We start from the raw sequence: 57,671 nt of genomic DNA on the forward strand, positions 1-57,671 counted from the left end.
TTAAAAAAATAAATTTCAATCAAAATCAAATGTCATCCCGAAACCTGCCCTTCAGCAGGTGAGGGACCTTCGTAGTTCTTAGTACAATTTTCCTCTGTTTATAGGAAAAAAAAGACTCTCGCAAAGACGCAAAGACGCTTTGTATAACGGATGAAGAAATTTGGTTAAGTATATACAACAAAGTCCCTTCACTTTGTTCAGGATGACACGTGCAAAGTGATTTAAAAAATCAAATACGAGATAATTAATTTCCCTTATGCTTGGTGGTACCCACCAAGCATGTATCATTTCACTCCGCTCATAGCCGCGGGGGCTTTACCTTTTTCTGTAGCAAAAAAGGACCAAGCCGAGACGGTACGACAAGACCATGTGGGCCTTTAAAAAACAATAAACTACACCGAATAAATGCTACCGCTGCGCCTGCTGCTATGAAAGGTTCTGCGAGGGCTGGGGTTGTAATTGCCGCACCAGTCAATGCGGAAGAGAGGTGAACGGAGGTTCAGTGAATGGACGATTTGTTTGAGATTGATATAAAATTTCCTGTGCTTGAAGTTAGTGACCAACCACACTGACTAATTTCAATCCTGAATAAATATAACCTACTGTATATTTAAAATCTAAAATACTAAATATTGACTTTGGGGTATAACTGTTATTGTAATTTAGTAATCATCAATTCGTAACTCTATGAATTAATAAATTCATAATTTCCTTTTCAACACTCTTTATTTTGTATTTTCAAATATTCTTGAATATCGGTGCTAAGGCATTGATTTTAATCTAAAAATACGTTTATCACTGTAATAGTTACTAATAGAATCATTAAATGAAACGAAGAAACGCACTAAAAGGAATGGCAATGCTTCCATTCGCAGGGACTGTGCTCAGAAATCAATCTGCACAGGCAAATACTCAGAATGCTGGCAATAATGCCATTTTAGAAACATTGAAGCCAGGTTCAGCAGCATCTGCTTTTATGGCTGAAACAAATATCTTTCGGTCTATAGGTGTTGAGCCTGTGATTAATTGCATGGGCACGTTTACAATCATCGGAGGTTCTTTGGAGCGTCCAGCCGTTCGAGTTGCCATGGAAGCGGCCGCCCATAATTTTGTGCAGTATGATGAACTGGCCGATGGAATTGGTCAACGACTAGCTGATCTTACAGGAGCCGAATGGGGTATGGTATCGGCCGGATGTGCCGCCGGGCTTAAGCACATAACTGCCGCCTGCGTTACTGGTGGAAATCCTGAAAAATTGATACGCATTCCTGATCTAACTGGCTTTGATAAAAATGAAGTCATTATACCTGATTTTTCAAGAAATGCATATGATCATTCGATACGAAATATTGGGGTTAAAATTGTAAGTGTAAAAACACCCAAGGAGCTTGAGAAGGCTATTAATGCGCGCACCGCCATGATTTATATCCGATCTACCGATACGGATACGTTTACTGGACAGCCATTGTCGCTTGAAGTAATTTCCCAGATTGCTAAACCACACCAGGTGCCGGTATTGGTTGATGCTGCTGCTGAAAATCTCACACTGCCTCCGGTTCATCTCAAGAGAGGTGCTACAATTGTTGCATATAGTGGAGGAAAAGCAATTTGTGGGCCCCAATGTGCTGGTTTAATGCTGGGCGATAAATCTATTTTAATGTCTGCTTGGCAGGCAAGTTCTCCGCATCATGGACCAGGACGCGACAATAAAGTAGGCAGGGAAGAAATGATTGGGATGATGGCTGCAGTAGAAGATTGGGTAAAGCGAGATCATGATGCCGATTGGAAAAAATGGCTTGGCTGGCTAGATACTATTTCAAAAAGATTAAGTCCGATTTCGGGTATAAAATTAGAAGTTATAGAACGAACCTTATTGGATAACAAAACTCCGGTTTTAAAAGTTAGCTGGAATCCCCAAAAACTCCACATCAATGGATTTGAAGTGGCCGAAGAATTGGGTAGAAATAAGCCCAGAATTGCGGTATGGGCAGAAGATGATAGTGAAGGAGATAGTTTTTTCAACATAACTACCGGACAAATGCAGCCCGGCGAAGAAAAAATAGTTGCAGAAAGAGTTTTTGAAATTTTTTCAAGAAAGCGAAATGCTAAGCCTGAAACGATGGGGGCAGCCAGTGCGAACCTGAATGGTCGTTGGGATCTGAACATACAATTTTTTAGTAGTAACAGCCAGCATTCTTTAACTGTTGTCCAGGATGGCAATTGGTTGAGTGGAATTCATCAAACTGATTTTCAGTCTGGGAATATGACGGGTACAATTGAAGGCAATAGGGTCATTATGCAAAGTGCTATGCGGATTGTGGGCGATGATCTTTCCTATCAGTTTTCAGGGATTATAAATGGAGATATAATGTCAGGCGATATTCACCTTGGAGAGTATCGCACAGCTAAGTTCTCTGCTAAACGAAATGTACAGAAAGCGCCAAGAAGAAAAGTGAATATTCCTGCAGGTCCACCATTAGCAACCTGATCAGGCCATAAAATCAAAAAATTCATTAATAATACAAGGAACTATGAAATCAACTCGAAGATCAGTTATAACCGGCCTTTTTTCAACCATTGCCGGACTAGCAGGATATAGCTTAGTGGCTCAGTCACAGACCCCATTAAAAAATGATGCCCAGTTGTTGAGCACGGGAGCATCCCCTGATGTAACCCTGTATCCAGGATCAATCAGGTATGGAAATATGGTATTTGTATCCGGAACTGGTGCAGATGCGGAATCCGTTTTCGAAATCAAAGCCGATACTGACTTTGTACTCAGAAAGATGGAGAAGCGATTGTTGGCTGCAGGATCCTCTATGGAGAAGGTATTGAAAGTGACTGTTTTTTTAAGTGATATGGCTGATTTTGAAGGGATGAATGAAGTGTATAAAGGTCGTTTCGGAAAAAACCCTCCAGTTAGATCTACAGTTGCAGTTGCAAAAGGAGGGATCCCAGGTAAATCGATCATTGAGATTGAATGTATAGGATATGTGTAATAAATGATTCTTTAATCTATAAGTACTCCTGCTCTGACGTTTAATTATTTTGGTACGGGTATATAAATATGGCCGTAAAAACATAAAAAATATTTTTTAAATTACAGTCACGTTAATTTTTTCTTGAGCAGATTAATAGTCAGTCGTAGTTGTGAAAAAATGATAGCAAGAATTAATTCTTTGCAAATAAAAAGTAAAATTTTTATATTGGATTATAATTTAGATTGTTAAGGATTGAAAACTCAAGTTTTGCACGATGAGTTAGAATTATTAGGCCTCATTTCAAATGGGGATGAAACTGCTTTTCGCAAAATTTTTAACCATTACAGTGACAGATTATTTTCGTATACACTAAGAATTACGGATAATGAAGAGCTGGCTGAAGAGATTGTGATGGATGCCTTTATTAAAATTTGGTGTAATCGAAAGGATCTTTGTTTAGTTCGCCAATTCGACTCCTATTTATATACAATTGTTCGAAATCGTGCATTTAATGCAATAAAGCGAAGATCCCATGAATCTTCGATTATAAACCACTTAAGTCTTATCAAAACAGAGTATGAGTATTCTACCGAAGATACTGTGGTTTATAATGAATATCAGCATATTATAAGTAATGCGGTAAATCAGCTACCTCCCCAACAACGATTAGTTTATAGCCTTAGCCGCGATGAAGGTCTTAAATATAATGAAATAGCTGACCAGTTAAATTTATCAAAAAATACAGTTAAAGCTCATCTTAAAAAAGCTTTAAGTACACTTAGAATTGTGGTTTCCAATTATTTGGTATTGGCTATCGGTTTTTTTTTATTTTGAGTTCATTCTCAATTCTTCATTATTTTTTTTTTCACTAACCCTTTTTTAGTTCTCATTTGTCTTGATTAATAAGGAAGGATAGTATAGAGCTTATCCCAAAAAAATATGTCAATTCATAGGTTTAAATATCTTTTTCAGCAATTTGTAAATAAGACAGGCACATCTGAAGAAATTGCTGAGTTTCTTACTATGATGAAAAGGGATGACTATAACAAAGAAGTTCAAGATCTGCTAGATGAATTCTGGAATGAGCCATCTTCTATTACCCTAATGGGTGAAGAGAATGCAGAAAGGATTTTTAAACAGATCATGGCAAATGCTTCTGTTGAAGAAAAAGTTAAAGAATCACGATTTAATAAAACATGGTATAAAGCTATTGCGGCAATTCTTATTATAGGTTTATCTGTCTTCCTCCATGAAATTAGTAGTCCAGTTCCAGAAATAAGAACAGTAAAAGTAACTAAGACAGAGCCTCAAAAGCCTGAAATACCGGGCCGTCGATTTATTAATTTACCTGATGGAAGTTCAGTAATTCTTAATGAAAATAGTAGAATTGAACTTAGTGAAAATTTTATTTCGAATGGTAAAAGAGAAGTTTATTTATATGGCGAAGCATACTTTGATATCAAACATGATGCAAGCCATCCTTTTATTGTTCATACCGGGAAAATAAAAACTACAGTTTTAGGTACCGCATTTAATATTAAAGCAAATGCTGGAAGTAATCTAATTACAGTAACAGTAACCCGCGGAAAGGTTAAAGTAGGGGATGATGTTAATACCTATAATGTTATCGTTCCTGATGAGCAGGTTGTGTTTGATCAATCTCACAGCAATCATGTAAAGAAGCCTATAAATGCTGAATCTGTTATTGAATGGATCAATGAGGACTTATATTTTGATGATGTAAGTATAAAAGATGTAGCTAATCAATTACAGGAAAGGTTTGATGTTAAACTTGTTTTTTTAAATGAACAGATCAAAACCTGTAAGTTCAGTGCTACTTTTTTAAAGACTCAAAGCTTAGAGCAAATCTTAAATATTATCGGAGAATTTAACCAAATAAAATACCAATTCAAGGGTGCTAGTACTGTGCTGCTTGATGGTGTTGGTTGTCAGTAAAATTAATTAATTGAATAGTTAGAAGAAACATAAATGTATACGACACTACCGCCATAAAATAAAAAGCCTCTGATCTCTTCACGGCAATGAAGATTTCAGAGGGCTTTTGCTATCGGTTTAAACCTATAGCAGTTTTTTAATTAAATGGATCCAGAGAAAGGATATTAATCAAATAAACCATGTAAAAATATGAAATATTTTACAATAAATAATTCTCCAGGCACTTCCCTTGCACTATTTTTCGCAGAGAATTCAAACCGGAAACAACTTATAAAACAAATTATGAGGATCGGCTTTTTATCGTTAGTAATAGTACTAACAACTATGCAGTTATTAGTAGCCCTGCCAGTTAAAAGTCAGAAGATTAGTTCAGTCGAAGTTAGACTGGAACTTCGTAATGAGACACTTTTAACAGCGTTTAAGAAAATTGAACAGCAAACCCCTTTTCGATTTGTATATAGAAAAGGTGAATTGGTGACCTTACCAACAAGAACTTTAAGTTCTTCAACCTATACGGTTGAGCAAGTGCTTAATATGCTTTTAGAAGATACTGATCTTTCTTACAAGCAGGTTGATAACAATGTACTTATTCAAACCAGTACTGTCAGGCCAGAAAGACTTGATAAATCTGAAGAAATTGTAACTACACTTGCAGATATAATAAAAGGTCAGGTTACTGATACCAGGGGTGAAACTCTTCCAGGTGTAAGTATTAAAATAAAAGGCACCACAGTAGGCGCCACTTCAGACCTTGATGGACGTTATACTATTAACGTTCCTAATAAAAACAGTGTACTTGTCTTTACTTACATTGGCTATGTTACTCAGGAGCAAACGGTGAATGATCGTACTACCCTGAATGTAAAAATGGAAGCAGCTAATACTGCTTTAACCGAAGTTGTAGTTACAGCATTTGGACTTTCTAGAGACAAAAAAGCATTAGCTTATTCTGTAACCGAAGTAAAAGGTGAGGAGTTCACAACATCTCGTGAGAATAACATTGCAAATGCGTTTTCAGGCAAAGTAGCTGGGGTTAACGTGACTGGTATGTCATCTGGCCCAGGTGGTTCTAGCCGTGTTATTATTAGGGGAAACGGTTCACTTAGTGGAAACAATCAACCATTGTATGTGGTGAATGGTATGCCAATAAGTAATATTGCTCGTTCTCAGGCACAAGGAGAGGGTGCAACTATATTAGATAGAGGAGATGGTATTTCTTCAATCAATCCGGATGATATTGAATCAATCAGTATTTTAAAGGGTGGACCAGCTGCAGCTCTTTATGGAAGTCAGGCGTCAAACGGTGTCATATTAATCACCACTAAAAAGGGAGCGGTTCAAAAAGGTGTAGGTGTTGAAATTGGAAGTAATTTTACGGTTGGAAGTCCTTCGATGTATCCTGATTTACAATATGAGTATGGACAAGGTTTAGATGGAATCAAACCAATAACTCAAGCACAATCAATCAGTTCTGGTCGATTATCATTTGGTGCCAAAATAGATGATGCAGTAGGTGGCTACGTACAATTTGACGGCAATGCAACTAGACCTTACAGTGCAGTTAATGTGAAACAAAACTGGCAAAATTTTTACAGGCCAAGTACCAATCTTACTAATAACGTGGCATTCTCAGGAGGAAACTCATCTGCACTTGTTTATCGTTTGGGTATATCTGATCTAAGAGCAAATGCTTTAGAGCCTGGGTCAAATTATAAAAGACAGTCGGCTAACTTAGATGTACGTTCTGAACTTGGTAAAAAAATCATCATTGAAACTACATTCCATTATAATTCGGATCAGGGTATTAACAGACCCGGTAATGGCTATGCAGATAATACCACCTCATGGGCTACTAATTTACTAGCCAATACGGTTGATATTAGAAATCTAGCTCCTGGCTATGATGCTAATTTTAATGAGGTACAGTGGCAACAGGTTCCCGAAGCTCAAAATCCATATTTCGTAATCAACCGAATGGGGAATACGGATAAAAAGAATCGTTTCATGGGACAGGCAAGTATTCAGTATAATGTTCTGAAAAACCTGTTTGTGAAATTTAACGGTATGAGAGATATGGATCGTTTTGAATCCATGGATTATATGCCTTGGGGTACTGCTAAAAGACCTAAAGGACTATTCAACTCAGGAACATCGTTCAATACAAAAACCACTGCTCAATTATTGGTTAATTACAATGCCTCATTCCTGAAGAATTTTCAGGTAACCACAATGGCAGGTGCTAACATTGATAGGAATGTGTTTAACTCTACTTATAATGGAGGAACGGAGTTCATTGTTCCTAACTTTATAAGTTATTCAAACTTATCACTTCAAACAGCAAATGTAGGTTTCAATTCATATGGTCAGAACTCTGTTTTTGGATCTGCAGATTTGAGCTATAAAGGCATATTTTACATCAATGCGACTGCAAGACAAGATTGGTTCTCTACACTAAACCCAGGTAAGAATTCAATTTTGTATCCTTCAATTGGAGCTAGTGTAATTCTGTCGGATGCTATTAAATTACCATCCTTGATCAGTTTTGCTAAACTTAGAGCTTCTTATGCTCAGGTGGGTGGTTCTACAGTGAGCCCTTACCAGATTAATCAAGCATACGGTTTTCAACAAGGCGGACATCTTGGCCAGCCGGTTCAAACTACTTCAACGGCATTGTCTAATCCTGACTTAAGACCATTAACATCAACAACCTATGAGGGTGGTGTGGATATGCAATTTCTTCAAAATCGCTTAGGTTTAGATTTTACATACTATAACCGTAAAACAACGGATGATATTTATAGTACAGCTATTGCTTCTTCATCTGGATACACCTCTGCTTTATTAAATGTGGGTGAATTGAGTAATAAAGGAATAGAGGTTTTATTAACCGGACAGCCAATTAAATCTACTAAGTTCAATTGGGATGTAAGTGCTAATTATGCGTATAATAAAAGTACGATTGAAAAACTTTCATCTGGCTTAACTTCAATTGCGGGTGCTCAAATTGGAAGACCGTTCAATACTCTTCGTGGCAGAACTTATTTAGAGAATGCCAGCGGACAACGCGTCTACAATAAACTAAGTGGATATGAGGTTCAGGGTCCGGAAGTTGAATATGGTTCGGGTGTTCCTCCACATACCATGGGATTAACCAATAATTTCAGGTATAAGAATTTTGCATTCAATTTCTTGATCGATGCAAAATTTGGAAATATTGTACAATCTGGGCTTAGCAGGTATCTATATCGTTTTGGTTTATCTAAAAATACACTTCCAGGAAGAGGACCAGCAGGCTTAACTGTTTCAGGTGTTGATCAGGCAGGTTTACCATTTACTAAAACATGGAAAGAAGCTGAAGTTGATACGTATTATAATAACCAGGCCTCTATTAGTCCTTTGACTACATCTGTATTTGATGGCGACTTTATTAAGTTAAGAAGCGTGGTTTTAAGTTATAATCTGCCGGTTAAGAAACTAAAGTTTGTTAATCTTCAATCAGCTAATTTATCATTGGTGTCTCGTAATTTGGCTATTATTCACAAGAAAATTACTGACTTTGACCCAGAATCTGCTTACACCATTGGTAATGATCAAGGTGGATCCTCTAACACAATTCCTAGGACCCGTGATATTGGCTTTAATTTAGTTGTGAAATTTTAATTCTCATTACCTAAAATTTTGAATATGAAACTTAATCGAATTAACAAAATAGTTGCTTTTCTTACAATGGTTATTGTTCTTACAGCTTGCACAGATGAGTTGGCAAAAATGAACAAAAATCCAAATGCGTATGAAGAAGTCAACCCTAAATTTCTGTTTACCAGAGCCCTTTTAACACAGGCCAATCTGAATCCAAATGGAAATCGTTTTAATAATATGCAAATGTTGCAACAAGAAGCTACTTATAGCGAGGTAACAGCACCAGGCGATAAATATTTTGCTGAAGGATATGTAAGAACCAATTGGGGTGCATATGCCGGATGCTTAAAAGATATTAATCTGGTTATTGATGCATCGAGTAAAGATCCTAATAATATCAATCTGAGATCTGTAGCTAGAATATGGCGTGTCTATATTTACCATCAATTAACTGATTTATATGGTGATATTCCATATACTGAAGCTAATAAGGGTATTAGCGGTTCTTACACTCCAAAATATGATATCCAATCTGATATCTATAAAAATATGGTTGTTGAACTGGATGAGTCTGCAAAAGCACTTGATGCATCTAAAACTACTTATGGCAGTTCAGATTTGATCTATAGCGGAAACACAACAAGTTGGAAACAATTTGCCTATTCTTTAATGTTGAGAATAGGAATGCGTTTATCTAAAATTGACATGGCAGAATCTACCCGGATTGTAAAACTTGCCATTGCTGGTGGCCCGATTACAACTGCAGGTGCCTTGGCAAAAATACCGTATGCTGATGGTGCCTTAACCAGAAACCCACTTTCTGATCAAGCACGGATTTTGGATTATGTAGATGGACAAAATCCATTGAATGTTCAGGGATCAAAGATGTCACAAAGATTGATTGACCATTTGAAAGGAAATTCAACTACAACTAAAGATCCTCGACTCAATGTAATGTCAATTCTTTGGGTTAAGCAGGCAGATAAAACCTATAAAGCAGATACCGCTACAGCCTTACAAAAGGGAATGAAAAATGCGCAGTTCAATGGTTACCCTGCTGATTTTGAAAGCTATTCTGAACCTAATGTTGACGTAGTTTATAGCTATTCAGCTCCATTTGTTGTAATGGGTCCGGCAGAAGTTAATTTCTTATTATCTGAAGCAGTAGTGCGTGGAATGCATACCGGAGATGCTGCAGCCTATTACTCTGATGGGGTTAAGGCAGCCATGGCACAATGGGCACTTTTTGGTGCAGGAGGAGTGATTTCATCCGATAAGGTAACTACTTATCTTGCCTATAATCCATTCAAAACCGCCGGAACTGTAAATGATAAAGTAGAACAGATCTCCACACAAAAGTGGGTCTTATTTTACCTCGATCAGATTGAAAATTTTGCAAATTGGAGGCGCACTGAATATCCTGTCTTGATTCCAACAAATTATCCTGGTAATATTACCGGTGGCCGTATTCCAAGAAGATATATTGTTCCAGAATCAGAAGAAACCCTGAATAAGACAAATTTCTTAGCGGCAAAAGCCAGACAAAGTGGAGATAATACCTTGCTAAGTCGGGTTTGGTGGGATAAACCATAAAAATTCATCGGTTAACCTTTATAATTTAATCCAGGTTATTTTTCAAAATACGTTAAAGTATCGAAAAAAATAATCTGGATTTTTTTTTTCAATTTTATTAAGTTTAGGAATAATTAAGCTGTTATGAAACGTAGAAATCTAATAAAATACCTTTCCGTATTGCCACTCACTGGCGCGGTAATTGGTTCCGAATCTTCTTTTAAACCATTAATGGCTGCAGAACCTGAATTCCCTGCTCCACAACTAGGCAATAATCAGCCAAAGCGAATTGCTGCAATATTAACCGAATACCGTCCTGGTTCACATGCAGATGTGATTATAGGTAAATATTTGGAAGGTTTTAATCAGGATCAGATGGCGCCTTACCCGGAGTCTAAAATCGTGTCTATGTTTACGGAACAGGTTCCAGAAAATGATATGAGCAGACCATTAGCCCAAAAATACAATGTTCCAATATTTCGAACAGTTGCAGATGCTTTAACTTTAGGGGGAGATCAGCTTGCTGTTGACGGGGTTATACTTATTGGGGAACATGGGGTATACCCATCAAATGATAAAGAACAGAAACTCTACCCAAGATTTGAAATGTTTCTTAAAATCACTGATGTGTTCCGTCAATATAAGAAATCAGTCCCTGTTTTTAATGATAAACATCTTTCCTGGAGCTGGCGCCAAGCCAAGCGTATGGTTGAGATTTCAAAAGAATTGAAATTTCCAATGCTAGCAGGTTCTACCATTCCGGTTTCCTGGAGAATTCCTGCGATAGATACTCCATATGGCGTTAAGCAAAAATATGCGGTTGGAATTTCATTTAGTGGATTGGATATCTATGGTTTTCACTTACTTGACGGACTACAAGCTGTAGTTGAGAGAAGAAAGGGCGGTGAAACCGGAGTTCGCGCAGTACAGTGTCTTGAAGGACAAGATTGCTGGAACTACATCGAACAGAATGAATGGGTAAAACGACTTTTTGATCAGGCAATTTCACACAGTGAAACACGTGTTGCAGGTGATATGAAAGAGATTGTTAAAAATCCGTCTGTATTTATTATCGATTATAATGACGGACTAAAGGCCGCTGCATTTTTATTAACAGGTCTGCTTCAGGATTTCACCTATGCTATTGATATCGAGGGTGAGCAAAAACCCTTTTCAACACTCATGAAATTACAGGGCGGAAAGCCCCATTATCATTTTGGATGTCTTGTAAAAAATATGGAGATCATGTATAAAACAGGAAAGGCTCCTTATCCGGTTGAGCGGACCATGCTGAGTAGTGGAATCTTGGATTTTGCACTTGAATCCCGTATCTTGGGTCATAAAATAGTAGAAACACCTGATTTGTCAAAGGTTCGGTACTTAAGTTCTCCAGAATCTTATTTTTTTAGCAAAGGATGGGATAAAAATGGAAAACGATTAGACTGAAAATAGTTAACATCAGTTTGTTTTCGTATAATTATTAAATCTATTAACAACTAGAATCAAGAACTAAAATGAGGAAGCTTTGCATTTTCTTTGTAAGTATACTGTTACCAATCGCGTTATTCGCACAAACAAAACCTTACAACATTATTATCAAAGGTGGTCATGTTATTGACCCCAAAAATAACATTAACCGTGTTATGGATGTTGCCATTACTGATGGAAAGATTTCAAAAGTTGCATCAAGTATTGATGCTTCTCAGGCAAGTCATTTAGTGAATGCTTCAGGGATGTACGTGACACCGGGTTTGATTGACATTCACGGACATGTTTTTGCAGGAACTGAACCGAATCATATGTATAGTAATGGATTTAACAGTGTGATGCCCGACGGTTTTTATCAGCGCGTGGGTGTAACTACTGTTGTAGATGCCGGTGGTTCTGGTTGGAGAGATTTTCCGACCTTCAAAAAGAATATTATAGATAATTCTCAGACCCGTGTTCTGGCGTTTTTGAATATTGTAGGTAACGGAATGCGTGGCGGTGTAATAGAGCAGAATACAACTGATATGGATCCTCAAATAGCAGCTAAAGCAGCTATTGCCTATAAGGATTACGTAGTTGGTATAAAAGTGGCTCATTTTACAAGCCCTGATTTTACAAATGTTGACCGTGGCGTTGCTGCAGGTAAATTAGCTAATATTCCGGTGATGGTTGATTTTGGTGGAACAAAACCAAGACTTTCCCTAAAGTCTTTATTCATGGATCATCTTCGTCCTGGTGATATCTTCACGCATACATTTGGCGAATTACTTGATACTAAAGAAGCTATTGTTGATACTGCAAAACAGGAATTAAAGCCTTTCGTTCTGGATGCACAAAAAAGAGGAATTGTCTTCGATGTAGGTTATGGAGGTTCAAGTTTCAGATACTCTCAGGCAATCCCTGCTGCTAAGTCCGGGTTTCATCCCAATACAATAAGTACTGACCTTCATATTAGTAGTATGAAAGGCTCTATGAAAGACATGCTTTTGGTGATGTCAAAATTCTTAAAAATTGGAATGAATCTGCAAGAAGTAATTAATGCAAGTACCTGGGCTCCGGCAAAGGCAATCAATCGTCCGCAGCTTGGTAACCTTTCAGAAGGTGCCATCGCTGATGTTGCAATTCTAGGAATGAGAAAGGGTAATTTCGGTTTCTATGATCTGCAAGGTTATAAAATGGAAAGTAATGAAAAACTAGAATGTGAAATGACCATTTTCGGAGGCAAGATCGTTTATGATCTCAATGGAATAGTAAGTCCGCTTCATAACTGTACTGAATGTAAATAATTTCTGATCTACGTATACTACTCAACTAGTAAATAAATACATGAAGCGCCGAGAAATCCTGAAAACTTTAACCATGTTGCCACTCGCAGGTGCGATGGGTAATTCCGGTTCTATAGTTCAATCAGTGCAGGCTAAACCGCTTTCAAAGCGGGATGTATTTAGTGAGTTTGGTCTGCGTACATTTATAAACGCTTCTGGATATTTCACTTCGTTGAGCGGATCATTGATGCATGAGGAGGCTTTAGAAGCCATTCGCGATGCATCAAAACATTTCTGCAGGCTTGAAGATGTACAAGATAAGGTTGGCGCTAGAATTGCTAGTCTATTGCATGCTGAATCGGCCATGGTCACTGCCGGCGCTTTCTCTGCCTTGATGTTAGGAATGGCTGGTGTTTTAAGCGGTAATGACGCTAAAAAGGCTTCACAAATCCCTTTTCTTGAAGGTACTGGAATGAAGTCGGAAGTGATCCTCCAAAAAGCACATAATGATGGTTATGCTCATGCATTGAAAAACTGTGGCGTAAAACTGATCACGGTAACCACCGTTGAAGAATTGGAAAATGCCATCAATGAAAATACTGCAATGATGTATTTCATAAACTATCAGGCTACTTTGGGTGAAATTCAACATGTCGAGTGGCTAGAAATAGCTAAGAAGCGCAAAATCCCTACTATGATCGATATGGCCGCAGATCTTCCTCCAAAAGAAAACCTGTGGAAATTTCATGATCTGGGTTTTGATTTGGTTTGTGTTTCAGGTGGTAAATTTATGCGTGGACCACAAAGTACAGGAATTCTTAGTGGCAGAAAAGATTTGATCGCCGCCGCCAGACTGAATGCTCCTCCAAGAGGAAATAACATTGGTCGCGGAATGAAGGTGAATAAGGAAGAAATTTTTGGTTTGTATTTTGCATTAGAACGCTTTATTAATACCGATCAGGATCAGGAATGGAAAATGTTGGAAGACAGAATTACTCTAATTGCCAACGCTGCCTCGTCAGTTAAGGGTGTGAAAGCTGAAGTAATACCCTTGCTACTGATCAATCGTATTCCAACTTTAAATATTTCTTGGGATAAATCGCTCTTTAAACTGGATAACCTTGCTAACAATTTAAGAGAAGGTAATCCATCTATTGAAGTAATGGGTGGCCCGGGTGGAAGCATTAATGTAACCACACATATGCTCAAAGCTGATGAAGTTAAAATTGTTGCAAAAAGAATAAAGGATGAGTTATCCAAGGCCTTAATATAAGATCTTAGTCAATAGGATAATTTCTGTTAATGAATAGCTGTAAATAAATTAGTAGATATATAAAGAAATGAAACGTAGAGAAATCCTCAAAAGCCTCACTATTCTGCCTTTGGCAGGTAGTATGACTGCAGCAGCAGCCCCATTAAAGAATGTTTTTTCAGCAGTAGCTCCTGCTGCTAAACGAGATCTGTTTGCTGAGCTTGGTATTCGTACATTTATCAATGCAGCCGGTAATTATACGGTTATGTCGGGCTCCCTAATGCCAACAGATGTAATGGATGCAATCAATACTGCTTCAAAAAAATTCGCCTTGATTGATGATGTACAAGAAAAAGTAGGCGCAAAAATTGCTGAAATATGCCATGCAGAAGCCGCAATGGTTACTGCAGGTTGCTGGTCGGCATTGATGTTAGGCATGGCTGGAGTACTTACCGGTATGGATAATAAAAGGGTAAGTCAGGTACCAAATTTGGCAGGTACCGGTATGAAAACTGAAGTAATTCTTCAAAAAAGTCATTCTGCAGGATATGATCATGCACTTACTCAGGCTGGTGTTAAACTTATAAAAGTTGAAACAAGAGCAGAAGTTGAAGCGGCTATCAATGAAAATACGGCTATGCTGTGGTTCTTGAACAGAGAAGTACATAAAGGCCAGATAAAACATGAAGAATGGCTTGAAATTGGTAAAAAGCATAACCTTCCAACAATGATTGACATTGCTGCCGATGTTCCACCTGTTGAGAATCTTTGGAAATTCAATGATATGGGATTTGATTTGGTTGTAATCTCTGGTGGTAAAGCCATGCGTGGTCCGCAAAGTTCCGGAATTTTGATGGGTAAGAAAAAATATGTTGCCGCAGCTTTATTAAGTAATAATCCAAGAGGTGGTATTGGCCGTGGGCAAAAGGTGAATAAGGAAGAAATTTTAGGAATGTATGCTGCATTGCATCGTTTCGTTAATCTGGATCATCAAAAAGAATGGCAAATGTGGGAGGCTAAGATTGCCCTTATTGCAAATGCTATTACATCTATTGATGGGGTTAAAACAGAAACTTTTATTCCGCCAACTGATAATAACATGCCAACCTTAAAAGTAACATGGGATTCAAGTAAGATAAAGCTCACCAATATAGAAATGGGTGAACGTTTGCGTCAGGGTAATCCTTCTGTTGAAGTTATTTCATGGGAAGCACCAAACACGATTCGTTGCGGAATGCATGTTCTAGAAGCAGGAGAAGAAAAAATTGTTGCTGCCCGTTTAAAAGAAGAGTTATTAAAAGCCTCAGTTAAATCATAAAATCTAAAAATCATAAAATGAAAAATCGTTATTTCTTGGTATTCGCCTTTTTTATTGCCGTTCAGTTTTCAGTGAACGCGCAGACTTATACAACCATCTTAAAAGGTGGGCACTTAATTGATCCTAAAAACAATATTGACCGTGTTATGGATGTTGCTATTCAGGATGGCAAAATTGCGGCTATTGCACAGAATATTGATCCAAAGCTTGGTAAACAAGTTATTGATGTGAGTGGCAAATATGTGACTCCGGGCTTAATAGATATTCATGGTCACGTTTTTGCAGGTACTGACCCTGATGGTCAGCTTGAAAATGGATTTGCCTCGCTTCCTGCAGATGGGTTTACTTTCCGTGTAGGGGTAACTACTATCGTAGATGCTGGCGATTCGGGAGCAGAAACTTTTGAATTGTTTAAGAAAAATGTGATTGATAAAGTACAAACTCGTGTTTTGGCATTTTTGAATATCTCTAAAGGAGGCATGTATGGTAGTGAATTTTCAAATGAGCAGCAAAATAACAGCTTCTTTGATTCTGAGCTTGCTGCGAATGTAGCTAAACATTACAGTGATCACATTGTAGGCATCAAAGTTGCTCATTATCATAAATCTGATTGGGTAGCTGTTGATAGAGCGGTACAAGCTGGTAAACTAGCTGGAAAGCCAATTATGGTAGATTTTGGAGGTACAATTCCACGCTTATCTCTTGAAGAGTTGTTCCTAAAGAAAATGCGTCCTGGTGATATTTTTACGCATACTTACGGAGAAATACCTAAAACCAAAGAAACTATTGTGGATATGGAAACCAAGAAATTGTATCCATTTGTTCTTGAAGCAAGAAAAAGGGGAATTATTTTTGATGTAGGCCATGGAGGTGGAAGTTTTACATTTTCTCAAGCTATACCAGCTACCAAACAAGGATTCTATCCTGAAACCATCAGTACAGATTTACATACCGGAAGTATGAACTCAGCCATGAAAGATCAATTGAACGTAATGTCTAAATTTATGTCGATGGATATGACTTTGGCAAATGTTGTGAAAGCTAGTACTTGGTCTGCAGCAAAAGCTATCCGTCATGAAGAGCTTGGCCATCTTTCTGTTGGCGCGATAGCTGATGTTACGGTACTTAATCTTCGTGAAGGAAAATTTGGTTTTTATGATGTAGCCAGGTATAAGAATGAAGGCAAAAACCTCCTTGAATGTGAAATGACCATTAAAGATGGAAAAGTTGTTTATGATCTCAATGCAAGATCATTTCCAACAGCAAAATAGTCTTAAGCATAAAATTTCTAATTTAATTATAACTACTTATTTTTTACAAGAACATGAAAAGTTCATTTATTTTTTTTCTTTTTTTATTTACGCTAATTGTCATTAAAACAGGTGCTGTTTACGCTCAAAATACACCTGCACCTACAGTAATAACTGCAAAAGATCCTGAAACAAGGATCCGTGAGATGGGACTGAAGCTAAGAACCCCTGGTCCACCATCAGCCAATTTTCTCGGAGCAGTTAGAGTTGGTAATCTGGTATACCTCTCTGGTCAGGGCCCACTGAAAGAAGATGGTAAGTTCATGATCGGTAAGGTAGGTAAGGAATTTACATTTGAAGAAGCTAAATATGCGGCAAGATTAACAGGAATCAGTTTACTGGAATCACTTAAAGCTGAAGTTGGAAACCTCAATAATGTAAAACGGATTGTTAAGGTTTTAGGAATGGTCAATGCTGTTCCTGAATTTGACAATCACTCTCAGGTGATCAATGGATTTTCTGACCTAATGGTTGAAGTATTTGGTGAGAATGGGAAACATGCTCGTTCTGCCATTGGATTAGGCTCTCTTCCACGGAATATTCCGGTAGAGATTGAGATGATCGTTGAAATGAAAGATTAACCTAGAGCATTTAAATTAATAACTCAATGAAACGTAGAGAATTAATCAAAATCTTATCTGCAGCACCGATTGCAGGGGGATTAATAGGAAGTGGTATTCCATTTCAGTCTGCATTTGCAGATGAAGCAGTATTGGCAGCAGCAGGTCGAGATTTGTTTAAAGAACTTGGTCTCAAAACTTTTATTAATGCTTCTTGTGTTTGTACTCGTTTAACAGCTACTTTGATGCCTCCAGAAGTAACACAGGCAATTACTCAAGGAGCAGAAGAATTTGTATTGCTTGACGATGTTCTCGATAAAGTAGGCGAAAAGATAGCCGAACTCTGCCATGCAGAGGCGGCAACTGTAACAGCAGGTTGCTGGTCAGCTTTGGTACAGGGCCTTGCCGGTGTAATGACAGGTATGGATCGTAAAAAGGTAATGCAGCTTCCAAATGTTGAGGGAATGAAGTCGGAGGTGATCCTGCAAAAGTCGCATGCCAATGGTTACCATCAAGCCCTTACTAATACAGGTGCTAAATTGATAATTGTTGAAACTTTGGAAGAAGCCGAAGCAGCTATTAATGAAAAAACTGCTATGCTATGGTTCCTGAACAGGGAGCTTTCAGCAGGTAAACTGAATTATCAGCAATGGCTTTCGCTGGGTAAAAAACATAAAGTTCCTACCATGATCGATATTGCCTCTGATGCTCATCCGGTTGAAAATCTATGGAAATTCAATGACATGGGATTTGATCTGGTAGCTATTTCAGGTGGAAAAGCTATGCGCGGACCTCAGAGTGCCGGAATTTTGATGGGTAAGAAAGACATCATCGCTGCAGCTCGATTGAGTGCACCACCAAACAGTGGAATTTGCCGCGGTCATAAAGTAAATAAGGAGGAGATCCTGGCCATGTATGTTGCCTTAGAAAGACATATTAAAATGGATCATGTCAAAGAGTGGAAGAGCTGGGAAGATGCAATGGCAATTATTGTGAACACCTTAAATACAATTAAAGGAGTTAGTCAAGAGGTTTTTGTTCCTGAAATTGCAAACAATACCCCAACCTTACACCTTTCTTGGGATGCAAATCTAATAAAGCTTAGCGGTAAGCAACTTAGGGATAATCTATGGAATGGTAATCCGGGAATTGAGGTTATGGGTGGTGGAACCATGGGTGCTAAAAGAGATGGAATTGAATTGTCTGTCTGGCAACTGAAACCGGGACAAGAAAAAATTGTTGCCCGAAGATTGAAAGAAGAGTTAATGAAGGCATCTGTTTAATTCTCTTGAACTAATTAATTTATCCGATTTAAATCGATGAGTAAAACTATCTTCTTTAAGGTCTTGGCTGGCATATCTGTACTCAGTTTGTTCATTGCCTTATTTATGGCCTATCATGGCAATATTGCTGCTGCTGGTCCTTTTGTAATTAGTTTTCTTCTTTTACTGGCTATTAGTTTCAGAGGTTTTACCTTGTTAAAAGGTTTGACATTTACAACAACTATATTATCTGTTGTGGCTACAGCACTTTATTATCCACAATATTTCAAAGAATATAATGGGTTCGAATTTGCAGCATTGATCACTCCGCTGATACAGGTAATTATGTTTGGTATGGGCTGCTCCATGGGAGTCAAAGACTTTATTGCGTTGGCTAAATCGCCTAAAGCGGTGATTGTAGGGGTATTCAGTCAGTATACGATCATGCCTTTATTGGGCTTTGCCCTGGCAAGTTTTACTGATTTCCCGCCTGAAATTTCGGCTGGGATCATATTATTGGGTTGTGCACCTACATCAGTTACTGCAAGTGTTATGTGTTATTTGGCTAAAGCAAATGTAGTCTTAGCCATTACAATAACCTCCATAACAACCCTTCTTGCACCCTTCTTAATACCATTTTTAATGAAGCTGCTGGCAGGCGGATTCATAGAAATTAACGTCATTGAAATGATGTGGGGAATTATAAAAATGGTATTTATTCCGATTGGAGCTGGGCTTCTCTTTAATAAATTTTTGAGTGGTAAGGCCAAATGGCTCGATGATTCAATGCCTTTAGTGTCAATGATCGGCGTTGCGTTTATTGTAGCGATCATCATGGCAGCTGGTAGAGATAGTATCTTGAATATCGGTGTAGAATTAATTATAGTGGTGTTATTAATGATCTTATTTGGTTTTTTCTTTGGCTATTGGGCTGCACGTCTTTTCAAATTGTCAGAAAGCGATTGTCGCACAATTTCTATTACAACAGGTACCCAGAATGCAGGTCTTGTTTCTGGGATAGCTAAAGTGATGGGTAAAATTGCCACTGTAGGGCTTGCAACCGCTATTTGCGGGCCAATTATGGGATTTACTTCCTCCATACTTGCTTCTTATTGGAATAGTAACCTTCCGAAAATTGAATCAAATGAAGAATCAGTAGAGAAGAATACCAGCGCAATGAGAGTCTAATTAGTTAAATAATTATATAAGATCATGTCTTTTAGAGTAGCCCTTCTAGGTATATATCACGAATCCAATACATTTGTTACTACACCAACAGTTCTGGATGATTTTAGAAATGGTCAATATCTTAAGGGTGAATCAATTAGAAAAGAATATCAAAATGCTCATAATGAGATAGCCGGAATGCTCGAGGTGTTAGACAAGGAAAGAATAGAAGCCATTCCATTACTTTTTGCATCTGCAACTCCAGGGGGAACAATAACAGCTGAAACATATAGTTTCATTCTGAATGAAATGCTTGAAGAACTCGAAAAAGTATTACCTCTTGATGCCTGTTTAGTGATTCCTCATGGTGCTGGTGTTTCAGAAGAATTTCCAGATATGGACGGGCATTGGTTAAGCAAGGTTAGGGAAATACTTGGAGATAAGATTCCGATTATTGGCACCCTTGATCTCCATGCCAATGTCAGCGAGTTGATGGTTTCGTCAACCAATGCCCTTGTTGCTTATAAACAAAACCCGCATGTTGATATGAGGCAGCGGGGTGTTGAATCGGCAAAGTTACTGGTTAATAGGTTAAACGGTAAAACCAAGCCGGTACAGGCCCTGGTTCAAGTTCCTTTGGCAATTAGTATAGAACAACAGCTTACAGCAAATGAACCTTGCATTAGTTTGTATGCTTATGCTAATGAACTGGCTGCCGAGCCAGGTATTTTAGCGTTGAGTATACAGCATGGCTTTCCATATGCTGATGTTCATGAAATGGGAACATCTATTATTGTGGTAGCAGATGGCGATTATGAAAAGGCGCTATCTGTTGCTAAAAAACTGGAGGCTTACATACTTGGGCATAAAAGTAGTTTTGTAGGTAAGAAAAATGATATCCCATCTGCACTTAATTTAATTAATGATAGTGTTAAACCTGTATTATTGCTTGATATGGGTGATAATGTTGGTGGTGGTGGTCCGGCAAATAACGCTTGTATTTTAGAGGCATTTGAAGATAGTAAAAAGTATAAGTTCTTTGTTTGTATGTATGATCCTCAAGCTGTAAAAGATGCATCTTTACATCAGCAGGGTGAACAGTTTGAATTAACTCTCATAGGCACTGGCAAGAATGGATTAAAAACCTTAAAATTAAATGTCACACTACTGAGAATTACTGATGGTACTTTTCAGGAAAGTAATCCGCGTCATGGCGGGCAGATAAATTTCAGAATGGGTAAAACGGCGGTAGTATCTACTAAAGAAGGGGGTGTAATAATGCTCACATCGCTCAGAGTTATGCCATTTAGTTTGCAGCAGTTGATTTCACAAGGAGTAGTTCCTGCAGAATTCGATGCCATAGTTGCTAAAGGAGTAAATGCACCAATTGCAGCTTATGCCCCTGTTTGCCCAACCATTATTCAAGTAAATACTCCGGGAGTAACTCAGGCTGATATGACTTTGTTTGACTATAAACAAAGACGTAAGCCATTATTTCCTTTTGAAAATGTTTAAGATTTAAAACCGCTACCTGTTTTCAGCTAATATTAATTCAAGGCTAAAAACAGCAATACTAAAAACAGAATTTATGTATAACAAAATCAAAGTTCGGCCCATTCAAATCTTTATTGCATCAGCCGGTGTAGTGTTAATTTTACTACTTCTTAACCTTACTGTTGTTGCTCAGGCTGCAAAGGATAATCTTCGTCCTGCCGCTCTAGGGAAAAATGGAATGATAGCCACAGCTAATCCACTAGCAACCTTAGCCGGACAAAAAATCCTGGTAAAAGGTGGAAATGCAATTGATGCCATTGTAGCTGCTGCAGCCTCTCTAAATGCTGCAGAACCTTATATGTCTGGAACTGGAGGTGTTGGATATATGCTTTTTTATTCAGCCAAAGAAAATAGAGTGAGGTCACTTGTTTTTGGAGGTTGGGTGCCTGAAACGTTCAGAATAACGAAATTTAAGGCAGATGCTAAAGTAGCAGATGGGGCAGGCCATGGTCAAATGGAAAGTATCGGTCCAAGGATAGCCGCTGTACCAGGAAATCTTGCCGGATGGGCAAAGGCACTCAAAGATTACGGAACAATGCCTCTTTCTGAGGTTTTTGAAAGTGCAATCGATTATCTTGAAAATGGGGTTCCAGTAACCGAATTTGATCAGGCCATGTGGGCTGGAACGGTTGCCCGTGTTTCACCTCATGCCGAATCAAGAAAAATATTTTTAAAAAATGATAAAGACCCGTATGTAATTGGAGATTATTTCACAAATAAACCCTTAGCAAAAACGATGAGGCGAATAGCAAGTGAAGGGATTGATGTTTTTTACAAAGGTGAAATTGCAAAGGAAATGGCAGCAGCCTTTGCCCGTGACGGTGGCTTTATTACCGAAAAAGATCTGGCCTCAGTTCAAGATAAAGTGCAATGGGTTGACCCAATCTCAATAAAATACCGTGATTACACTGTTTACAATAATCCGCCTCCCGGAATGGGAATTCAGCAATTACAAACGCTGAAGATCATGGAGGGATTTGATATGAAAAAAATGGGCCATAACAGTGTCGATTATCTAGCTCATTTACTCGAGGCAGTTAATCTGAGTAGGATTGATACCGATAAATACATCGGAGATCCAAAATTTGTTAGTGTACCGGTAGACATGCTTTTATCAGATGCGTATATCGCTAAGCAAAGAGAAAAGGTTATTGCAAAGGTGAAAGAGAGAAATGCTGGTATCAAATCAGAAACTACATTGAATAGTTTTCCTGAAGCTATAGACAATCCAAATTCTGCCAAATATAAATATGCTACAACAAGTCTTTCGGCTGTTGATCAATGGGGAAATGCTGTTGTCATCATTCAAACTCATGGCGGTGGTTTCGGTTCCGGATATGTGGCAGGAAACTCAGGCGTAGTATTTAATAGCGCGCTCGATTGGATGACTCTTGAACCAGGTAAAGCCAATACCGTTGCGCCAGGAAAAGCTGTAGGATGGTGTATTGGTGGAATGATGCAGTTTCATAAAGATGGAAAACCTCAGCTTATTGTGGGTTCGCCCGGAAGTTTTGGAATTCTCCAGTCAGTTCCGCAAGTTGCTTTGAATGCGATTGAATTTGGTATGAATATTCAGGATGCAATCAGTGCACCCCGGTTCAGATGGAAAGATGAATTAGGATTGGTACCCGCAAAAGAAATAATTATGGAAACTCGAGTTCAGCCAGCTGTTATTAAAACCTTAAGAGCTATGGGTTACGTGATTGATACTAGCCTTGGCGATTGGACTATGACAGTTGGTGGAGCACAAGGGATCACCATTGATCATAAAACAGGATGGATGATGGGTGGAGCCGACTTAAGAAGAAATGGGTATGCTGTTGGGTGGTAATCTTATTTTTAATGACAAATTATTTAATTTAAATATACTATTAAAACATTTTCAATGAATCCAAAAAACTATAATCCACGCAGAGATTTTATTAAAAAATCTGTATTTACCGCAGCTGGAATGAGTATTATTCCTGGCTTTGTACTTGGAAAGGACGGAAATATCACTTCCATTACAGAACAGTTAAGCAGAGCTTTGGCGGGTCAGGATGGAATTAAGAAAGTGGCATTCATTACCCATATTTACAGAAATAGTGCCCATGCCGATGTAATTGGTACCAAGCTATTTCTTGGTATTCCTGCTGATGATGGAATGGTGGCACCTCAAGTAAAAATAGTTTCGGTTTTTATCGAACAGGTTGGTGCTAACGATACTGGTATCCAAATCGCGGCCATGAATGATACTCCAGTTTATCCTACAGTTGAGGAGGCTTTAACACTTGGAGGTGATAAATTAGCCGTAGATGCGGTGATTTATGTTGGTGAGCATGGTGAATATCCCTACAATAGGCTGGGTATGAAATTATATCCACGCATGAATTATCTGGAACGTATATTCAGAGTTTTTGACGCATCAAATAGGTCAGTTCCTGTATTTACAGATAAAGCGCTGTCTTATAGTTGGCTGGATAGCAGATGGATTTATGATCGTGCAAAGGAACTCAATGTTCCATTGATGGCTGGATCTTCTTTGCCGTATTGTTGGCGTGATAAGCCTTTGGAACATCCCATTGGAGTAAAGATTAAGGAGGCAGTTGCTATTGGTTACGCATCTCTAGATGCCTATGGTTTCCACGTAACTGAGATTCTGCAGTGTATGGTTGAGCGAAGAGCGGGAGGTGAAACGGGTGTTAAAAGTGTAGAAGGCTTAAAAGGAGATGATGTTTGGAACGCGATTGATTCAGGTAAGATTTCTAAAAAGTTGGTGGATGCAGCATGTGATACGATACAGGATAAGGAAATTGGAAATATGCGTGATATTGTAACAACACCTTATGCAGTAATAGTTAATTATGCAGATGGAACTAAAGGAACAATTATGATGCTGGATAAATATGTTAAGACAGGTTGGGCTTATTCTGCAAACACCTCAAAAGGAATTGTTGCAACAGAATTTGTACTGAGTGGCGGTCCAACTTATGCCCATTTTAGTTATCTGGCTTTGAATATTCAGAAATTTATTGTGAGCGGCCCAACTGCCCCAATTGAAAGAAACTTATTGACCAGTGGAATCATTGATATGGGAATACGTTCGCTTACAGAAGGCAAGGTAAAGGAGACTCCGTTTTTAAACATTAACTATTCTGCAGCAGGTTATGAGCCGATTAGGCCAACGGCACCTCGACCAACGGGCCAAAGCATAGCACCATGGCTCCCTAAAGAGTATGAGTTTATGATACCAGATGCTTTTAAGAAAAAGTAATAATCAGTTCACATTTTTTAATGCAGATACTTTTTTTTAGAATATACCAGAAATAATACGTGTTTAATTTGGAAAATCAGTAAAAAGTCAAGAATATGCATTTAATTTAAATATCATCCAGTTTTAAAGCAAAATTCAATAAAAAATGAAAGTCAATTTTAAAAAATTATACGAGTCTAATCTTCGCACAAAGCTAATTGCTTTTTTAGGTTTGGCATTTCTGGTTACAATCAGTTTTATTAATTCAGGAGGTCCAGGTGGTCTACCTCAAGGTGATCCTACTAATGGTGGCCTAGCACTTCCAGGCGATTTTGAGGCAGTTGTAGTTGCCGATTCTTTAGGCCGTGCAAGACATCTAGCAGTTAACAAGAATGGTGACATTTATGTAAAACTAAGAGTGCCTAATGCTAAAAATCAAGGTAGTGTTGCTTTACGCGATAATAACAATGATGGCAAAGCAGATGTTATTGAGTATTTCGGAAATTATCCAGATACAGGCAATTACGGAACTGCAATGCGTATCCATAATGGTTATCTGTATTTCAGTACCGCTGGCGAGATTCTAAGAACCAAACTTACTCCAGGTAAATTAGTTCCTGAAGGTATAACTGAAACAATTGTGATTGATAATTACAAAAGAGGAAAATCTTCGCATATTGCTAAGCCAATTGCTTTTGACAATAAAGGAAACATGTATGTCCCTTTTGGTTCGCCAAGTGATGTGTGCCAGATTGCCGACAGACAGCCCGGTTCTATGGGTCAAATGCCATGCCCTGAATTAAAAGAACATGCAGGTGTTTGGAAATTCAGCGCTAGTAAGTTAAATCAGAAACAAAGCGATGGTACTATGTATGCAACGGGTATCCGTAGTATTGTTGGAATGTCATGGAATAATTTAGATAATTCGTTGTACGCAATGCAGCATGGACGTGATGATTTTACCAGAACATGGTCAAATCTTTACACGCCATGGCACAGTGCTTTATTGCCTTCTGAAGAATTCCTAAAAGTGCCAGAAGGATCTGATTCTGGCTGGCCATACTACTATTATGACTTTATGCAGGGAAAGAAATTATTGAACCCTGAATATGGTGGTGACGGTAAAAAAGAAGGCGATGCGGCAAAATATAACATGCCGATCATTGGTTTCCCAGGTCACTTTGCACCAAATGATTTACTATTCTATACAGGGAATCAATTTCCTGAACGTTACAAAAATGGTGCATTTGTTGCATTTCATGGTTCAACAATTCGTGCTCCATATCCACAGGGTGGCTATTGTGTAGCCTTTGTTCCTTTTAAAAATGGCAAGTTTTCAAGTGAGTGGGAATTATTTGCTGATGGATTTGGCGGTGTAGATACTATTGTAAATACTTCTGATGCTAAATATCGTCCAATGGGTCTAGCTCAGGGTCCTGATGGGTCTCTTTACATGAACGACAGTGAAAAAGGAAAGATCTGGAGAGTAATGTATAAAGGCAATAAGGCTAATTTCGGTACTAAGCAACTGGCAGGAATGGCCGCTCGTAAATTAACTTCTCCAAACGTAAAGACTCCTGATCTTGAAAAAGATAACCTAATGAAAGGTCAATTAGCAGCGGGTTCTAAATTATATAATACGTATTGCGCGTCTTGCCATCAGCAAAATGGTAAAGGTGACGGAACACGTTTCCCGCCTCTTGCTGAGTCTGAATGGGTGAATGGCGATAAGAAAAGATTGATTCAAGTAATATTGAATGGTCTTTCTGGTCCTGTAACTGTTAAAGGTGTGGGTTACAATGAAGTAATGCCTCCTCATAGTTATCTTAAGGATGCTGAAATTGCTCAGATCTTAACCTATGTTAGATCAAGCTTCGGGAATAATTCCGGATTTGTTAGTCCGAATGAAGTATCTAGATACCGTGCTAAATAATAACATAGTAAACTAAAAAAATGAAATTCATAACATATATCTTATTTATATCTCTGCCTTTCTTATTGAAGGGCGGAGATATTCCATCTTCTGAAAAGAGCATAGTTTCAGTTGCTAAGTCTAAAACTAAACCTGCCAATAATGAATATTTAGTTTCTAAATTAAAGAAACCGATGAAAATTGATGGAAACTGGAATAAAGCACAATGGAAGAAGATTGAAACCATAAAAATTGAAAATTATATGGGTACAGTTTCTCCGTTTAAACCAACGGTTGAAGCCAAAATGATTTACGATGCAGATAATGTTTATGTAATTTTTCGTGTAAAAGATCAATTTGTTAAGAGTATTGTTACAGAATATAATGGCAATGTTTCAGGTGATTCTTGTGTTGAATTCTTTTTTTCGCCTGACTCAGCTGAACCATTAAAGTATTTCAACCTTGAAATAAATGCTGGTGGAACACCGCTTATTTTTTATGTTACAAAAGCATTGACCGAGTTTGTTAAACTTCAGGCTCCTGACATAAAGCAAATTGAAATTGCTCATTCTTTGCCTTCTGTAGTTGATCCTCAGATTGCTGAACCTGTAACCTGGACCATCGAATATAGAATTCCATTGTCAATGTTAAAGAAGTTTTCAAATGTTACAAATCCTGCACCAGGTGTTATCTGGAAAGCAAATTTTTATAAAACAGGTAGCAGAACTTCTAATCCAAATTACATTACCTGGAATTTTGTAGATAATCCAAGACCAAACTTTCATCTTCCTCAGTTCTTTGGAGTTTTAAAGTTTCAATAGTCAGAGCTTTCTAAGATTCTTAAGGTCATGGAGAAGCTGGCAATCATTGGGTCGGGTACTATGGGTCATTCCATTGCTTTGAATGTTGCATGGGCTGGTTTGGATGTAAAGATGTACGGTTTGAGTCAAGCTGATCTTACACAAGGATTAGAGGGAATAAAAAATAAGTTAATTGTATTAAGTCATCATGGTTTGATCTCTTCTCGGGATATTGAAGAGATCCAATCAAGAATTTCTACAAGCCAAACCATTGATGATACAGTTGATGGTGCAAGTTTTGTGATTGAATGTATTCCTGAAGATCTTTCTATGAAACAGCAGCTTTTCAATCATCTTGATAAAATATGTGCTCCCCAGGTAATCATCGCTACAAATACTTCTGGATTAAGCCTGAGTCTTATTGCATCTAGTACTAAAAATCCAGAACGAACTGTTGTAACACATTTTTGGAATCCTGCTCATTTGGTTCCTCTAGTAGAAGTACTCCGAACCGATAAAACAAGTGAGGATACCTTTAATCGTACAATGGCTCTTTTGAAGTTTATGCATAAAAAGCCTATCGAAGTTAAAAAGGAAGTCCCAGGTTTGGTAGGTAACAGGCTTCAGTTTGCACTTTTCAGAGAGGCTCAGTATCTGCTAGAAGAAGGTATTGCTTCAAAAGAAGATATTGATGCAGCGGTTACCTACAGCATTGGAAGACGATTGCCTGTTACCGGGCCATTGCTTTCTGCAGATATGGGAGGTCTGGATGTATTTGCCTCGATCTCTGATTATCTTTTTGAAGACCTTAGCAAATCTGATCGTTCTTTTCCAACTCTTACTAAATTAGTAGAACAAAAAAAAATGGGAACTAAAACAACCCAGGGATACTATAAGTGGGATGAAGATTTTTCGAGCAGGGTAAATCAAGCCAGAGAAAAGGAATTGATTCGATATCTTAAACAAGACAGAGGAATAGAATAGCGCATGCTGATCTTTTAGGATCAGTGAAAAAAACATAGTTAGGATTAATTATTTAGCCCATCTTATAATGAAAAGTTTAGTTTACTCGAAATCAGCAGAATTGCTTGATAGATCAAAGAAAGTACTTGCTGGAGGTGTATCTTCCGAATTCAGGAAATACAATCATCCTCATGCTATATTTTATACGCATGGAAAGGGTAGTCACATTTTTGATGTTGATGGCAATGATTATCTTGATTTTACGCTCAGTCAGGGGCCATTAATTCTTGGTCATTCGCATCCTCATGTGTTAAAATCAGTTGCTGATTATTCTGAAGAAGGACAATTGTTTGCTGGTCAGCATATTAAAGAGATTGAGCTCGCAGAGGCTCTCAATCGTTTGATTCCCTCAGCAGAACTGATGCGTTTTTGTCTGGATGGATCAGAGGCAGTGCAAACAGCTTTCAGAGTGGCAAGAGCAAAAACGGGAAAGCAAAAATTTCTTCGTTTTGAAGGACATTACCATGGTTGGCTTGATAATGTTGCCTGGGGGATATCTACGCCATCGGTTGATGCATTGGGCAGCAGAGAAAACCCAAATGTATTTCCATGGTCTGCAGGCTTACCCGAGCATTCTAAAGATGAGTTTATCATTCTTCCTTGGAATGATCTTGATTTAGTTAAAAAGACTTTGACAGACCATCACCATGAGATCGCAGCTATAATCACGGAGCCTATCATGTGTAATAATGGATGTATTGTACCGCGCGAAGGCTTTTTGCAGGGATTGCGTGAGCTATGTGATCAGTATAGTATCGCATTGATATTTGATGAGGTGATCACAGGCTTCAGAATGAGTATTGGCGGATCGCAACGTTATTTTGGTATTACTCCCGATATGTCAATTTTTGCCAAAGCGATGGGTAGCGGTTACCCGATTAGTGCGATTGTGGGTAAAAGAGAATGGATGAGCTTGATTGAAGAAGCAAAAGTGATTCATGCAGGCACCATGAATTCTAGCAACGCAACAATCGCTGCTGCATTGGCAACAATTGAAGTTTTGGAAAAGGAAAATCCCTACGAGCGAATGTTCAGATTAGGGAATAAATTAATGGATGGTTTGAGAAAGGCTGCTGCTGATAATAACCATAATTTATTAGTTCAGGGTCCGGGCCCGATGTTCAATATCGGATTTACTGATCAAAAATCAGTGAATGATTACCGCGATACGCTTAGCTATGATCGTGCTAAATTGGGGAAATTCATTTCTGCTATGCATGATGAACGAATTAGGATCATTGGTCGTGGTTTGTGGTATATAAGCGCTGCACATACTGAAGCTGATATTGATCATGCTATTGAAGTTTCCACAAGGGTGTTGGGTAGCATTTAAAAAAAATATTTTTAGTGCAGATGGTTGCATTAATCATAATTTCTTACAATTACGGTTAAATTTATAACAATGGATACTGGAAAGCTTTTGGAAGCTATTTTGCCAAAAGAACGGATAAAATGCCGATTAATTGATCTTGTTGCTAATGCTTCGGATGCTGGATTTTATTATCTGAGGCCCAAAGCCGTTGTGCAGCCTATCAGTGAAGTGGAGATCATTGCATTATTGGCTTTTTCGCATCAGCATAAAATTCCCATTACGTTTCGTACAGGTGGAACCAGCTTGTCCGGACAGTCAATAACAGATGGTATTCTGGTAGATTTGAGCCAGTACTGGAATCAATTGAACATTGAGGATGAGGGAAATTTAGTCAGAGTGCAACCGGGAATCACCGGCTCCATGGTAAATAACTACCTTAAAAAGCATAAAAGAAAGATTGGTCCTGATCCATCTAGCATTGATGCGGCAATGATGGGAGGAATCTTGTCAAACAATTCAAGCGGGATGTGCTGTGGGGTTAGTCTGAATTCCTACCATACAACTCGGCATATCCGGTTCATTCTTCCTTCTGGAAAAAGTTTTTCTACAGAGAATAAAGAAGATTATTCCCGGTTTGAGCAGGAATGCCCAGATGTCTATTCATCAATTTTAAATCTAAGGCAACAAATTGCTGACAATCCGACACTTTCAGATCGTATTAGAAACAAATATCTCAGCAAAAATACTGTGGGATACTCTTTAAATGCCTTTATTGATTATTCCCATCCGCTGGATATATTTTCTCACCTATTGATTGGTGCAGAGGGTACTTTAGGTTTCATTGCCGAGGCTGTGATGGAAACGGTGGCCGATTATCCTTATAAATCATCCGCATTTATCTATTTTGAAAATATTTATGCTGCCTGCCAGGCGATTGAGCCTTTAAGAATGACAAGCGCTGAAGCTGTCGAATTAATGGACAGAGCATCTTTGCGATCAATTGAGAACGTGAAAGGGGTTCCTGCAATTTTGAAAACACTTCCTGAAGAAGCAGCTGCTTTATTAGTGGAGTATCAAAGCAATAGTGTGGATGAACTTCAGGCCAAGATTGAGAGCTTAAAGCCTTATTCAGCAAAATTTGTATTGCTTGAACCGATCAGTTTCACTTCCGATCCGGGAGTTCAGGCTTTTTACTGGAAACTGCGTAAGGGAATGTTCCCTGCCGTTGGCGCGGTGCGGGCAAGCGGAACAACCGTTGTATTAGAAGATATTGCAGTCCCTGTTGCTCAGTTAGGTGATGCTATTCTTGACCTTCATGTGCTATTTGCAAAATATAAGTATGACAATGCCATTATTTTTGGACATGCCAAGGATGGAAATATCCATTTTGTAGTTACGCAGTCGTTTAATTCGGCTCAAGAAGTTGACCGTTACGACCGCTTTTTGAGAGAAGTTGTAGCCTTGGTAGTTAATAAATATGACGGTACGCTAAAGGCAGAGCATGGCACCGGCAGGAACATGGCACCTTTTGTGGAAACAGAATGGGGTACAGAAGCCTATCAAATCATGAAAAGCCTGAAAAAGGTCATTGATCCTGAAAATCTTTTGAATCCAGGTGTGATCATCAATGAGCATAAAAATGCACATCTACAGGATCTTAAATCTTTGCCCGGCGTAGAACAGGAAGTAGATAAATGTATTGAATGCGGCTATTGTGAACATAAGTGCCCGAGCAGAAATGTAACACTTACTCCGCGTCAACGAATTGTTGTGAGGCGCGAACTGGCACTTTTAGAGGCAAGTGGTAAGCATGAACTTCATGCAGAATTGGTTAAGCAATATCAGTATGATGGTTTGGATACCTGTGCCGTTGATGGATTATGTGCCACAAGTTGCCCAGTTGATATCAATACAGGTGATCTAGTTAAACGATTACGTAGAGAAAGCCATTCTCCATTATCCAATAAAGTGGCTTTATTTGTTTCAAAGAACTTCTATCTGGTTACCTTATTGGTGAACTTTGCACTTGAAGCTGGTACATTAGTAAATTCGGTATTCGGTAAAAATGCCATGATAAAATTAACTAAGGCATTTAAAAAATTAATTCCTGAATTTCCTTTATGGAGTAATCAGCTAATTACCAGCGGGGCTATTTCAGGTAAATACAAAAAGGAGATTGATCTTGAAACTAAAACCGGGCCGGCAGTTGTTTATTTTCCAACCTGTATATCAAGGGTAATGGGTGGTGCTCCCAATAAAAAAAGTATTCCAGATTCCTTCTTGAGTGTTTCAGAAAAATCAGGCATTGAGGTAATTATTCCTGCTGGTATTGAGGCGCTTTGCTGCGGACAGCTATTCTCTTCAAAGGGATACAACATGGCTTATGCCGATAAATGTAATGAGACTATTGATAAACTTTGGTCTGTTACTAAAGAGGGAATGCTGCCTGTGATTTTGGATGTTACTTCTTGTTCACAAACCCTGCAGCAATGCCGTCCGGTTCTGAACGATCTGAATAAGCAACGGTTTGATCGCCTAAGTATTCTAGATAGCATTGATTACCTACATGACTATGTTATTCCGGCTTGCGGACCTGTAAAAACCAAGGGCACAGTGGTATTGCACCCTGTTTGTTCATTGCAAAAAATGGGTCTTGAGCGGAAATTTGTTTCTGTTGCTTCACATTTTAGTGAAAAAGCAGAGGTGCCTATTCATTCCGGATGTTGCGGAATGGCAGGCGATAGAGGTTTTGTTTTTCCTGAACTAACCGCATCTGCTACGGCTCCTGAAGCCAATGAGGTTAAGAAAAATTCATATGAAGGTTATTATTCTTCCGGCAAAACTTGTGAAATATCCATGTCTGAAGCAGTAGGAAAGAATTATGAATCAATTCTTTATCTTGCCGATGAGTGCATAAAAAGTTAATACGGTTCAATGACGGATGTTGGGGCTAAGGCTATTTTTTTTAACCACATAGAAACATAGTATTGGATTAACGCCTAAAAAATAAAACCTATGTCTCTATGTGGTTATTAAAGTATTGATATAAAACATTATACAACTATTCCTACTCTACTATTTTTTTTGCTTCAAAAAACTTTAATTACAGGGATAAAACATAAAATCAATGAAAGGTAAAGTTGCTCTCATTACAGGAAGTACTAGCGGAATTGGGCTAGGTATTGCCAGGGCATTTGCAAAAGCAGGCTTTAACCTGGTAATTCATGGACTTGAATCAAATGGTGCCGAAATTGCCCGCACTATTGCTATTGAACATCAGGTTGAAACCTTTTATTCATCAGCGAATCTGCTAAACCCCTCCGAAATTGAAGGGATGGTTACAGTTGCCCTTGCCAAATTCGGAACTATTGATGTATTGATTAATAATGCTGGAATTCAGTATGTATCAGCCATTGAAAATTTCCCTCTTTCTAAATGGAATGATATTATCAGTATTAATTTAACTGCCGCTTTCTGCACTTCTAAGTCTGTATGGGAAGGCATGAAGCAAAATAAATGGGGAAGGATCATTAATATTTCTTCAGCCCACGGTCTAGTAGGATCTGAATTTAAATCAGCTTATGTTGCCTCAAAACATGGCTTAATTGGCCTGACCAAGGTATTAGCTCTAGAAGGTGCTGATTTTGGAATTACAGCGAATGCTATCTGTCCTGGTTTTGTGCAAACTCCCCTCGTGGATAAGCAAGTTGCTGATCTTTCCAAACAGCAGAATGTTTCAGAAACAGAAATAATTCAGAAACATATTTTGAAAAAACACGCAGTTAAAGAGTTTGTTAGCATCGATGCGATTGCAGCACTTTGCTTATTTTTAGCCTCAGAAAACGCTTCTATGATTACAGGTACCTCAATGCCTGTAGATGGGGGCTGGACTGCGAGTTAGTTATTGGGGGATCATTCCGCGCAATACCCTATCTTAATCTATCTGCTGATTTGATCAATTTCTCATCTTTCCTGATTCCTCTTAAAGCAAGAATGACAAAAAATACACTCAAGGAGGGAAGAATTACCCCCAGGCCATAATTTTCTGTTTGTAAGTTAATTACACCCAAGGCTTGTTTTGCAACTTGAACTAACCAGAAACTAAAACCCAGAATTAATGCAATGATCAAATAGCACATTTTAATCTGTTGATTCCGGTTTTTAAATAGAAAAATGGTAATAAATGGCAATAAGCCCAGAATTACTGTCGCGATGGTTAAGGCTAGAAAGGCTTCCGTTTGCACGATTTGTCCGCCAACACTTTCCTGAATTCCAGTAATTTTTAAAGCCCTTGAAGAACCATCGGGATTATAAACCTGTAGATATGGGAATAAAAATAGTCCGAAAATAGCTGCGGTCGAAAAAAATAGCCAAATGGTTTGTACTCGTTGAAGCATGATGACATTGTTTCATGCAAATATATATTTTTTTTTATCCATCCTTAAAGATCGCACCTGATTTACAGCAATTGCAATTGACTAGATTTTATAGATAAAAAAATCGTACACCTCGCCACTCTTTGCCTTTTCCGCATTACCTTTGCAGCTTGAACACGGTACAAAGATATTTTATAGAAATTGCATATAATGGAACGGCTTATCATGGATGGCAGATCCAGAAGAATGCGCTTTCTGTTCAGGAATTGGTGAATAAGGCACTTTCTACACTTTGCAGGCAGGATATTGACACCTTGGGGTGTGGCCGTACAGATACCGGTGTTCATGCAAGGCAGCTATTTGCCCATGTGGATATTCCTGATGATATTGATGTACTCAACCTGCAGTTTCTGCTAAGTATGAACTCCATGCTTCCTTTTGATATTGTGGTCAAACGTTTTATAAAAGTTGCTCCAAATGCACATGCACGTTTTGATGCGAGCCTTCGTTCTTATGAATATCATATCCATTTTACAAAAGATCCATTTCTTCATAATTTGTCGTGGCTATTACGTGATAAACCAGACCTCGCTCTCATGAACCAAGCAGCAGCTATCCTCATGGAGTATAAAGATTTTAGTTGTTTTAGTAAATCCAATACAAAAACACTGACTAATAATTGTTTGATTCAAAGAGCTGAGTGGATAAAAACTGAAAATGGCATTGTATTTCATATTTCGGCCGATCGATTTTTAAGGAATATGGTTCGTGCAATTGTAGGAACCCTCATCAGAGTGGGAAAGAAGGAGATGGAAGTGGAAGATATTAGAAAGGTGATTGATAGTAAAAATAGATCGGTAGCTGGTGAGTCTGTTGCCGCATGCGGCCTATATCTAACAGAAGTAATTTATCCCTATTTATCTCTTGAAAAATAATTTCATAACAATCAAAGTGTTTATGGATAACCGGATCTGAATCAATATTTTACAAACTAAATGGCAAAAGTAAGCGGTAATGCTGTTGATGTAAATCTCCTGAAAAGGGTGTTTCGGTATGCCTATCCGTATCGCAGGATTTTTGCATGGTCAATTTTTTTGACCATGCTTCTGGCTGTTCTTGCGCCTCTTCGGCCGTGGCTCATTCAGTACACCCTAGATAAATATATTATTCTTAACAACAGCAGCGGTTTGCTGAATATGAGCTTATTGATGGTTGGATTATTACTGATTCAGACTGGCGTTCAGTATTACCATACCTTTTTTACAAATGTTCTTGGCCAGTCGGTGATCAAAGACCTACGCGTAAATGTTTTTAATCATATCAGTAGCCTTAAACTTAACTATTTTGACCGCACCCCCATAGGGCAGCTGATCACCCGAACAGTTTCCGATTTAGAAACAATCGCAGATATATTTTCTGAAGGTTTGATTGTTATTGTAGGTGATGTTTTGCAGGTAGTTGCAATTATTGCCGTAATGCTTTATATCGATTGGGAACTTACCATTGTAGTCTTAATCCCGATGCCCTTTTTAATGGTTGCATCGTACGTGTTTAAAGAAGCGATCAAATCTGCCTTTCAGGATGTTCGAACACAAATATCAAATTTGAACACCTTTTTACAGGAGCATATTTCTGGAATCCGAATCATCCAATATTTTGCAAGGGAAGACCAAGAGATGCAAAAGTTTAGACAGATCAATGCCAAACATCGCGATGCTCATATCCGGTCAAACTGGTATTATTCTATCTTTTTCCCAGTAGTCGAGATTATTTCAGCAATCTCAATTGGTTTGCTGGTATGGTATGGCTCAAGATCCATTCTTTCTGACCAAATTTCTCCAGGAGTAGTGGTTTCGTTCATTATGTACATCAATATGTTGTTCAGGCCTATCCGTGAGCTTGCAGATAAATTCAATACCCTACAAATGGGCATGGTTGGTGCTGAGCGAATTTTCAATGTGTTAGATACCGATCAGACAACTGAAAATAAGGGAAGGTATAAACCATCGCATTTAAACGGAGACATACAATTTAAAAATGTCTGGTTCGCTTATAATGATGAAAATTGGGTATTGAAAGATATTTCCTTTCACCTTAAACCTGGTGAAACCCTAGCATTGGTTGGTGCAACTGGCGCTGGCAAATCATCCACCATCAATATTTTAAACCGTTTTTACGAAGTAAATAAGGGAAGTGTATTGGTTGACGGAATTGACATTCGGGAGTATGAACTTAACTTTCTCCGTTCAAATATTGCTACTGTCTTGCAGGATGTTTTTCTTTTCTCGGATTCCATCGCCAATAATATCAATCTGAATAACCAGGAGATCAGTAGAGATGCACTGACGAAAGCTGCTCAGGATGTGGGTGCATTAGCGTTCATCAACCGGTTACCCGGTGGTTTCGATTATGATGTAATGGAAAGAGGAGCTACTTTATCGGCTGGCCAGGCTCAGCTAATTTCCTTTATCCGCGCTTTGGTGTACAACCCTCAGATTTTGGTTTTAGATGAAGCCACCGCTTCAGTTGATACTGAAACCGAGGAGCTTATTCAAAATGCCATCAATAAACTAATGGAGGGCCGAACATCAATCGTTATTGCCCATCGTTTATCAACCATTCAAAATGCCGACCGCATCATTGTACTAGATCAGGGTGAGATCAAAGAAATGGGTACCCATCAGCAGCTTTTAAAACTCAATGGTTTTTATAAGCGCCTGTATGATCTACAGTTTAACTCAGAAGGAATTGCCAAAGGATAAATTATCCTGAAAATAAATTACCTTAGAACTTTAAGATTATTTTTCTTGTTATGAAGAGAGTTGTATCACACCTAACCTTCCAGGTTTTAGTTGCCATTGTTTTAGGAGTGCTGGTTGGTATTAATTTTCCGGGTTTTGCACCAACGGCCAAATTGATCAGTCAAACCTTCATCAATATGATTAGCATGCTAATCGCGCCCATTATTTTTTTCACCATTGTTTTAGGTATTGCCCAAATGGGCGACATGAAAAAAGTAGGCAGGGTAGGTGGTAAGGCACTTCTTTATTTTGAGCTTATTACTACGGTGGCCATTATCATAGGCTTGCTGGTTGCCAATATCTTTCAACCTGGCAAAGGGGTGCTTGTTAGTGCATCAAGTGCAGATACCTCCAAAATACAAACCTACCAAGACTCTGCATCTGAAATGAACTGGCTCGAGTTTTTTGCTCATATTGTTCCGAAGAACATTTTTGAATCTTTTGCCAAGGGAGATATTTTGCAGATCTTGTTCTTTGCGGTTCTGTTTGGATTTGCACTGAGCCGCATGGGCTCTGCCGGAACTTCCCTGATTGGCACCTTTGAAAAATTATCGAAAGTGATCTTTAATATTATGAAGATGATCATGGTGCTTGCTCCATTTGGAGCTTTTGGAGGCATGGCGTTTACCATAGGCACCTACGGACTTGAAACTTTGTATCCATTGGGTAAGCTAATGATCGCTGTATACATGACCATGATTCTATTCATTTTCGGAGTACTGAATCTGATTTGTTATCTGTATAAATTCAGTCTTTGGCAATTGCTTAAATACATTCGCCAAGAAATTGTGATTGTTGTAGGTACATCTTCGTCCGAATCGGTGTTGCCGAGTATAATTCTCAAGCTTGAAAAATTTGGTTGTTCAAAATCTGTCGTAGGCTTGGTAGTGCCAACCGGATATTCTTTTAATCTCGATGGTACCTCCATTTACCTATCAATGGCGGTGATTTTTTTATCGCAGGTTTTCAACATTGACCTCAGTATCGGACAGCAGATTACCATTATCGGGGTCTTGATGATCACCTCTAAAGGTGCTGCAGGCGTAACCGGAAGTGGTTTTATTGTACTTGCTTCTACATTAACAGCTCTGAAGGTGGTTCCAATAGAGAGTATTGCTATTTTATTGGGAGTAGATCGGTTCATGTCTGAAGCCAGGGCAATTACCAATCTGATTGGCAATGCAGTAGCTTCAGTAGTGATTGCCAAAAGCGAAAATGAGTTTGACGAAAAGGCCTATATAAGAGCGATTGATCCAAATGCTCCTGATGAGGTAATTACGATTTAGAAAGGCTGAAATTTCTTAAATTCTTTTTGACTTTACCTTTTGAGATTCTGAGCGATTCTGTTAGCTTTGCGTTACAAAAATATATTCAATGAGTGTACTGGTTAATAAAAATTCAAAAGTAATAGTTCAGGGGTTCACTGGTAATGAAGGCACCTATCACGCCTCTCAGATGATCGAGTATGGAACACAGCTTGTAGGTGGTGTAACTCCGGGTAAAGGTGGGCAAAGTCATCTAGACCGTCCGGTGTTTAATACGGTAAAAGATGCCGTTGATAAAACAGGTGCCGATGTATCGATCATATTTGTACCACCAGCTTTTGCTGCTGATGCAATCATGGAAGCTGCTGAAGCAGGAATTAAAGTTATTGTTTGTATCACTGAAGGAATTCCTACAAAGGATATGATTTTAGTGAAAGAATATATTTCAGACAAAGATTGCCGCTTGATTGGCCCTAATTGTCCGGGTATCATCACTGCTGATGAAGCTAAGATCGGTATCATGCCAGGTTTTATCTTCAAAAAAGGCGGAGTAGGTATCGTTTCTAAATCTGGAACCCTTACTTATGAAGCGGTTGATCAGGTAGTTAAAGCAGGATTAGGTATTACAACTGCCATTGGTATTGGTGGTGATCCAATCATTGGAACCCCCACTAAAGAAGCAGTGATGTTATTGATGAACGATCCTGAAACAAAAGGTATTGTCATGATTGGTGAGATTGGTGGCGGAATGGAAGCGGAAGCTGCTTACTGGATCAAAGAAAATGGTACGAAGCCGGTAGTTGGGTTCATAGCAGGTCAAACTGCGCCTCCGGGACGTAGAATGGGTCATGCTGGTGCAATTGTTGGCGGTGCTGATGATACTGCGGCTGCCAAGATGAAGATCATGAGAGCATGCGGAATTCGCGTGGTGGAGTCACCGGCTGAGATCGGTGCTGCAATGGCTGAAGAACTTGCAAAATTATAATTAGCCTAAGGCTAAGGAATTGAAAACCGGCTAATTGCCGGTTTTTTTTATGTTTTTTAAATTTAAATTTGCCTCAGATTTTTGGTGAAATAACACCGGATTTTACTAATCTTGTTTAGGTTGATTTCTCCTGTTTTCGACGAGGAGCGATGAATGCCTGCCATACATAATCTTTTATCTTTTGCGTCTCTGCGAGCTTTCCTGCTTTGATTGAATAATTTAAAAAAAATGGTCTCGCAAAGACGCAAATACGCGCTTGTATGACGGGAAAGAATAATCGCAAAAGGGTACAAATGCCAAGATCCAGGACTTTGAATTTGCTCTTTTAGCTTAAAATAGCGATATTTGCATTTATTAACCAATACATGAAGCATATGAAAGCCCTAATTTTTATAGTCTTCAGCTTTATTTCAGTTGCTTCAGCCTTTGCTCAGCAGACAGATATTCCGAAGGATACTTTACAGAAAGATAGCGTTCAGGCAGATAGCATTCTTTCTTCTAATTTACGTACTGTTCGTGGAAGGGCAACTTATTACGCCAGTAAATTTCACGGTCGCCGAACCAGTAACGGAGATATTTTCAGTAATAATAAAATGACTGCAGCCCATCTAAAATTGCCATTCGGAACCCTAGTTACTGTTACAAATCTGGATAATGGGCGTTCTGTTGTTGTTCGAGTGAATGATCGCGGTCCGCATTCCAAGTCCTTTATGATTGATGTTTCGCAGGCCGCTGCCAAAGAACTTGGTTTTTATGGTAAGGGAGTGGCAAATGTGACGATCAGTTATAAAATCCCGGAGAACTAAACCGCATTATAGGTTTAACAATCTGTTCAATTCTTGATTTTTTAATTACAGCAAATTTTCTTGATAGCTATGTTTATGAAAAATCACAAGCGACACGCGTGCTTTAACGGTCGCGCATGCTCTAACTGGACACTGGGTGGCTAGAAAAATTTTGCAATAAACTAAACTGTAATTTCCTTATCCCAAATACATCCGCGTCTCTGCGTCTTTGCGAGAAAATCATTAAATACAATGATTGAATTTCTTAGAATTAAAAAAGGAGTTCTCGCAAAGACGCCAAGACGCAAAAGGCTTACATGCGTCGTCTCTGCTAGCACGCGCGCAATGTCATTATTTAAGGATTACGATCCTTACGAATTCAGGATCTCCTTCATTAATACAAAATGCATTGTGATCCGATAGCTATCGGATCTGGCGAAGGCCAGAACCTTCTGCCCACTAAATAATGACATTGCGCGCGTGCGATAGTGGTTCTTTTCCTGACCAAATTTCGGAGAATTTAATCATTTAACTCTTTTCCCAAATTGTAGGCATCGTGTCATATCTCCCTGCAGTTTCTACTCTTTCGCGCAGCCTTCCTATATTTACCAGCACATGGGATACAATAAATTAACACCGGAAGAAGAATACATTATCCTGCACAAGGGTACAGAAAGGCCATACACAGGTGAATACTTGGAGAATAAGCAATCAGGAATATATGTTTGCAGGCAATGTGAAACGCCTCTTTATCGCTCAGAAGATAAGTTTGATTCGCATTGTGGCTGGCCAAGTTTTGATGATGAAATAGCAGGTGCAGTAAAGAAACTAACCGATAAGGATGGTTATCGCACAGAAATATTATGTAATAATTGCGACGGGCATTTAGGGCATGTATTTGAAGGAGAGAAACTTACCCCTAAAAATACGCGTCATTGTGTGAATTCAATTTCTATGAAATTCATTCCATCACCGGGATAATCATTTCGGAATTTAATTCTTTTTAGCCCAGAATACTCCCCACATTAAATATTTTGAAAGCAGGTCAACTTCATTGAAGCCTGCTTTTTTTAAATTCTCTAAATGCCAACCCACTGGGCTATGATAATCATGAGCATCCTGATGCGCCATCCACATGTTCCAGTTTTCTTCTGTAGAACCTAGCTTTAGGGCCTCTACCTTCCAGCATTCAATATTTTTGAAATAAATCTCATCGGTAATGCCCCGGGTTTGATCTGCAAAAATAAATAGGCCATCTGTTTTCAGAGCGTAAAAAACATCCTTGTATAATTTGAACTTGAAGGGGTCTTGCACATGGTGTATTGCGATACTCGACATCACCAGGTCATAACACTTTTCAGAAAGATGCATGTTTTTAAAATCAGCCTGTAGGTAATTCATGTTTGATTGATTGCCAAATCTTTTTCTGCTTTCTTCTAAAATGTCTTCAGAAAGATCTAGTGCATCGATCTGCGCATCAGGAAAGTATTCCAGTATTCTTTGAGTGAGATTACCTGTTCCGCAACCTAGATCCAGAATACGTAAAGGCTTAAAATCAGGCTCAAGATACAGGAACATAGTATGAAGTAGCTCGTCATATCTGGGTACACATTTTTTGATTAGGTCTGAGTATTTGCTACTTAACTGATCATAAAAATCTTCTACATTTTCCATTTATCCTTCTTGAAATATTTAAGTATGATTTTTTTAATAAAAGTCCTAATTTCACAGTTTTAATATTCATTATGAAATTACTCGAAGGAAAAATAGCATTAATTACGGGAGCATCTAAAGGTATCGGACGAAAGATTGCAGAAAAATTTGCAGAACATGGTGCTGATGTAGCATTTACTTATCTTTCTTCTGTTGAGAAGGGCGAAGCTCTTGAACAGGAATTGCAAAGTTTTGGCACAAAGGTGAAAGGTTATCGCTCAGATGCTTCAAAATTTGATGAGGCTGAGAAACTGATTGAAGATATTTTAGCTGACTTTGGAACTCTTGATATCGTGGTAAATAATGCCGGAATAACCAAGGATGGTTTATTGATGCGCATGAGCGAAGAGAACTGGGATGATGTATTGAATATCAATTTAAAATCTGTTTTTAATGTTACCAAAGCTGCTTCGAAAGTAATGATGAAGAACCGCAAGGGCTCGTTTATTAATATGAGTTCTGTTGTTGGGGTGCAGGGAAATGCCGGACAGGCAAACTATGCTGCTTCAAAAGCAGGGATTATCGGCTTTTCAAAATCCATAGCCAAAGAACTTGGATCACGAAATATTCGCAGCAATGTTGTTGCCCCTGGTTTTATCCGCACAGAAATGACTGATGTACTTGACCCAAAAGTGGTTGAAGGATGGGCACAGGCAATACCATTGAAACGCGCAGGCGAAACAGATGATGTAGCCAATTTATGCGTATTCCTAGGTTCTGATATGAGCGGATACATTACAGGACAGGTTATTCCTGTTGATGGGGGCATGCTTTAGGAGATTTGAGATATGAGATTTGAGATATGAGATGTGAGATTGCACAATTTGCTTTTAGCTTTTAGCTTTCCGCTTTTAGCTTTTTGCTTTCCGCTTTCACCTATAGGAGATATGAGATGTGAGATGTGAGATGTGAGATTGCACAATTTGCTTTTAGCTTTCACCTTTTAGCTTTCCGCTTTCACCTATAGGAGATATGAGATGTGAGATGTGAGATGTGAGATTGCACAATTTGCTTTTAGCTTTCCGCTTTCGGCTTTCACCTTTTAGCTTTCACCTTTTAGCTTTCTGCTTTCCGCTTTCACCTTTCCTCTTTAAACTGCTAAATTTGCTACATAAGCTATGCCATTATTGTTTCAATTGCAATTTACAAACTCTTCATTTTTTTGGCTTTTAGGATGCCTGGCTCTAGGTATTGCCTATGCTTTTATTCTCTATGGATCATCCAATAATTTAAACAGATCATTAAGAAATCTTCTTTTTGGACTCAGAGCGATTTTTATTTCTATCATTGCTTTTTTGCTGGTTGCTCCACTAGTAAAAACAATAAACCGTACTATAGAAAAACCCGTCATCCTGATTGCACAGGATAATTCATCGTCTATATTAATCTCAAAAACTGTAGATTTTAATAAGCAGCGCTATATTGATCAAATTCGGGAACTGGAGAAGAACCTTTCAGCAGATTTTGAAGTAAGGACATTCAATTTTGATTCCCAGGTTAAAAATGGGCTGGATCTTAAGTTTGATGGCAAGCTAACAGATATTTCAGCCTTGTTTAAATTGATTGATGATCAGTTTTCAAATCGAAATGTGGGGGCCTTGATTCTAGGCAGTGATGGAATTTATAATCGCGGTGCAAATCCTCAATATGAGCGTAAAAATTTGCGGGCACCCATATATACCATTGCCCTTGGAGATACTATTGCTAAGCGTGATCTCCTGATTGCAAATGTGAATTATAATGCAATTAGTTATCTGGGTAATGATTTTCAAATTGAAATAAGTTTGGAGGCCTATCAGGCAAAGGGGAGTGCTTCTGTTTTATCGATTTCATCTTCTGCTGGAATTGTTTACTCAAAACCGATTTCAATCAATTCGGATGAATTCAGGCAGAATATTCTTTTAACTCTTCCTGCCGAACGTAAAGGTATTCAGCGCTATTCAATCAGACTGGTGCCGGTTGCTAGCGAGTTATCGGTCATCAATAACACTCAAACTATCTTTATAGAGGTGATCGATGGCATGCAAAAAGTTTTGATTCTCGCAAATTCTCCGCATCCCGATATAACGGCATTAAAACAGGCTATAGAAATCAATAAAAGCTATGCTGTAAAAGTTAAATTAGCTACTGATCTGCTTAAAACGGATATTCAGGAGGCAGGGCTCATCATCCTGCATCAGTTGCCTTCAGTAACAAATAATGCACAAGATCTTATCCAGCTAAGTGCAAATAAGCCACTGTTATACATTTTGGGTTCACAAAGTAACATTCCTGCTTTTGTAGCTTCACAATTTGTAGTAAACATGAGCAGTTCTGCGGTCATGCAAGAAGTTACTCCAGTATTGAAATCTGATTTTTATGGATTTACATTATCTGATGCCAATAAATTGAAAATTAGCAATTTCGGGCCATTACTCAGTCCATTTAGTAATTATGGATTAAAAGGGCCGAGCACTGTATTCATTACCCAACAGATCGGAAAATTAGCCACAGAAAAGCCGCTATTAGTATTTGGTGATGATAATCAGCGCAGAATCGGTGTTTTAGCAGCTGAGGGCATTTGGAAATGGCGACTCGAAGATTTTCAGGAAAATGCCAATCATGATGCCACTAATGAATTGATCCAAAAAACAATACAATACCTTTCAACCAGAGAGGATAAGCGAAAATTTCGTGTTTATTCTTCTAAAAATGCTTTTGATGACAATGAGCAGGTGGTGCTTAATGCCGAGTTGTATAATGATACTTATCAGCTGGTTAATACTCCCGATGTGAATATTTCACTGAAAAGTAAGTTGGGCAAAGCTTATTCGTATCTATTTTCCAGAACCTCTAATTCCTATCTTTTAAATGCAGGAATATTGCCGGCAGGAGAATACAGCTATACTGCAAAAACCAATTTAGGGAAGGCTTCATATCAGGCAGCTGGACAATTTGTGGTAACCGAGCAGCAGACGGAGTTTAAACAAAGTCTTGCTAATCATCAGTTATTATTTACAATGGCCGAGCAAAATGGCGGAAAAATGCTTTTTCCTGATCAATTGAATAGCCTTCCTGAGATGATTAGGGAAAATGAAACCGTCAAAACCATTTCTTATGAAGACCGCAAGTATGAGGAATTGATCAATCTTAAATTTTTATTTTTTCTGATAGTTGCCCTACTGAGCATTGAATGGTTCTCAAGAAAGCGAAATGGTGAAGTCTGAAAAAACAAGATGCTAGAAAATAATAAAAACTATGGCCTAGTAAAAAAGGGAAGCAGTCAGACCAATAAAGAAATTTGATAAGAAAATAAGTTTTTTTTAATTTAATTAAAACTCAATTCCCAAAAAACGAACTTTTTTTCTCTTCTTTTGCTGCTTCCTGAATGATCACGAATACGTCTTCGTTCTCTTTTTTCATCAGGTATTTTTCGCGGGCAAATTTTTCGAGTTTGCTTTGATCGGTAGTTAGTTCATTCAAATCTTTTACCGCTTTAGCTGATTCAAGGGTATAGAATGCTTTTTCGGCCTCTAGTTTATTCAGTTGGCTACGATATTCGTATTGTGAAATCAAATCATTGCGGTCAAAAAATAGCATCCAGGTAAGAAATGCAACGAATGCAATCAAATATTTATTTCGGATCAGATCTAAAATTCTAGCCATTAGTACAAATATAAAACAAAAACATCCTAAGATTGATATTCTTAAGATGTTTTGCTAGTGGGTATTATTAACTTATTAACACCTGCTTATTTAATGTATTTAAAACTCTTACCTAGGAAACGTGCATTACTGCCTAATTCTTCCTCAATACGAAGTAATTGATTGTATTTTGCGATCCTGTCTGAGCGTGATGCCGAACCGGTTTTAATCTGTCCACAGTTTAATGCTACCGCAAGGTCGGCAATGGTAAAATCTTCTGTTTCGCCAGATCGGTGGCTCATTACTGAGGTATAGCCGTTGTTTTGAGCTAATGAAACTGCATTGATCGTTTCAGTAAGTGTGCCGATCTGATTTACTTTTACCAAAATTGAATTGGCAGTATCGCTATCAATTCCTTGTTGCAATCTTTTCACATTGGTAACAAAAAGATCATCACCAACTAATTGAACTTTTGAACCAATCTTTTCTGTCAATAATTTCCAGCCAGTCCAGTCATCTTCAGCCATACCATCTTCGATTGAGATGATTGGATATTTTTCAGCTAATTGAGCAAGATATTCAGCTTGCTCAGCGCTAGTTCTAATCGCACCTTTTTCACCTTCAAATTTGGTATAATCGTACTTTCCATCTTTGTAGAATTCTGAGGCGGCGCAGTCAAAAGCTAGAAAAATATCTTTTCCTGCAGTATAACCAGCTTTTTCAATGGCCAGCAAAATGGTTTCGACACCATCTTCTGTGCCTTCAAACTTAGGAGCAAATCCGCCCTCATCACCTACAGCTGTAGAAAGACCACGGTCATGCAATATCTTTTTTAAGGTATGGAATACTTCTGTTCCCCAGCGAAGGGCCTCAGAGAAAGAAGATGCACCAGCAGGCATAATCATGAATTCCTGAAACGCGATCGGAGCATCAGAGTGAGAGCCGCCGTTTACGATATTCATCATTGGAATGGGTAAGGTATTCGCATTAACACCACCAATGTATCGGTACAAAGGTTGACGGCTTTCCTGAGCTGCTGCTTTAGCAACTGCCAAAGAAACACCCAGAATGGCATTTGCGCCTAAATTTCCTTTATTTTCAGTACCATCTATTTCAATAAGTAATTGATCAATACTGTTTTGAGAAAATACATCAATTCCAACAAGTTCTTGAGCAATTTTTTCATTAACATTGGCAACAGCCTTTAAAACGCCTTTTCCCAAATAAACAGACTTGTCACCATCGCGAAGCTCAACAGCTTCATGGATACCCGTTGAAGCACCAGATGGTACTGCTGCACGACCCATAATGCCATTTTCTGTAATTACATCGACCTCTATTGTTGGATTTCCACGGGAATCCAGAATTTGTCTAGCGTGAACGTCAAGAATTAAACTCATATTATTTTTTTTCTGTTTGAAATTATAGTTTATGTGTTGTAAATGTACGAGTACAGCAATTAATTAAGCATGGCAACAAAATCATCGAAAAGATACCTTGAATCATGAGGTCCAGGTGATGATTCCGGGTGATATTGAACTGAAAATGCTTTTTTCCCTTTTACTCTGATTCCTTCAATTGATTGATCGTTCAAGTTAACATGTGTAATTTCTACCTTATCTGAATTGCGTACATCATCTGGAATTACTCCAAATCCGTGATTTTGCGAGGTTACCTCACAATGATTGATGATCACGTTTTTTACTGGATGATTTAATCCTCTATGACCGTTAAACATTTTCATTGTGCGGATATCATTTGCAAGTGCAAGTAATTGATGCCCCAAACAAATTCCAAATAATGGCTTATTTGAAGCAAGAACCGCTTTTACAGTTTCAATGGCATAGGGCATGGCTGATGGGTCGCCAGGACCGTTCGAAATGAAATATCCATCAGGATTCCATTTTTCCATTTCTGCAAATGTGGTTTTAGCAGGAAATACTTTAGAGAAAACTCCTCTGCTATCAAAATTTCTTAATATATTTTTCTTTACGCCAAGATCAAGTACTGCAACCCGTTTGGCCGCTTCTTTATTACCGTATTCATAGGCTTCTTTAGTTGACACTTGTGAAGATAACTCCAAGCCATCCATTGAAGGTACTGATGCTAGCTTCTGTTTTAATTCGTCAATGTTTAATATTTCAGAAGAAATAATAGCATTCATTGCTCCTTTATCACGAATATGTCTTACCAAAGATCGGGTATCTACATCTGATATCCCAACGATATGCTCATCCTGAAAATAATCCTGAATCGAAGAGTCGGCTTGTTTTCTGCTGTAGGCAATATTGAAATTTTTACAAACTAACCCAGAAATTTTGATGCTTTCTGACTCTACCTCTTCTTTGTGAATTCCGTAATTTCCGATATGCGAATTGGTTGTAACCATGATCTGTCCAAAATAAGAAGGATCTGTAAAGATCTCTTGATATCCGGTCATACCCGTATTGAAACAAATTTCACCAGTGGTAGTTCCAATTTTTCCTGCGGCTTTTCCGTGATAAATTGTACCATCTTCCAAAAGCAGTACTGCAGGTAATTTGATGTAAGTATTCATTTAGTAAAAATTGAAAAGGTATTTAAAATCGATTTAAGAGCAATGATTTCGGAAGATTTTCCGCGGTGTAGAGGGAAGTTTTTTACTTCATATTTCACGTTGTCAAAATTAGGTATTTATTACTAAAATTGAAAGTTTTGATGAATGATTTATCAAATTCTTTTTCCTTACATCATTTAGATATAATTTGGCTGTGTATTGTTTCTATTAATCCTAACTTTGAATTGAATTTAAACTCTGCTACATGTCTACACATAAAGAGGTAAAACGGATCACTACAAATACGATCCAGGAAATGAAGCAAAAAGGCGAGAAGATTGCCATGCTCACTTCGTATGATTTTTCAATGGCTACCATTGTTGATGAAGGTGGTATTGATGTTATTCTTGTTGGCGATTCAGCCTCTAACGTAATGGCGGGGCATGAAACAACCTTGCCAATCACACTTGATCAGATGATCTATCATGCTGCATCTGTAGTTAGGGCAGTAAAACGGGCTCTTGTTGTTGTAGATCTTCCCTTTGGATCTTATCAGGGCAATTCAAAAGAGGCGTTGAATTCGGCTATCAGGATTATGAAGGAATCTGGGGCTCATGCTGTTAAGCTAGAAGGTGGAATAGAAATACGTGAATCTGTAGAGCGAATAATCACGGCAGGTATTCCGGTAATGGGACATTTGGGATTAACTCCTCAGTCGATTTATAAATTTGGTACCTATACCGTGCGGGCCAAGGAAGTGGCCGAAGCAGAAAAATTAAAGCAGGATATTTTGGTACTTCAAGAAGCAGGTTGCTTTTCTGTAGTTCTTGAAAAAATACCGGCAAAACTTGCCAAAGAGGTTACTGATAGTGTTAAAATTCCAACAATTGGAATTGGAGCAGGGCAACATTGCGACGGACAGGTTTTGGTAATTAATGATATGATTGGTTTAACCAAAGGATTTAAGCCACGATTTTTAAGACAATATCTAAATCTTTTTGAACAGATCAATGGTGCTGTACATTCGTATGTTAAAGATGTAAAATCTGGCAACTTTCCAAATGAAAAGGAACAATATTAAGAATTGATAATTAATGGCTGCTCCTGATTATAAAAAAGCAAAATTCCCAGTTCTTTCACTCGATATTACCGATAAGGATATTCTTTTTGAGGATAACCACTTAATCGCTGTAAATAAGCGGGCAGGAGATATTGTTCAGGTTGATGATACCGGTGATGAATCGCTCGATGAAAAAGTTAAGCGATACATTGCCAAAAAATACAATAAACCAAACGGTGCATTTTTGGGTGTGGTACATCGTCTTGATCGACCAGTTAGCGGAGTTATTTTATTTGCCAAAACAAGCAAGTCACTTGATCGTATCAATAAGATGTTCAAAAGCCGAGACATGCATAAAACCTATTGGGCGGTAGTTCGTAATCGTCCGGCTGTAGAACAAGGAACACTGGTGCATTGGCTGGTTAAGAATCCGCAGAAAAATGTAACCAAGGCCTATGAAAAGGAAGTGCCAGGAAGCCAGCGTGCAGAATTAAATTATAAACTTTTAGGTGAGCTAGGAGGCTATTATCTTATAGAAGTTGACCCAATCACCGGCCGCCCTCATCAAATTCGTGTTCAATTATCAACGTTAAATTGTCCAATAGTTGGCGATAATAAATACGGATATCCTCGCGGCAGCCTTAAAAAAAGTATTTGTTTGCATGCCCGCAGACTTCAATTTATGCATCCTGTTAAGTTGGAGCCTGTTCATATTTTTGCTCCACTGCCACAAGATGGATTCTGGGAACGCTTTGAGAGCTTTTAGTACGGATACCTTATCTGAGTCAAGAACCAATAGGCATCAACTATCTAAATCAGATTGCAAATTGCAAATCAAAAAAAAGCCACCATTTTAAATAGTGGCTTTTTTCTAAATATTTGAAATTAAGACAATTTTGCCTGTAAGTTTTGGTCAATTGCATCAAGGAATTCTTCTGTGTAGAGATAATGATCACCATGACTTACTTTGTTTCCATGAATACAAACAGCAAGATCTTTGGTCATTTTTCCGCTTTCTACAGTTTCAATACAAACCTGCTCTAAAGCATGGCAGAAATCAATCAATGCCTGATTATTATCTAGTTTACCACGGAACTCCAAACCTCTTGTCCATGCAAAAATCGAAGCAATTGGGTTGGTAGAAGTTGGTTTTCCTGCCTGATGATCACGGTAGTGACGGGTTACAGTGCCATGAGCTGCTTCAGCTTCCATCGTGCCACCATCCGGAGTAATTAAAACAGAGGTCATTAATCCTAAAGAACCGAAACCTTGTGCAACAGTGTCAGATTGAACATCTCCGTCATAGTTTTTACATGCCCAAACAAAATTTCCATTCCATTTTAAAGCTGATGCAACCATGTCATCAATCAAACGGTGCTCATAGGTAATTCCTGCAGCAACAAATTTGCCTTTGAATTCATTTTGGTAAACTTCTTCGAATATATCTTTAAAGCGACCATCGTATTTTTTTAGAATTGTATTTTTTGTAGAAAGGTATAAAGGCCAGCCTTTTGATAGTGCCTGATTGAAACATGCACGGGCAAAACCAAAAATACTTTCATCGGTATTGTACATGGCAAGAGCTACACCATCACTTTTAAAATTGTAAACTTCAAACGACTGAATATCGCCACCATCTTCTGGACTGAAGGTGATGGTTAATTTTCCTTTCCCCTTTGTTACAAAATCAGTTGCACGATACTGATCGCCAAAAGCATGACGACCGATACAAATTGGAGCAGTCCAGTTTGGTACCAAACGCGGAACATTGCTCATCACAATAGGCTCACGGAAAACAGTTCCATCAAGAATATTCCTGATCGTGCCATTGGGTGATTTCCACATTTGTTTCAGTTTGAACTCTTCAACACGGGCTTCATCTGGAGTGATCGTAGCACATTTGATACCAACGCCATATTGTTTGATCGCATTTGCTGCATCAATGGTAACCTGGTCATTGGTTTCATCGCGGTATTCCATTCCAAGATCGTAATATTTGATATCCAGCTCAAGATACGGGGTGATCAGTTTATCCTTAATAAACTTCCAGATAATTCTGGTCATTTCATCGCCGTCTAATTCAACTACCGGATTTGCAACTTTAATTTTTTGTACTGACATATACTTAATAATAAGATTTTTGGAATTTTCCCAAATATAGGAATTTTGAATATACCTGAAAATCTGAAGGGCTTGAAATTTCAGTTAATTTGTAATTGTTAAAAAATAAAGGAAATGAAATCCTAAAATAATAAGACTATGTTCATCATAACCCTGATGGTAATATGGTCAAAAATGCTAGATATGCTTTCTTTGATGTTGATGAAACTAATCCGACTGCTGCCTATGAATATGCTAAAAATGCGAGTCTTGAAATAGATTTAAACGTTCTTGCTTGATTAATAATCCAGATCAAGATTGAACCTGCGTTTAAACTCTTCTAGATTAGGATTTTTTTCTAGCATGTGCTGATATTTGTCTGAAGACGTATAAAGACGTTTCTTTTGAGTTTGTTCCATATACCTGGTTTGAAGGTCTATGCTGAAATTTTTCATCTCTACACGAAGATAATTCAACAGGTCAACTTTCTCTGAACTGAGCAAATCTTCCTGTATCTTGTTTTCTATGAGTAGTTCAATGATGAACTCATCAAGTAAAACAGGAGGATTGGCTGTCATGATAGTAAAAATATTTATTTTACCCTCTTTTTTGATTTTTTCTGCGTAATCATTCCAATATTTAAGCATGGAATCAGAACTAAATTCCAACTTGCTCTCACCAATTAAATACGCTGCCTGAATTTCTTCTTTTTTAGAATAATTTGCTTCCAAATCATTCAAATTTGGAATCAATGAGCTGTTTGTACCGGCTGAAAGCTTTGGTATAATGATCTTAACTGCTGTTTCTTCAACCATGGCCTCTGGGCTAAGAGAAACAACTGGTTCTTCAACAACGGTTTCTTCAACTATCGGTTCTTGGCTCCCAGAAACAACTAGATCTTCAACTACTGATTCTTGTACAATAGGTTCAGAAACTATCACCTGAATGGGAGTGGTTATTTCTTGAATGGGCAAAATGGGTTCAGAAGCAGAGGGTTCTTCTACTGGATTAAGTTTTTTTTTTAGCTGACCGTCCTGTATGGCTGGAATTCCTGCTGTTGAAAGATTGACCGCAGCTGGGATATGGCAGAGTTTAATAAGCGTGAGCTCAACCTGTAACCTCTGGTTTTTACTTGTTTTATAATTTAAATCACATTGATTACTGATGTTCAATGCTGATAGTAAAAAGGATAGGGGGGCTGACTGCGATTGAATACTATATTTCTGTCGTATTCCTTCACTCACTTCTAGTAATTTTAAGGTAGATGCATCTTTACAAACCAGTAAATTTCTGAAATGTGAGGCAAGTCCGGTAATAAAGTGGTTTCCATCAAACCCATTGCTCAATATCTCATCAAAAAGAAGGAGTGCGTTGGCAACATCTTCAGAGAGGATAGCCTCTGTTAATTTAAAATAGTAATCATAATCCAGAATGTTCAGATTGTCAATAACAGATTTGTAATTGACATTTTTACTTGAAAAGCTGACAATCTGATCGAACATAGATAAGGCATCGCGAAGGCCACCATCGGCTTTTTGTGCGATCAGATGTAACCCGTCTTCATCGTATGCTATTCCTTCTTTATTAGCAATCTCTGCCAGGTGCTTAGCAATATCTTCAACCCTGATTCGGTTAAAATCAAAGATTTGACACCTGGATAGGATGGTTGGCAGTATTTTATGCTTTTCTGTTGTAGCTAGGATGAAAATCGCATAATTAGGGGGTTCTTCTAGTGTTTTCAAAAAAGCATTGAATGCTGCTTGCGAAAGCATGTGAACCTCATCAATGATATAGATCTTGTATCGCCCAGCCTGAGGGGGTATTCGAACTTGTTCAATTAGACTTCGGATATCTTCAACTGAATTGTTTGATGCTGCATCTAGCTCATGGATATTGAAAGAGTTACCATTTTGAAATGAAATACAGGAATGACAAACTCCACATGCTTCAGCATCGGGACTTAAACTCTCGCAGTTTATTGTTTTAGCGAGTATCCGGGCACAGGTAGTTTTTCCAACTCCTCGTGGTCCGCAGAAAAGAAATGCCTGCGCCAGCTGATTGTTTTTGATGGCGTTTTTTAAGGTGCCAGTTATATGTAGCTGACCTACAACAGTTTGAAACGTTGCTGGTCTGTACTTTCTTGCTGATACTATAAAATTATCCATCGGCTACTAAATTAGAAAGAGGAATGGGTTAAACCAAACTTAGTCGATTTTTTTTATCGACATTTTTGCAAAAAAATAATTATCGCGTTTGAATCGAAAAAAAGCATTTAATTTTTGATTAACAGGATTGTTTTAAAGAATATTCTTTTGAAATTCAGGAAGATACTTTTGTTTCTTTTGGCCTTCAAAAGAAAGAGATTCTTCCTTTTTGTTTTGATTTAGGTTTAATATGGAAATTGGAGTTATATTGAATTTCCCGCTCATTGCCGCGGGGGCTAGTCCTTTTTCTTTAGCAAAAAAGTGACCAAAACGCCACCGCTGCGTCTGATGCTATGAAAGGTTCTGCGAAGGCTAGGGTTGTCATTGCCGCACCAGCCAAGGCGGAAGAAACGTAAACGAAGGGACAGTGAGTGGACGATTTGTGGTGGGATTGGAATTAGTTTTTTGTAGCATAATCCTCGTTGTCATTGCGAGGAGGCACGACGAAGTAATCCCTTTGTTATACGAATAATTATGAGATTGCTTCGCTACGCTCGCAATGACAGGAAAAAGCGCCGCAATGACAAGAAAAAAACCTCGCAATGAACTTGGATTCAAAGCAATGAAAATATAAAAATTGATTCTAATCAAAAGGGAGCTTATTTTTTATATAAAATTAAAAACATATTTTTTTGCATATAAATGGCTTTTTTATAAAAATTTTATTTTAACCGGACAACAGTGGTGTTTTATAATATCTAACTTTCAAAAAAGCATTTGATAAATAGAAAATTATATCTATTTTTGCATCCCGCTTTAAGCCCTGTATTAGAGCTTTAGCGCATAAATAAATTAAAAAAACAAAAAGCAACAATGCAACAGTACGAAACAGTGATCATTCTGACCCCGTTGTTATCTGTAGAAGCTGCGAAAGAGGTGTTAACCAAATTCAATAAGCTAATGACCGATAACGGAGCCGAAATTGTCCATGAAGACAATTGGGGTTTGAAAAAACTAGCGTATCCGATTCAAAAGAAGACAACAGGATACTATCACCTAACTACATTCAAAGCTCCGGGTGAGTTTATTAACAAACTTGAAGTTGAATACAGACGCGATGAACGCATAATGCGTTTTTTGACTGTTTCATTGGATAAGCATGCACTTGCATTCAGTGAGAAGAAACGTAGCGGAGCCTTCAATAAAAACAAGGAAACTAAAACTGAGGAGGTAGCACAATAATGGCAAAAGATCAAATCCAATACGTAACTGCTCCGAAAGTAGACGAGAGCCGCAAAAAGTATTGCCGTTTTAAAAAGAACGGAATCAAGTACATCGATTACAAAGACGCTAACTTTTTATTAAAGTTCATTAACGATCAGGGTAAAGTTTTACCACGCCGTTTAACAGGAACTTCATTAAAGTTTCAACGTAAAGTGGCTCAGGCTGTAAAGCGTGCCCGTCATATTGGTTTATTACCTTACGTTACTGATTCAATAAAATAAGAGGGAGATAAGCGATATGGAACTAATTTTAAAACAAGACATCAAGAATCTCGGCGAGAAAGATGATGTTGTAAATGTAAGACCAGGTTTTGGACGTAATTACCTTATTCCAAAGGGTTATGCTACGCTGGCTACTGAATCTGCAAAGAAAGTATTAGCTGAAAATTTAAAACAAGCTGCTTTCAAGCAAGATAAAATCAAAAAGGATGCTACAGAAATTGCAGCAAAGTTAGAGGGTATTAAACTTTCTATTGGTGCAAAAGCTGGTGAAACCGGTAAGATCTTTGGATCAGTTAATACCATTCAGATAGCAGATGCATTGAAGAAAGAAGGCTTTGACGTTGATCGTCGTCGCATTACTTTTGATGTTGAACCTAAATTTGTGGGTGAATACACTGCAAACCTTAATCTTCACAAAGAAGTGAAAGTTAAAGTTCCTTTTGATGTTGTAGCAGAATAATTTCCTTACTCCAGATTTTGTCTGGTGTATAATCAGGAAAAAAACTATAATTTAATGCCTTCTGATTTGTTCAGAAGGCATTTTTTTTGACTAAATTATCGGCACATAAATTTTATTGAATTGAGAAAGTTTGGAAGGTTGATGGGCAAATTACTAACCTGGTTTTTGGCTGTTACAATTTTATGGGTTTTGGTCTATAGATTTATCAATCCCCCTATAACTTATTTAATGATTCAGCGTGGCTTTGAACACAAAGCTGAGGGTAAGGAATGGAAAATTCAAAAGTCATGGTTAGGCATTGATGAACTATCTTCGAATCTAAAAAAAGCTGCCATTGCCGGTGAAGATGTTAACTTTTTGAAGCATTGGGGTTTTGATTTCAAGGCAATGGAGTCTGCTTTCATGAAAAATCAAAAGGGTAAAAAGGTTAGAGGTGGCAGCACCATTAGTCAGCAAACTGCAAAGAACGTATTTCTATGGCCTGGAAGATCCTATATTAGAAAAGCTTTCGAAGCTTACTTCACCATTCTTATTGAAATACTATGGGGCAAAGAACGAATTCTGGAGGTTTATTTAAATGTGATTGAGATGGGGGATGGGATCTATGGTGCTGAGGCGGCTTCACAACAATACTATGGGAAAACAGCACAAAGCATGAGCAAGTCAAGGGCAGCATTATTGATTGCTGTTTTGCCAAATCCATTGCGATGGAATCCATCAAGGCCAACACGCTATATTTATTATAAGCAGGGGCTAATTCTCAGGAATATGAGAAGGCTTGAAAAATTACCTTTTTGATGAGATTAATTTAACAGGATTGGGATACCAATTCGATTAACTTGTCTTGGTTCTTGATTCTTGGCTCTTGATCAAAATAAAAATACCCTGGAATGCCAACTATCTTTTAAGGGTATCTCCCAGGCAGTTTGCATTTCATGACGCTTATTAATCAGGTTGTTGAATACAAGCGTTTCTTTACTAATCTGGCCACTTTTTATCAATTCGTCAAACTCTTCTTTGCTGCAGTTTAGCACATCTTTATGTTGCCTGTATGCAATTCTAAACCTGTCGAATAGATTAAGATTAAATTTTTGCTCAATTTCTTTCATCAAATTAACAGATTTGTCTATGCTGCAACCTGTTGCACCGGCTACCTCTTCGTCAACTGAAAGAACAATGAATTGATGGTGAAGTACTTCACCAAGTGCAGCTAGCGCATGGCCATGTGCTAGCCAACCTGTCGTGAAATTATTGAGCATTTCAAGGATAGCCAGCTCTTCGTCTTGAATTAAGATACGGTTGGCCTGGTAGATCCAAACTCTTGAATTTTCGGAAATATTCATAATCAAAAATACAGAATTTTGACGAGCATTTTTTTCATTAATTCTATTTTAATGCTACTCTGCTTATGAGCCAACACTATAAATTTCTTTTACTGAAGCTGCGATAATTTTATATGCGATAAGAAAGAATGAGTTTTAAAAAGATTCGTGGGCAGAACTTAGCTTCGGTTAAAATCAGCGTGTTGAATTGTAATTCTATGGTATTAATCCAACTATTTTTCACGAATTGTTTTTACATTAGGGCTTTAACATTTTTAAACGATAATGTTTTATAAGCACATAAGATACACAGGAGTATTGCTAATTAGCGGTTTGCTCATTTGTGTTTCACTAGTTTTAATAAGTGCTTCAGTACCACAGGATGACTCCATTCATCAGATTGTGGAAAGAGTTCTGGTCAGGCTTAATAAAATGCATTATCCCGAATCTGAATTAGTAAAAATCAAAAAATGTGAGCTCTTATTAAGTGATGAAGGTTTTCTAAGGTATCGAAAGACATATTTAAGCGGAAAGCAGGAATATTATTCTCTAAATATTGCCCGAGTAAGCAGCGTAGATTATTTTGGAGATACTGGTTCTGGAAATCTGTTATTAAAAACGATAGAAGATGATGTGATTGTGCAAACCTTTAACGACCGTGCCGGCAATGTAGATTCAATGGCAACCCTTTTCCGTTTAGATTTGCATACCGTTGAACCTGAAGATTTGGTGGCTTTGCAGGATGATATTCAAGGGATGAAACGCCTGCTTCAAAAAAACTGATAGGGTATAAAATCTATAAAATATTCTGAACTCATTATTTTCAAATTAACCTTGCCAATTTTCAATTTAAAGTCCGTTTGCTCTTACTGTGATCTCAGCAATATCTAGCACCTTCACTTCTCCCTCTTTATTGAAGTTTTTAATGCCATCGCTTAACATGGTCATGCAGAAAGGACAAGAGGATGCCACAATATTGGGTTGAAGTGCTAAGGCTTCATCTATTCGCTCAATATTGATGTCTTTTGTTCCTTTTTCAGGCTCTTTGAACATTTGCCCGCCTCCAGCTCCACAACATAGTCCATTTGACTTACAGCGTTTCATTTCAACTAACTCGGCATCCAGAATTTCGAGCGCTTTACGTGGAGCTTCATAAACACCATTGGCACGTCCCAAATAGCATGGGTCATGGAACGTGATTTTTTTACCCTTGAACGATTCGCCACCTTCAGCTTTCAGTTTGCCTTCATCAATTAATTGCTGAATTAGCTGAGAGTGATGAATTACCTCATAATTACCTCCAAGATTCGGGTATTCATTTTTGATGGTATTAAAACAATGCGGACAGCCGGTTACGATCTTTTTTATCTCATAGCCATTTAATACCTGAAT

The 57,671-nt window shown here is 38.1% G+C and carries 47 protein-coding genes (1 of these 47 running past the window's edge); 38 read left to right on the forward strand and 9 right to left on the reverse strand.

Annotated features, from left to right (window positions below; genetic code table 11):
• The first annotated feature begins 826 nt into the window (after positions 1-826).
• The 23 genes from ACIQZ6_RS04535 to ACIQZ6_RS04645 all read left to right on the forward strand — a co-directional run bounded on the left by ACIQZ6_RS04535 (position 827) and on the right by ACIQZ6_RS04645 (position 33,504).
• Positions 827-2,488 carry an aminotransferase class V-fold PLP-dependent enzyme gene (locus ACIQZ6_RS04535; RefSeq protein WP_395808633.1) on the forward strand — a complete coding sequence of 554 codons (1,662 nt, stop codon included), beginning with the start codon at positions 827-829 and terminating at the stop codon, positions 2,486-2,488.
• 43 nt (positions 2,489-2,531) lie between these two features.
• Positions 2,532-2,999 (forward strand): RidA family protein, encoded by a 468-nt coding sequence (locus ACIQZ6_RS04540; RefSeq protein ID WP_395808635.1) that lies wholly within the window; start codon positions 2,532-2,534, stop codon positions 2,997-2,999.
• Positions 3,000-3,233: 234 nt separating this feature from the next.
• A complete protein-coding gene (locus ACIQZ6_RS04545) occupies positions 3,234-3,815 on the forward strand; it encodes an RNA polymerase sigma factor (RefSeq protein WP_395808636.1) in 582 nt (193 codons plus the stop codon).
• Between the two features lie 105 nt (positions 3,816-3,920).
• On the forward strand, positions 3,921-4,937 hold the full coding sequence (locus ACIQZ6_RS04550; RefSeq protein ID WP_395808638.1) for a FecR family protein: 1,017 nt from the start codon (positions 3,921-3,923) through the stop codon (positions 4,935-4,937).
• A 324-nt stretch (positions 4,938-5,261) separates the two neighbouring features.
• Positions 5,262-8,597: a SusC/RagA family TonB-linked outer membrane protein gene (locus ACIQZ6_RS04555; RefSeq protein WP_395808640.1), complete on the forward strand. Its 3,336-nt coding sequence runs from the start codon at positions 5,262-5,264 to the stop codon at positions 8,595-8,597.
• 24 nt (positions 8,598-8,621) lie between these two features.
• A complete protein-coding gene (locus tag ACIQZ6_RS04560) occupies positions 8,622-10,169 on the forward strand; it encodes a SusD/RagB family nutrient-binding outer membrane lipoprotein (protein WP_395808642.1) in 1,548 nt (515 codons plus the stop codon).
• Positions 10,170-10,292: 123 nt separating this feature from the next.
• Positions 10,293-11,594, forward strand: coding sequence for a hypothetical protein (locus ACIQZ6_RS04565; RefSeq protein ID WP_395808644.1), 1,302 nt, complete (start codon positions 10,293-10,295; stop codon positions 11,592-11,594).
• A gap of 68 nt (positions 11,595-11,662) precedes the next feature.
• Complete coding sequence (locus tag ACIQZ6_RS04570; RefSeq protein ID WP_395808646.1) at positions 11,663-12,922, forward strand: amidohydrolase/deacetylase family metallohydrolase; 1,260 nt, start codon at positions 11,663-11,665, stop codon at positions 12,920-12,922.
• A 40-nt stretch (positions 12,923-12,962) separates the two neighbouring features.
• Positions 12,963-14,174: an aminotransferase class V-fold PLP-dependent enzyme gene (locus ACIQZ6_RS04575; RefSeq protein WP_395808648.1), complete on the forward strand. Its 1,212-nt coding sequence runs from the start codon at positions 12,963-12,965 to the stop codon at positions 14,172-14,174.
• 67 nt (positions 14,175-14,241) lie between these two features.
• The gene (locus ACIQZ6_RS04580) at positions 14,242-15,471 is read left to right on the forward strand and encodes a selenocysteine synthase (protein WP_395808650.1); all 1,230 of its coding nucleotides are present in this window, start codon (positions 14,242-14,244) and stop codon (positions 15,469-15,471) included.
• Positions 15,472-15,488: 17 nt separating this feature from the next.
• Positions 15,489-16,742: an amidohydrolase/deacetylase family metallohydrolase gene (locus tag ACIQZ6_RS04585; RefSeq protein WP_395808652.1), complete on the forward strand. Its 1,254-nt coding sequence runs from the start codon at positions 15,489-15,491 to the stop codon at positions 16,740-16,742.
• 53 nt (positions 16,743-16,795) lie between these two features.
• Entirely contained in the window at positions 16,796-17,362 is a 567-nt protein-coding gene (locus ACIQZ6_RS04590) for a RidA family protein (protein ID WP_395808654.1), read from the forward strand.
• Positions 17,363-17,388: 26 nt separating this feature from the next.
• A complete protein-coding gene (locus ACIQZ6_RS04595) occupies positions 17,389-18,624 on the forward strand; it encodes a selenocysteine synthase (protein WP_395808656.1) in 1,236 nt (411 codons plus the stop codon).
• Between the two features lie 36 nt (positions 18,625-18,660).
• Complete coding sequence (locus tag ACIQZ6_RS04600) at positions 18,661-19,791, forward strand: bile acid:sodium symporter family protein (RefSeq protein ID WP_395808658.1); 1,131 nt, start codon at positions 18,661-18,663, stop codon at positions 19,789-19,791.
• Between the two features lie 24 nt (positions 19,792-19,815).
• On the forward strand, positions 19,816-21,285 hold the full coding sequence (locus tag ACIQZ6_RS04605) for a M81 family metallopeptidase (RefSeq protein ID WP_395808659.1): 1,470 nt from the start codon (positions 19,816-19,818) through the stop codon (positions 21,283-21,285).
• A gap of 73 nt (positions 21,286-21,358) precedes the next feature.
• The gene (gene ggt, locus ACIQZ6_RS04610) at positions 21,359-23,155 is read left to right on the forward strand and encodes a gamma-glutamyltransferase (RefSeq protein WP_395808661.1); all 1,797 of its coding nucleotides are present in this window, start codon (positions 21,359-21,361) and stop codon (positions 23,153-23,155) included.
• Positions 23,156-23,209: 54 nt separating this feature from the next.
• The gene (locus ACIQZ6_RS04615; RefSeq protein ID WP_395808663.1) at positions 23,210-24,577 is read left to right on the forward strand and encodes a hypothetical protein; all 1,368 of its coding nucleotides are present in this window, start codon (positions 23,210-23,212) and stop codon (positions 24,575-24,577) included.
• 145 nt (positions 24,578-24,722) lie between these two features.
• Positions 24,723-26,489 (forward strand): c-type cytochrome, encoded by a 1,767-nt coding sequence (locus ACIQZ6_RS04620; protein WP_395808665.1) that lies wholly within the window; start codon positions 24,723-24,725, stop codon positions 26,487-26,489.
• Positions 26,490-26,509: 20 nt separating this feature from the next.
• The gene (locus ACIQZ6_RS04625) at positions 26,510-27,289 is read left to right on the forward strand and encodes a carbohydrate-binding family 9-like protein (protein WP_395808667.1); all 780 of its coding nucleotides are present in this window, start codon (positions 26,510-26,512) and stop codon (positions 27,287-27,289) included.
• A gap of 27 nt (positions 27,290-27,316) precedes the next feature.
• Positions 27,317-28,252, forward strand: coding sequence for a 3-hydroxyacyl-CoA dehydrogenase family protein (locus ACIQZ6_RS04630; protein WP_395808669.1), 936 nt, complete (start codon positions 27,317-27,319; stop codon positions 28,250-28,252).
• Between the two features lie 67 nt (positions 28,253-28,319).
• Complete coding sequence (locus tag ACIQZ6_RS04635; protein WP_395808671.1) at positions 28,320-29,624, forward strand: aspartate aminotransferase family protein; 1,305 nt, start codon at positions 28,320-28,322, stop codon at positions 29,622-29,624.
• Positions 29,625-29,693: 69 nt separating this feature from the next.
• Positions 29,694-32,528, forward strand: a complete 2,835-nt coding sequence (locus ACIQZ6_RS04640; protein WP_395808673.1) for an FAD-binding and (Fe-S)-binding domain-containing protein — start codon at positions 29,694-29,696, stop codon at positions 32,526-32,528.
• Positions 32,529-32,730: 202 nt separating this feature from the next.
• Entirely contained in the window at positions 32,731-33,504 is a 774-nt protein-coding gene (locus tag ACIQZ6_RS04645) for a 3-hydroxybutyrate dehydrogenase (protein ID WP_395808675.1), read from the forward strand.
• A 28-nt stretch (positions 33,505-33,532) separates the two neighbouring features.
• On the opposite strand, the gene ACIQZ6_RS04650 is transcribed toward ACIQZ6_RS04645, so the two are convergent.
• Complete coding sequence (locus ACIQZ6_RS04650) at positions 33,533-34,000, reverse strand: DUF4293 domain-containing protein (RefSeq protein WP_395808677.1); 468 nt, start codon at positions 33,998-34,000, stop codon at positions 33,533-33,535.
• 149 nt (positions 34,001-34,149) lie between these two features.
• On the opposite strand from ACIQZ6_RS04650, the gene truA reads away from it, so the two are divergent.
• From truA to ACIQZ6_RS04680, 6 genes are all read left to right on the forward strand, one after another.
• Positions 34,150-34,914, forward strand: a complete 765-nt coding sequence (truA, locus tag ACIQZ6_RS04655) for a tRNA pseudouridine(38-40) synthase TruA (protein ID WP_395808679.1) — start codon at positions 34,150-34,152, stop codon at positions 34,912-34,914.
• Between the two features lie 60 nt (positions 34,915-34,974).
• Entirely contained in the window at positions 34,975-36,741 is a 1,767-nt protein-coding gene (locus tag ACIQZ6_RS04660) for an ABC transporter ATP-binding protein (RefSeq protein WP_395808681.1), read from the forward strand.
• 50 nt (positions 36,742-36,791) lie between these two features.
• Positions 36,792-38,066, forward strand: coding sequence for a C4-dicarboxylate transporter DctA (dctA, locus tag ACIQZ6_RS04665; RefSeq protein WP_395808683.1), 1,275 nt, complete (start codon positions 36,792-36,794; stop codon positions 38,064-38,066).
• A gap of 88 nt (positions 38,067-38,154) precedes the next feature.
• Positions 38,155-39,030, forward strand: coding sequence for a succinate--CoA ligase subunit alpha (gene sucD / locus ACIQZ6_RS04670; RefSeq protein ID WP_395808685.1), 876 nt, complete (start codon positions 38,155-38,157; stop codon positions 39,028-39,030).
• Positions 39,031-39,404: 374 nt separating this feature from the next.
• On the forward strand, positions 39,405-39,836 hold the full coding sequence (locus ACIQZ6_RS04675) for a septal ring lytic transglycosylase RlpA family protein (protein ID WP_395808687.1): 432 nt from the start codon (positions 39,405-39,407) through the stop codon (positions 39,834-39,836).
• Positions 39,837-40,430: 594 nt separating this feature from the next.
• The gene (locus ACIQZ6_RS04680) at positions 40,431-40,796 is read left to right on the forward strand and encodes a methionine-R-sulfoxide reductase (RefSeq protein WP_395808689.1); all 366 of its coding nucleotides are present in this window, start codon (positions 40,431-40,433) and stop codon (positions 40,794-40,796) included.
• A 12-nt stretch (positions 40,797-40,808) separates the two neighbouring features.
• On the opposite strand, the gene ACIQZ6_RS04685 is transcribed toward ACIQZ6_RS04680, so the two are convergent.
• A complete protein-coding gene (locus ACIQZ6_RS04685) occupies positions 40,809-41,489 on the reverse strand; it encodes a class I SAM-dependent methyltransferase (protein ID WP_395808691.1) in 681 nt (226 codons plus the stop codon).
• Positions 41,490-41,560: 71 nt separating this feature from the next.
• On the opposite strand from ACIQZ6_RS04685, the gene fabG reads away from it, so the two are divergent.
• Both fabG and ACIQZ6_RS04695 read left to right on the forward strand, forming a co-directional pair.
• The gene (fabG, locus tag ACIQZ6_RS04690) at positions 41,561-42,304 is read left to right on the forward strand and encodes a 3-oxoacyl-[acyl-carrier-protein] reductase (RefSeq protein WP_395808693.1); all 744 of its coding nucleotides are present in this window, start codon (positions 41,561-41,563) and stop codon (positions 42,302-42,304) included.
• A 342-nt stretch (positions 42,305-42,646) separates the two neighbouring features.
• A complete protein-coding gene (locus ACIQZ6_RS04695; protein WP_395808695.1) occupies positions 42,647-44,734 on the forward strand; it encodes a hypothetical protein in 2,088 nt (695 codons plus the stop codon).
• Positions 44,735-44,846: 112 nt separating this feature from the next.
• On the opposite strand, the gene ACIQZ6_RS04700 is transcribed toward ACIQZ6_RS04695, so the two are convergent.
• From ACIQZ6_RS04700 to carA, 3 genes are all read right to left on the reverse strand, one after another.
• Complete coding sequence (locus ACIQZ6_RS04700) at positions 44,847-45,173, reverse strand: septum formation initiator family protein (RefSeq protein WP_395808697.1); 327 nt, start codon at positions 45,171-45,173, stop codon at positions 44,847-44,849.
• Positions 45,174-45,259: 86 nt separating this feature from the next.
• Entirely contained in the window at positions 45,260-46,552 is a 1,293-nt protein-coding gene (eno, locus tag ACIQZ6_RS04705; protein WP_395808699.1) for a phosphopyruvate hydratase, read from the reverse strand.
• 59 nt (positions 46,553-46,611) lie between these two features.
• Positions 46,612-47,709 carry a glutamine-hydrolyzing carbamoyl-phosphate synthase small subunit gene (carA, locus tag ACIQZ6_RS04710; protein WP_395808701.1) on the reverse strand — a complete coding sequence of 366 codons (1,098 nt, stop codon included), beginning with the start codon at positions 47,707-47,709 and terminating at the stop codon, positions 46,612-46,614.
• A 244-nt stretch (positions 47,710-47,953) separates the two neighbouring features.
• On the opposite strand from carA, the gene panB reads away from it, so the two are divergent.
• Positions 47,954-48,769 (forward strand): 3-methyl-2-oxobutanoate hydroxymethyltransferase, encoded by an 816-nt coding sequence (gene panB, locus ACIQZ6_RS04715; protein ID WP_395808703.1) that lies wholly within the window; start codon positions 47,954-47,956, stop codon positions 48,767-48,769.
• Positions 48,770-48,782: 13 nt separating this feature from the next.
• Positions 48,783-49,514 (forward strand): RluA family pseudouridine synthase, encoded by a 732-nt coding sequence (locus ACIQZ6_RS04720; RefSeq protein ID WP_395808705.1) that lies wholly within the window; start codon positions 48,783-48,785, stop codon positions 49,512-49,514.
• 119 nt (positions 49,515-49,633) lie between these two features.
• On the opposite strand, the gene ACIQZ6_RS04725 is transcribed toward ACIQZ6_RS04720, so the two are convergent.
• A complete protein-coding gene (locus ACIQZ6_RS04725; RefSeq protein WP_395808707.1) occupies positions 49,634-50,869 on the reverse strand; it encodes an isocitrate dehydrogenase (NADP(+)) in 1,236 nt (411 codons plus the stop codon).
• A gap of 278 nt (positions 50,870-51,147) precedes the next feature.
• Entirely contained in the window at positions 51,148-53,013 is a 1,866-nt protein-coding gene (locus ACIQZ6_RS04730) for a DNA polymerase III subunit gamma/tau (RefSeq protein WP_395808714.1), read from the reverse strand.
• 852 nt (positions 53,014-53,865) lie between these two features.
• Between ACIQZ6_RS04730 and rpsF the strand changes: the two genes are divergently transcribed.
• The 4 genes from rpsF (at position 53,866) to mtgA (ending at position 55,755) form a co-directional block, all read left to right on the forward strand.
• A complete protein-coding gene (gene rpsF, locus ACIQZ6_RS04735) occupies positions 53,866-54,234 on the forward strand; it encodes a 30S ribosomal protein S6 (protein WP_395808716.1) in 369 nt (122 codons plus the stop codon).
• On the forward strand, positions 54,234-54,497 hold the full coding sequence (gene rpsR / locus ACIQZ6_RS04740) for a 30S ribosomal protein S18 (RefSeq protein ID WP_306551067.1): 264 nt from the start codon (positions 54,234-54,236) through the stop codon (positions 54,495-54,497). The genes rpsF and rpsR overlap by 1 nt, the downstream gene beginning before the upstream one ends.
• A gap of 16 nt (positions 54,498-54,513) precedes the next feature.
• Positions 54,514-54,957, forward strand: a complete 444-nt coding sequence (rplI, locus tag ACIQZ6_RS04745) for a 50S ribosomal protein L9 (protein ID WP_395808718.1) — start codon at positions 54,514-54,516, stop codon at positions 54,955-54,957.
• A gap of 141 nt (positions 54,958-55,098) precedes the next feature.
• Positions 55,099-55,755 carry a monofunctional biosynthetic peptidoglycan transglycosylase gene (gene mtgA, locus ACIQZ6_RS04750; protein WP_395808730.1) on the forward strand — a complete coding sequence of 219 codons (657 nt, stop codon included), beginning with the start codon at positions 55,099-55,101 and terminating at the stop codon, positions 55,753-55,755.
• Positions 55,756-55,826: 71 nt separating this feature from the next.
• Here the strand turns inward: mtgA and ACIQZ6_RS04755 are convergent, their stop codons facing one another.
• Positions 55,827-56,300 carry an ABC transporter ATPase gene (locus tag ACIQZ6_RS04755; RefSeq protein ID WP_395808720.1) on the reverse strand — a complete coding sequence of 158 codons (474 nt, stop codon included), beginning with the start codon at positions 56,298-56,300 and terminating at the stop codon, positions 55,827-55,829.
• 264 nt (positions 56,301-56,564) lie between these two features.
• Between ACIQZ6_RS04755 and ACIQZ6_RS04760 the strand changes: the two genes are divergently transcribed.
• The gene (locus ACIQZ6_RS04760; protein ID WP_395808722.1) at positions 56,565-57,062 is read left to right on the forward strand and encodes a hypothetical protein; all 498 of its coding nucleotides are present in this window, start codon (positions 56,565-56,567) and stop codon (positions 57,060-57,062) included.
• Positions 57,063-57,128: 66 nt separating this feature from the next.
• On the opposite strand, the gene ACIQZ6_RS04765 is transcribed toward ACIQZ6_RS04760, so the two are convergent.
• Positions 57,129-57,671, reverse strand: the 3' portion of a protein-coding gene (locus ACIQZ6_RS04765; RefSeq protein WP_395808724.1) for a (Fe-S)-binding protein. It continues 240 nt past the right edge of the window; the window shows 543 of its 783 coding nt (coding positions 241-783); the start codon falls outside the window, past its right edge; it ends in the stop codon at positions 57,129-57,131.

The organism is Daejeonella sp. (genome assembly GCF_044348475.1).
In the GTDB taxonomy this organism is placed as follows: domain Bacteria; phylum Bacteroidota; class Bacteroidia; order Sphingobacteriales; family Sphingobacteriaceae; genus Daejeonella.

Excerpts from the sequence above, each read along its gene's own strand:
- ACIQZ6_RS04755 (WP_395808720.1), bottom strand. The coding sequence starts at position 56,300 with ATGAATATTTCCGAAAATTCAAGAGTTTGGATCTACCAGGCCAACCGT.
- mtgA (WP_395808730.1), top strand. The coding sequence starts at position 55,099 with ATGGGCAAATTACTAACCTGGTTTTTGGCTGTTACAATTTTATGGGTT.
- ACIQZ6_RS04615 (WP_395808663.1), top strand. The coding sequence starts at position 23,210 with ATGAATCCAAAAAACTATAATCCACGCAGAGATTTTATTAAAAAATCT.
- ACIQZ6_RS04535 (WP_395808633.1), top strand. The coding sequence starts at position 827 with ATGAAACGAAGAAACGCACTAAAAGGAATGGCAATGCTTCCATTCGCA.
- ACIQZ6_RS04640 (WP_395808673.1), top strand. The coding sequence starts at position 29,694 with ATGGATACTGGAAAGCTTTTGGAAGCTATTTTGCCAAAAGAACGGATA.
- ACIQZ6_RS04590 (WP_395808654.1), top strand. The coding sequence starts at position 16,796 with ATGAAAAGTTCATTTATTTTTTTTCTTTTTTTATTTACGCTAATTGTC.
- ACIQZ6_RS04635 (WP_395808671.1), top strand. The coding sequence starts at position 28,320 with ATGAAAAGTTTAGTTTACTCGAAATCAGCAGAATTGCTTGATAGATCA.
- panB (WP_395808703.1), top strand. The coding sequence starts at position 47,954 with ATGTCTACACATAAAGAGGTAAAACGGATCACTACAAATACGATCCAG.
- ACIQZ6_RS04585 (WP_395808652.1), top strand. The coding sequence starts at position 15,489 with ATGAAAAATCGTTATTTCTTGGTATTCGCCTTTTTTATTGCCGTTCAG.
- ACIQZ6_RS04595 (WP_395808656.1), top strand. The coding sequence starts at position 17,389 with ATGAAACGTAGAGAATTAATCAAAATCTTATCTGCAGCACCGATTGCA.
- ACIQZ6_RS04675 (WP_395808687.1), top strand. The coding sequence starts at position 39,405 with ATGAAAGCCCTAATTTTTATAGTCTTCAGCTTTATTTCAGTTGCTTCA.
- dctA (WP_395808683.1), top strand. The coding sequence starts at position 36,792 with ATGAAGAGAGTTGTATCACACCTAACCTTCCAGGTTTTAGTTGCCATT.
- ACIQZ6_RS04570 (WP_395808646.1), top strand. The coding sequence starts at position 11,663 with ATGAGGAAGCTTTGCATTTTCTTTGTAAGTATACTGTTACCAATCGCG.
- fabG (WP_395808693.1), top strand. The coding sequence starts at position 41,561 with ATGAAATTACTCGAAGGAAAAATAGCATTAATTACGGGAGCATCTAAA.
- ACIQZ6_RS04660 (WP_395808681.1), top strand. The coding sequence starts at position 34,975 with ATGGCAAAAGTAAGCGGTAATGCTGTTGATGTAAATCTCCTGAAAAGG.
- ACIQZ6_RS04625 (WP_395808667.1), top strand. The coding sequence starts at position 26,510 with ATGAAATTCATAACATATATCTTATTTATATCTCTGCCTTTCTTATTG.
- carA (WP_395808701.1), bottom strand. The coding sequence starts at position 47,709 with ATGAATACTTACATCAAATTACCTGCAGTACTGCTTTTGGAAGATGGT.
- ACIQZ6_RS04720 (WP_395808705.1), top strand. The coding sequence starts at position 48,783 with ATGGCTGCTCCTGATTATAAAAAAGCAAAATTCCCAGTTCTTTCACTC.
- ACIQZ6_RS04575 (WP_395808648.1), top strand. The coding sequence starts at position 12,963 with ATGAAGCGCCGAGAAATCCTGAAAACTTTAACCATGTTGCCACTCGCA.
- rplI (WP_395808718.1), top strand. The coding sequence starts at position 54,514 with ATGGAACTAATTTTAAAACAAGACATCAAGAATCTCGGCGAGAAAGAT.
- ACIQZ6_RS04560 (WP_395808642.1), top strand. The coding sequence starts at position 8,622 with ATGAAACTTAATCGAATTAACAAAATAGTTGCTTTTCTTACAATGGTT.
- ACIQZ6_RS04550 (WP_395808638.1), top strand. The coding sequence starts at position 3,921 with ATGTCAATTCATAGGTTTAAATATCTTTTTCAGCAATTTGTAAATAAG.
- rpsR (WP_306551067.1), top strand. The coding sequence starts at position 54,234 with ATGGCAAAAGATCAAATCCAATACGTAACTGCTCCGAAAGTAGACGAG.
- ACIQZ6_RS04540 (WP_395808635.1), top strand. The coding sequence starts at position 2,532 with ATGAAATCAACTCGAAGATCAGTTATAACCGGCCTTTTTTCAACCATT.
- ACIQZ6_RS04725 (WP_395808707.1), bottom strand. The coding sequence starts at position 50,869 with ATGTCAGTACAAAAAATTAAAGTTGCAAATCCGGTAGTTGAATTAGAC.
- ACIQZ6_RS04680 (WP_395808689.1), top strand. The coding sequence starts at position 40,431 with ATGGGATACAATAAATTAACACCGGAAGAAGAATACATTATCCTGCAC.
- ggt (WP_395808661.1), top strand. The coding sequence starts at position 21,359 with ATGTATAACAAAATCAAAGTTCGGCCCATTCAAATCTTTATTGCATCA.
- eno (WP_395808699.1), bottom strand. The coding sequence starts at position 46,552 with ATGAGTTTAATTCTTGACGTTCACGCTAGACAAATTCTGGATTCCCGT.
- ACIQZ6_RS04645 (WP_395808675.1), top strand. The coding sequence starts at position 32,731 with ATGAAAGGTAAAGTTGCTCTCATTACAGGAAGTACTAGCGGAATTGGG.
- ACIQZ6_RS04685 (WP_395808691.1), bottom strand. The coding sequence starts at position 41,489 with ATGGAAAATGTAGAAGATTTTTATGATCAGTTAAGTAGCAAATACTCA.
- ACIQZ6_RS04600 (WP_395808658.1), top strand. The coding sequence starts at position 18,661 with ATGAGTAAAACTATCTTCTTTAAGGTCTTGGCTGGCATATCTGTACTC.
- ACIQZ6_RS04695 (WP_395808695.1), top strand. The coding sequence starts at position 42,647 with ATGCCATTATTGTTTCAATTGCAATTTACAAACTCTTCATTTTTTTGG.
- ACIQZ6_RS04700 (WP_395808697.1), bottom strand. The coding sequence starts at position 45,173 with ATGGCTAGAATTTTAGATCTGATCCGAAATAAATATTTGATTGCATTC.
- ACIQZ6_RS04630 (WP_395808669.1), top strand. The coding sequence starts at position 27,317 with ATGGAGAAGCTGGCAATCATTGGGTCGGGTACTATGGGTCATTCCATT.
- ACIQZ6_RS04565 (WP_395808644.1), top strand. The coding sequence starts at position 10,293 with ATGAAACGTAGAAATCTAATAAAATACCTTTCCGTATTGCCACTCACT.
- ACIQZ6_RS04650 (WP_395808677.1), bottom strand. The coding sequence starts at position 34,000 with ATGCTTCAACGAGTACAAACCATTTGGCTATTTTTTTCGACCGCAGCT.
- ACIQZ6_RS04555 (WP_395808640.1), top strand. The coding sequence starts at position 5,262 with ATGCAGTTATTAGTAGCCCTGCCAGTTAAAAGTCAGAAGATTAGTTCA.
- rpsF (WP_395808716.1), top strand. The coding sequence starts at position 53,866 with ATGCAACAGTACGAAACAGTGATCATTCTGACCCCGTTGTTATCTGTA.
- ACIQZ6_RS04730 (WP_395808714.1), bottom strand. The coding sequence starts at position 53,013 with ATGGATAATTTTATAGTATCAGCAAGAAAGTACAGACCAGCAACGTTT.
- sucD (WP_395808685.1), top strand. The coding sequence starts at position 38,155 with ATGAGTGTACTGGTTAATAAAAATTCAAAAGTAATAGTTCAGGGGTTC.
- ACIQZ6_RS04580 (WP_395808650.1), top strand. The coding sequence starts at position 14,242 with ATGAAACGTAGAGAAATCCTCAAAAGCCTCACTATTCTGCCTTTGGCA.
- ACIQZ6_RS04605 (WP_395808659.1), top strand. The coding sequence starts at position 19,816 with ATGTCTTTTAGAGTAGCCCTTCTAGGTATATATCACGAATCCAATACA.
- ACIQZ6_RS04620 (WP_395808665.1), top strand. The coding sequence starts at position 24,723 with ATGAAAGTCAATTTTAAAAAATTATACGAGTCTAATCTTCGCACAAAG.
- ACIQZ6_RS04760 (WP_395808722.1), top strand. The coding sequence starts at position 56,565 with ATGTTTTATAAGCACATAAGATACACAGGAGTATTGCTAATTAGCGGT.